Raw genomic sequence first — 57,315 nt, 5'->3', positions numbered from 1 at the left:
TGTACGATGTACTCATCATAGGGGGCGGCCCGGCCGGCCTGGCCACCGCCTACCTGTGCCACAAGCATGGCCTCTCCTACCTGGTACTTGAATCGGGTAAAGCGGTCTTCCAGGGAATCGCCAATACCTATCCCGAGGGCAAGCATGTGTACGCCTCCAAACCCAAGGACGCGCCGGAACCGTTCCTGGTGGACGAACTGCGGCCGCCCGACAAGCCGGTCACGGTGGAGAGCTACATCCAGTATGTGCAGCATTTTGTGCAGCACGAGAAGATCAATGTGCAAACCGAGGTTGCCCTGGAGGATATTCGTGAAGAGCGGGACGTGCTCTCCGTGATAACCGACAAGCGCGTGTTTCGCGGACGCAAGGTCGTGCTTGCCTTCGGAAGCAGCATCCCCCGTGAACTGTCGGTATACGGCGATGCCAAGATGGTGGCCAAGAACCTGGAGGATGCCGGTAAATACGTCGGTGTCAAGACACTGGTCATCGGCGGCGGCAACACCGCGGCCGATGTGGTCATCGCCATACTCAAGGCCAAGCGGGAGGTGAACGACAACCAGCCGGTCTACTGGTCCCACACGTCGGGAAAGTTCGACGTCAACAAGGAGACGGCCCAGCGTTTGGGCGAAGAGATCCTGCTGGGGGGCAATATCCGTCTGTATCCCGGCGCCACACCGCGCATCGGCGAGGTGGATAAGGAGGGGGTTGACCGTCTGGTCATCCGCATCAACGAATTCAAACAGGCGGACGGGATCGACCTGTACCACGCCCTGAGTTTTCCCATGGAGAACGTGATCGCCTGTATCGGTTCCCAAGGACCGATGCCGGTCTTCGACAAGCTCGGCATCCAGATGATCACCTGCTCGGCAGGGGTCTGCAAGATCGCCAAGGAAGGGGATCGCCTGGCGCTTTTGACCTCTGAATTCGAATCCACCCGCAAAGGGGTCTATGTCATCGGCGGCGCCATCTCCCCTTCCTACATGAAGATCAAAGAAGGGTCCATTGCCGAGGAGCGACATCCCAACCTGATCTACACCGCCATCAACGACGCCTACCACGTTGTGGAGGCCATCAGAAAGAAAGCCGGGAATTAGCGAGCGGGCCGCGTGTGGCGTGCCGGAACTCATTCCAGTGCATGGCACGTCACACGCGGCTCCCATTTCAAACCAGTGCCCCCCTTGAAAATTTTTCCTGCGATGATTATGTTGGCTCCATATCAATTCCACCCCACAAAGGAGAGTGCATAAGCATGTCCAAGACTACCAAACAGTTCCAGACCGAGGTACAGCAACTTCTCGATCTGGTCATCCATTCCCTCTACTCCAATCGCGATATTTTCTTGCGTGAACTGATCTCCAACGCATCCGACGCCATCGACAAGGTCCGTTTTGAGGCCCACTCCAACGAATCGGTGCTGGAAGGAAACAGCGACTGGAAGATCAAGCTCATTCCCAATAAAGATGCGGGCACCCTGACCATCCTCGACAACGGCATCGGCATGAACATAGCCGAGGTCGAGGAGAACATCGGCACGATTGCCCGTTCCGGCACCAAAGCCTTCATGCAGAGCCTCAAGGACAAGGTATCCAGCGACAACCCGGAACTGATCGGCCAGTTCGGCGTCGGCTTTTACGCATCATTCATGGTCGCCGACAAGGTTACGCTCTTCACGCGCGCGGCCGGTTCCATAGAAGCGGGATGCTGCTGGGAATCCGCCGGCGATGGCTCCTACAGCATTGAACCGTGCAGCCGGGAAAAACGCGGCACCGAGATTGTCCTGCACCTGAAGGAAGAGTTCAAAGAATACCTGGACGAGTGGAAGATCCGCTCCATCGTCAAAAAGTACTCGGATTACATTCAGTACCCCGTGGTGATGGACGTCACCCGTACCGAAGTGCCCAAGGGGGTGGACGGCAAGGAGATCGAGGGGGCCGGCACCATCGAGAAGACGGAAGAGGAAATCCTCAACTCCATGAAGGCCATCTGGGCGCGCTCCAAAAGCGATGTGACCGAAGAGGAATACAACGAGTTCTACAAGCACATCTCCCACGACTTCGAGAACCCCTTCCGCACTATCCACTTTTCGGCCGAAGGCACCAGTGAATTCAAGGCACTGGTGTACCTGCCGGCCCACAAACCGTTCGACATGTTCTTCGCCGACCGCAAAAAGGGGCTGCAGCTCTATGTCAAGCGGGTATTCATCACCGACAAGTGCGAAGAGCTGATCCCCGACTACCTGCGTTTCGTCAAGGGTGTGGTGGATTCCTCCGACCTGCCCCTGAACGTTTCTCGCGAGATACTTCAGGAGGATGTACAGATCAAGCGTATCCAGAAGAATCTGGTCGGCAAGGTTCTCTCCACCCTGGCCGAGGAAAAGGAAAAGAACTACGATTCCTATGTGACGTTCTGGAAGGAGTTCGGCCAGGTTCTCAAGGAAGGGGTCCACTTCGACTTTGCCAACAAGGAGAAACTCCAGGACCTGCTCTTGTTCGAAAGCACGCGGAGCGAGAACGGCTCGTTTGTGTCGTTGAAGGAGTACGTGGAGCGCATGCCCGAGGCACAGAAGGAGATCTATTTCATCACCGGCACTAGCCGTGAAGCCCTGGAGCAATCGCCCCACCTGGAGGTGTTCCGGTCAAAAGGTTTCGAGGTATTGTTCCTGACCGACCCGGTGGACGAATGGGTGGTCCAGGCGCTTACCGAATACGACGGCAAACAGCTCAAAGCGGTTGATCGCGGCGATATCAGCGTCGATAGCGAAGAGGAAAAGAAGGAGAAGGAAAAGAAACGCGAGGAGGCCCAGAAGGAATTTTCCGACCTGGTTTCTCTCATTACGGACCGGTTGAAGGACAAGGTCAAGGAGGTACGCTTCTCCAACCGCCTGACCGACAGCGCCTGTTGTCTGGTTGCCGACGAACATGGCATGAACGCCAACATGGAGCGCATCATGAAGTCGCTCAACCAGAGCGTGCCCGAATCGAAACGTATCCTGGAGTTGAACCCGGACCACGCCATCCTCAAGGTCATGGCCGAACTTCACACGGCAGACAAGGATGCCCCGGCCCTGGGCGACTATGCCGACCTGCTCTACGACCAGGCCCTCCTGACCGAGGGGTCGCCCATCAAGGACCCGCTGCGTTTTACGAAACTCGTCAGCGAACTGATGGTCAAAGCCGCCGCGAAATAACTGAGATAGCTCCCCCGGCCCTGCCGGGGGAGTCCTACCGCCCCTCCCCGCCCCCGTAACAAAAAGTTCAAATATCTCTACAAATGTGCCGGCATTATGCCGATATTGATTAAAGCACCACTGTCACTCGAACGGTCCCCAACACTATTTTGCCATGACGCTTATACGTCAAATAACCAGGGACCGATCCAACGAACGGAGCTATATTCATGATGAGCGACACATCTACAGGAGATGGAGCCAAGGAGAGCATCCCGGGCAAGGAATTCAAGAAGCTCGGCTACAGCCTGTTCATCGCCATTTCCAAGGACAAGCAGGAATGCCTTTGCAGCTATGTGCCGCGCCAGCAGGGGTCCATGATGACGCGGGACGACCTGAATGGCTACCTTGCCGCGGCCGGGGTGAAAGGGGTCTTTAACGAAAGCGTCCTCAACACCTTTGCGGTCAATGCCGCAGCCGGACAAGCGCAGCGCAACGTGGTGGTGGCAACCGGCATCCCGCCGGTCAACGGGATCGACGGCTGGCTTTCCTATACAGTACAACCGTCCGTTGCCGCCCAATCGGATGGCGACGATACCGCCGCCATCGACCTGCACCAGGTTCAGACCTTTATCAACGTCATGCCGGGCGACGAGATCGCCCACATTACGTCCCCTACACCCGGATCAGCCGGCAAAAGCGTGACCGGCGAGACCATCCCCCCCCTGCCCGGCAAACCCCTGGCCCTCAAAATAGGCAAAAATATCACCGTCGAGGACAATGGAGAGCGGCTTGTGGCCAGTGCCGCCGGCAGGGTATGCGTGGCCTCCGGTGAAATATCCGTTGAGGAAGAGTATGTGGTGTCCGGGGATGTCAACTTCAGGGTCGGCTCGATCGTCTTCAACGGCATCGTTGAAGTGCGCGGGGACGTGCTTGACGATTTCAGCATCAACGCCACCAAGGGGCTGCGCGTCACCGGCAATATCGGAAACTGCAGCATCCAGAGCGGTGGCGACATTTCCCTCTGCGGCATGGATGGTCAGGGAAAGGGAAGCATCGTGTGCGGCGGCAGCATCAAGGCGCAGTTCATCCACGACTGCATCGTCGAATGCGCCGGCGATATCATTGTGGAGGTGGAGTTGCACAACTGTATCGTCAGGACGTTGGGCAGGATCATCGTCAACAAGGGGGCGATTGCCGGAGGCTCATATACCGCACTGGGAGGTATTGAGGCCAAAAAGATCGGATCGATGGCCTCGGTCAGGACAAAGCTGACCGTGGGCGTCGATTATCACGATGCCGAAGAGCTCGAAAGGCTTATGGAGGAACTTGCCCTCAACCACAAGCAGAGCGGGGAGGCGGGAACGCTTCAGGAAATCGAGGAGTTGCGCCAGAAAAGGGCAGCCCTGACGGACCGGATCATGGAAATCCGCTCAAAGGTCGATGAACGGGCCAACCCGAAGGTCAATGTCAAAGGGACCCTCTACGACAACAGCCTGCTGGTGGTCGGAATGCAGAACGAAGAGGTCAAGGACCCCCACGACGGGCCCCTCAGCGCAACTGAAAACACGATTGACAGCGGACTGCGCTATCTTTCCCTGACTAGCCTGGATGTCAAGGCGGGCGACATCGAGAAGGCCTTTATTCTCGAGTATCAAAAAAGGTAGCCGCCCCAAACGGGGCGGCTCGTCACAAACCATCACCTCACCAGTTTCTAGTGAATCTGGAGTATGGTTTCCAGGGCCTTGCGGTAGGCCGCAGCAGCTTCCCGCGGTTTTTTCTGCCCTTCAAACATCCGTCCCTTGTACACGTACAGATTGTAGTCCAACGGGTTGATCTTCTCCGCCTCGTCGAACATCCGCAGCGCCTGCTCCGGCTTATCCTGCTTGCCATAGGCAAAACCCGCATAGTAATAACACGGCGTGTAGGATTCGTCCGCCTTCAAGGCGCTCTCCAGCAAGCTCTGCCCTTCCGCCAGCCGACCGTCCTCGAACAACAACAGAGCCGATTCGCACAGGGCAATGACATGGGTCGGTTCCTTGCCCAGGGCTTCCCGGAACTGCGCCTCGGCCAAAGCTTTGTCCCCGCGTTGCAGATAAAATTTGCCCAGGCTGATGTGGGGCAGGACAAACGTGGGGTCGGCCTCGATGGCCTTCTTGAACCACATCTCGGAACTCTCGGCCATGCGCCCCGATTTCAGGGTATTCCGCCCCATGTTGTAGAAACGAAGCGCGCTCTTGGCCGGCTGATGCCCCTTCTTCGCTACGATGGCCGGCTTCGCCCCCTCCAGGGATGCGGTCACGAAATCCGCCATCTCCTCCGCACCCACCAGGGGATAGCCGGAAAGCTCATACCGGATGACCCGTTCCTTGTCCACGATGACCGTCGTGGGCAGGGCAATGATGCCCAGATCATGGAAATAGTCCAGACCGTTGTCCACGAGAACCGGATAGGTCAGCTTGAGCCGCTCCACGGTCGAACGAATCCTTGCCAGGTCGGCATCGGAGATCTTCTGCCCGTCGGCGTTGATGGCCACGACCGCCAGCCCCTGGTCACGATATTTCAGATAGAGCTTCTGCATCCGGGCCAGGGCCTGTTCCGATTTTTTGTCCCAAGTGGACCAGACCAGGAGGATCGTCAGCTTCTCCCCTTTCAGGTTGGCGAACGACCTTTTTTCGCCGGACACCTGGTGCAGGGAGAAATCCGGGGCCTCCATGCCGGACTGGAGCTGCTGGAGCGTCGCAGCAGCCGGGGTGAACAGGAACATGCCGTACACGGTGAACAGTGTGGCCAGAAGCGCGGTTTTCTTTAAAAAAAGATCACGGGTTGCAACTTTTTTTCGGGACATTATTCCTTCCGCTCTGCATCTCACGCCTGAGGTGGGATCGAGTGTTATTTTCTCCCCTGCCGATACTTTGCTATGCCTTCTTGGTACTCTGCCAGGGCCTTGTGGGGATCACCCGATGCTTCGTAGACGCGCCCCAATTCATAGTGGGTCCTGACCGGATTCGGATTGCGGACCAGGGCCGCCTTCAACGCCAGTTCGGCCTCCTTGAGATTTCCAGCGCGGGCCAGGAGGAGCCCCTCCCCCGTCTTGCTGCCGGGGTTCAGTTGTGTGCGCCTCAGGATATCGTCGGTCTGGAGAATGGTTTCCAGGGCCTTGCGGTAGGCCGCAGCAGCTTCCTGCGGTTTTTTCTGCCCCTCAAACATCCGTCCTTTGTACACGTACAGATTGTAGTCCAACGGGTTGATCTTCTCCGCCTCGTCGAACATCCGCAGCGCCTGCTCCGGCTTATCCTGCTTGCCATAGGCAAAACCCGCATAGTAATAACACGGCGTGTAGGATTCGTTCGCCTTCAAGGCGCTCTCCAGCAAGCTCTGCCCTTCCGCCAGCCGACCGTCCTCGAACAACAACAGAGCCGATTCGCACAGGGCAATGACATGGGTCGGTTCCTTGCCTAGGGCCTCACGGAACTGCGCCTCGGCCAAAGCTTTGTCCCCGCGTTGCAGATAGAATTTGCCCAGGCTGATGTGGGGCAGGACAAACGTGGGGTCGGCCTCGATGGCCTTCTTGAACCACATCTCGGAACTCTCGGCCATGCGCCCCGATTTCAGGGTATTCCGCCCCATGTTGTAGAAACGAAGCGCGCTCTTGGCCGGCTGATGCCCCTTCTTCGCTATGATGGCCGGCTTCGCCCCCTCTAGGGATGCGGTCACGAAATCCGCCATCTCCTCCGCACCCACCAGGGGATAGCCGGAAAGCTCATACCGGATGACCCGCTCTTTGTCAACGATGACCGTCGTGGGCAGGGCAATGATGCCCAGATCATGGAAATAGTCCAGACCGTTGTCCACGAGAACCGGATAGGTCAGCTTGAGCCGCTCCACGGTCGAGCGGGCCTGTGCCATTGCGGCATCGGCACACTCCTGCACATCCGCTTTGATGGCCACGACCGCCAACCCCTGGTCACGATATTTCAGATAGAGCTTCTGCATCCGGGCCAGGGCGTGTTCCGATTTTTTGTCCCCGGTGGACCAGACCAGGAGGATCGTCAGCTTCTCCCCTTTCAGGTTGGCAAACGCCCCTTTGCCGCCGGATACCTGGTGCAGGGAAAAATCCGGGGCCTCCATGCCGGACTGAAGATGCTGGAGCGTCGCATCGGCGGGAGTGGCGGGCAGGACCGCACAGGCCGCGAACAAAACGCCCGGCAGCGCGGTTTTTTTCAAAAAAAGTCTGAAAATGGATGGGGGAATAATCCTGATCATCGTTCCTTCTGATAGGTATCGGCCGTCAAGCAGCCAGGGTGGAAAGAGGCGGCGGGAGGGGTCGTTATTTTCTCCCCTGCCGGAACTTCGTTATGCCCTCTTTGTACTCTGCCAGCGCCTTGTCGAGGTCGCCCGATGCCTCGTACACGCGCCCCAACTCATAGTGGGTCCTGACCGGGTTCGGATTGCGGAGCAGGGCCGTTTTCAATACCTGCTCGGCCTCCCTGAGATTCCCGGCGCGGGCCAGGAGGATCCCCTCGCCCGTCATGGCGGCATGGGAGTGCCGATTGCGTTTCAGCGCCTCGTCAAACGCCGCCTTTGCCTCTGCCGGGGCGTCGGCATCCAGCAGCAGGTATCCCAGGCGCACATAAAGGACAGCGTCATCCGGCGCCCGAACGATCTGCTCCCGTAGACTGAGGATCTCATTGTCCCGAGAGTGCGGGGCGGCTGGGGCGGCAGCGGGCGGCGGCTCATTTTCCATGGCCCCCTTGGGCGCGGTTCCGTCTGCCGCCCAGGAAGAAACAGCCACGAGTGTGACCATACCCGCAACACCCCACAACAGCCTGCCACCAGGCAGGCGGGATGGGGTCACTGCCGCCAAACGCTCTGCGCCGCCATCTGCCATTATTGATTCTTCACCGCATGTTTCCGGTCATAGGTGAACTGCTTGTGGCACCCCGGGAGACACCGTCCCCCATCGGCGGTTTTCTCGAAACCGACCGGCAGTTTCCAGGCGTTGAAGGGAACCGTATCCCGCACGTGGCGGGGGTTGTTGGTAGCGTGGGCATCGTGGCATGCCCGGCAGGTGCGCCCCTTTACCGCCTTGTTTACATGGACGAAATGCAGGTTTTGATCGCCGTTCCTGAAGGCGGTCAATTTTGTGGTTCGTTCGTCTTCAGCCAGGGATTTTTCATGGCACATGTAGCACAGCTTGTAGTTTTCCGGGTTATAGCCGGCATAAAAAACCGGGGGGAAGTTTTCGCGCAGGATTCTGAAATTCTTGGAACCGTGGGTATTGTGACACCCAGAGCAATCCTTCTGCTTTATGGGGCCGTGAAAATCGGTATTGGCATCCAGCATGGCCTTCATATTGGCCACCCGCGTCGCACCGGTCCCATACTCCCTGTTATGGCAGCTCATGCAGAGGTCCGCCGGTTGCATGGTCAACTGTTTGACGTAATCGGATACGTGGGGGTCATGGCAGGCAAGGCATTTCTTTTCCGTGGCAAGTCCCTTGTGCTTCACGGTCGCCGAGTTGATATCCGTCTGTTTTTCCTTATGGCAGCCAAGGCAGAGTTCCTCCGAGCCATCGGCCTTGAAGTTGTACCGGTACTCGCCGTTATGGGCGTCATGACAGAGGGTGCAGGACTTCTGAACCGGAGCATGGGTAAACTTCTTGTTTTTGAACGCCTCGGCCTTATCGGCGTGACATTCGAAGCAGACGGCGTTGACGGTTGTCCGCAGCAATTTGGGAAAATCGCCCTGGTGCACGGCGTGGCAGGTGGTACAACTCCCCACGGCAACCGGCCCATGGACGAACTTGCCCTTCATGATGGAGCGGTCGTGGCACTTGAAGCAGAGTTCCGCGCCGGCGGCACGAAGCTGGTACTTATTGGGGGACTGGTGAGAGTCGTGGCAGGTGAAGCATTTACCCTGCTTGACCGGGGCATGGACGTACTTGTGGGTATCGAGACGCTCGTGGCACTCGGCGCACAGCTTGCCCGTGTTCTCTATGGTTTCGAACGTGTGTTTCCCTGTCTGCTTGTGGCAGAAGGTGCATTCGCCCGTTGCCACGGGACCATGAACGTACTTTTCGGTACCCATTTTGCCGTGACAATCGGTGGTAACACAGGATGCTTTGGGGGGAGCGGATTGGCTGGACAATGCACAGGCATCGTTCGCGGGGCCAGTGGACAAGAGGAGCAACAGACCAGCAACAAACATCACAGCCACAGCACATGGAGTCTTCCTGCGCACAGTACAATCCCTCCTTAATCAAGTGAATCATAACATTGCAACTGTGCTTTAAAACCATGTATGTGGTTAATTGTCAAGCGATTTATCCAGAAGGCCTTCTTGCATCATATCGGCTGCGCATACAAGGGGCATTGGATCGCGTCGGGGCGCAGCAGGATCAGTAGGCGTACAGAACCTCGATATTAGCCTGCGCCGTGGGATTATTCTGTCGTTCCCCCTGGAGCTCCATGCGGTAAATATACGGAAACGACTGTGGCGTGAGGACCGTGCTGGATTCCGCAACTCCGGAGCCCTCCAGTTGCAGACCGCTCGTATCGGAGTTGCCCTTCACCGTATCCACGATCTTGGAATACACGACAAACGGACTGCCGCTAACGGCAGACATGGCAAAACTCATATCGGGGCTCTGCTTGGGATTAGGTGTATTGCTGCACCCAGCGGGCCAATTGGCAGTCGACTTGGTTAACTTGCTCTGAAGGCATGACTGGGCAGAAAGCACCTTAGTCACGGTAACACCATTGCTAAAGGCTGTCTGAAGGTCCGCCGTCATGGTGGCGCTCGAGTAGTTCCGCATAATAAACGGCAGAATATCCTTGGCGTATATCTCTGCCCCGCCATAGGTGGCCTCGAGAGCGGTCTTGTAATGTTTGTTCATCCCTGACACCTGGACGCTCTGGGTCATCATGTAGAGCAGAGCCATAACAATCGTGAGCGATATCAGAGTCAGCATCAAGGATGTGATCAAGGCGAAACCATTTTTATTCTTTATCCTGTTCAAGGCCATCACCTCAGGTTACTCATTGGAAAAGAGATTTTTGGGACGCACCACGAGACGGTACAGCTTCCATCGATAATTCAGCAGCCCCTTTGCAGCCAGATCGTAGGAACTGGTCAAACTTATTTCAGCCGCATTACTGTCACCGACTACAATCGGCGACGGGCTGGTATAGTTCAGATCGCGCCTGCCGTTCTGAGCCAGCACATAGATCTTCACCAATTTCAGGTTGTTCCTGATATTCGGTACAGTGGCGGCGGAGGCGTTGTTTGCCAATGAAAGCGCAGTAACGACCGTGCCGCCAGTTGGTGCAGTACAGACGCCTGTCATGACAGTACCATCGGCATTCGAATAACAATCGATTGCGCCATCACCGTCCATATCCCACCCGAGAACCACTTGCATATCGACAACACAATCCAGGAGAGGAAAATACGTCAGCTTGCCATCAGAGTGGTTGACCATCGCCTTGTAGAGGATGCCGACATAGGGGCTGGGATTGCCACTGGCGTCCTTGGCGCAGACACCGGGAATCCTGCTCGCATCGGGTGAACCGGCACTACTCGTCGGCTGAGCGACAAAGTAGTCGGCCCGGTTGAAGGGCATGCGGGGAGTGGAGCTGTCAATTCCGTACGCCGTATAGATAGCGTTACTCGATGACGAAAACTGAGCAAAGGCCGTATTGCTGAAGGCATAGGAGAAGTTGGTCGGGGAGCCTGAAGTGTTCGCCATGAGCGTCGTACTCTGGCCAGTGGCGCTCACCTGCCGCTTGAGTAATACGACATTATCGTTGTTTCCCAGGTTCTCAGCCGCTGATGCCCAGGAATGGGGTGTAACGTTGGGTGGTGAGATTTCTAGGTAGGTCCATTTCTGGGCGGTTTTGGAGGTGCTGACTGTGGAGGCCTTGATAACCAGATAGTCGGTATTGGCAAGAATTTTGTAATTGCCGCTACTGTCCGGGTCCAACGAGGCAGATGCCACATTATTGCCGGCTATGATCGGCCGCGGCGGCTCGGTGCCGGTATTGAAGTCGTTATAGGTGCTTGCGGGGGCATTCAAGGCTTCGCCGGTATACGTGATCGACGAGGTTTCGGTAAAGAGCCCCAAACCGGCCTGCTGCAGATCATGTCTCAACATTTCGAGCCCTATGACCCCCTCTATATTACTCTCCTCGCTCCGAAACACTTTGGTACTCTGTTCGAGGATCGTCTTGAATGCGCTTCCCGTTATCATCAGCACAATCACGAAAACCGCCGTGGCAATCAAAACTTCAATCAGAGTAAAACCTTTGTTATTCACTCGCATAGTATTTCCATTCACTGATTTGTCTTTGTGATTACCGCCGCCGCGCCATGGTTGTACGAAACCCCTCTATGGTGCCAAGAGACCGCAATGCTGACCTGTTTGGAGTTCTGGAGAATTGTTCCGGACCGGGTAACCGAAAAATTCTTGAACGCATTCAAAACCGGGCGCTTACTGATAACGTAGGATTTGGTAGATGTTGAAACGAGATCATAGCCTTTGGCCATTTCCCTGGCCATCTCTTCATCCGCGACGACAACTCCCTCGGTCCGCAACTGGTTCTGGAGATTGTGATTCAGGGATACGTTTACAGCCTGCAAAAGTCCCAGAAGCCCCACCATGAGGATAACGATGGCCACAAGGAACTCGATAAGGGTAAACCCGTTGTCATCTAACATTACAGTTGTCCGGTTGCCCATTATTGTCACTGTCCACTCCCTGCCCCATATTGGTTTTAGCCATGCCGACAGCGATACAATCGAACATGGCGCCGCTATTTACCGGGTTGATAAAGAAACTAAGCGCATTGCTCGAGATGCCCCTGATATCGAATTCAAAAAAAGTGCCCGCTATGGAGCTGCCATTGCTCAGGCTCAGTTGATAGGCAGTATTTTTGGTAAAAAGGACGTGCCCCCCCGTCAAGCTATCCTCGTTGTCGCTGCTGTAATTTTTCATCACATAGCTGGTGGGTTGGAATGTAATCCTGTGTCGTCTCTTCTGATAGATGGAATGGAGCCTGGCATCATTCAGGTCGGCAAATATCTGCCGTGTCTGGCTCTCGATCCGAGCCTTGCGTTGCATGGTAGTGAAACTGAGCGTAGCAATAGAAAGTATTATCCCAATGATGGCCATGGTCACGATAAGTTCAATCAATGTAAATCCTGCTTTGGTCATCCCCTATCTCCCCGGCCGGGTCCCGAGAGAGTGCAAAAAGAAATTTGCACCCTCACCCGACATACGACAGCATTACTTTTCTCTAACATGCAGGAACTTCTTTACCGGCGGCGGGTTCGTGACCAGTGAGAGCCCCTGGGCAACAGGGGGAACACCGGAAATCGGGGTAGCCAGACGCCGCAAATTGTACCGTTGGTTCGAGTTGCCGAAAGCCGACTGCAACGATATCTGCGAGAAGGCACCGGTGGAAACCTGTATCAGGGCTTTTCCCTGCATGGCCGCGGAGGGCGGCACTCCTCCGCTATCGTAGCGCACCGCCCATATCAGGGTGTCGCCACCGAATTTGCACACATCGCCGCTCGGTTTCAAGGTGGTGAAAAATACCGCTCCGGCGGCACTGGCAATAGGGTCGGTAATCACCCGTTCGGCATTGATGGAGTTGGTGCTGTCGGCCGCGTCCAGGTTGATGTACCACCCTGGAGCGGTCTTACTGATGGTCGCGTTCGGCGCAGATGAGCTTGTGCCGGATTGATTCACCAGCCCTGATTGTGACGAATCGGTGCAGGTGGGATCGATATCATTGTCCGTTCCACCAGTGATGTTGTTGAGCCCGGTTCTGGCGTACCGGTTCGCGGTACTGTAGCAGGGCTCCTTGATGCCGTACAGGGTCCGTTGCCCCGTACCGTCGTCGCCTTTGAAAAAATAACGTCCGGTTCCAAAGTACAGCCAGAGGTTTTTGTTGCTGCGATCCTGAAGCTTGGTCACCGAAGTGGTAACAGGGCCGATACCGCTGATAAGGGGCGAGGCGACCCAGGTGCTTGGATCGGTGTTTTCCTTGGTCACCAATCGTATCACGCCGCCATTAGTCCAGGTGCCGTCGCTGGCCTGTTGCACATACCCGATATAGACGGCGTCATCACTGTACCAACCGGTGGACGCCGAATTCCACCGATCGGTGTCGATGACGCTGGTGGACAGGGAACCGGCAAACGCGTTAGCCGGAAGAGTCGTATTATCGGCGAATTTGTCGATCGTCCGCACCAGGGCACCGGTAGCTAGATCAACCACAAAGATACGCAGTTGCTGATCAGACTGCCCCGTAAAGTTATGCTTTACCGTATCGATGTATCCAGTGGGGCCCGAGGCGAACACGGCAAACCAGCGGCCGTTTTTTGTATGGTCAGGTGCAGCCGTGTCCGTCACGCCGTCCGTCGCCTTGACCTTTCCCGCAATGCGGACAAATGCCGGGCCGGTCGTGGAAAAGCCCATTTGACCGACAGCGGAGGTTGTGCCGGGAAACTCCCACAGGTACGTGGGGGTGGCAGGGTTGGTCACATCGAGTGCAAAGTAGGAGGAATACCCAACCCCGGTAGCGGCGGTTGTCCCCTTGATTGGCGTTTTGACGCTGTCTGTCGGAGCGTTGTAGGCCGGGTCTCCGTTCCATTTGGCCGCGCCGCCATAGCCCATCCCCCCAATCAGCACGGTCTTCCAGGTAGAACCGTCCGTGCTCTTGACACAATCCCAATAGTTCGCGGACGAGGAGCATGCTGACGGTTTGATGACGCTCGCATCAATGAGTGATGGCGATTTATCCACATAATAAATATGGCAATAAGCCGGATCCTTCAGGTAGGGCAGAAAGGGCAATGCCTGTTTCGGGATAAAACTCCACTCTTCCCGGCCCAGATTGCTGCTGCTGGTAGCCGGACTGCCGGAATAATAAAACTGCGCCTTGTCGAATCTGCCGCTCAACTCCTTGAGAATCCCCAGGCGGAAGGCATGCAGCATCCCGTCGTTGCTGCCGGCGAACACCATCCCCCGATTCTGGTAGGTTGACGATTTGAGAAAGGCGGTATAGGTCTGGTCGTTATAGCCGTTGGGAACGGCGAGGTTGTAGGAGTTCTGGCTCACCGTGGAAACCACCCTGGGGGTGGATGTTACGATATCGCCGAGTTTCCAGACACGATAGCAGCTATCGGTGGAGGTGGGTTCCAGATTGGTGCTGCTGACGCCGCAATTATCGATGCTGATCTTGCGGTTGCGGTAGAGGGTGCCGTCGCTATCCGCGCTCTGGTCGCTGCCGTTGATGTAGTTGATCACCTTGCCGGTTTTCGTGACGTCGGACATGCCGAGCAACGACAGGATGGTGCTCTTATTCTGCAATGCCGGATTGTAGGCAGAGGTCAGAGTGGTGAACTTGGTCAAGCTATTGCTATTGAAGATGTCCAGAGATGAATCATCCGTGTGCGTATAAAGCAGCCGCGGGTCGCTGGTGGGGTTCCTGGTCCACAAGGTTTTCCCGGCCTTCCATAAACTGCTGATCGTATCGGGGTCCACCACGACATCCGGCGTCGCCGAATCAGGCGTGCCGTCGCCATTCGCGTCGCTGTACAGCTGCACCAGGGTCTTGTTCTGGGATGAATCGAAATAGAATTGGGCGATCCTGTCGTCCCTCAGGTTCAATTTATAATCTTTATTGGTATCTTCCCTGATGGAAGTCGTCTGGAGGAACGGATCCAGGTAATACCACATATTATAAAGCTCGCCGATCCAGTAACCCGACGTCCCGTTGTCGAAGTCCTTGCGCGGAAAGAAGACCGCCTGGATCAGGCTGGCGCCGCTCCCCTGGCTGTTGTTGAGGATCGACGCCGCCGTGCCCGAGGCGACCCGCGCCAGGATGGAATCAAGCGCCTTGCGCAGTTGCTCCTCCATCTTGCTCGGGTCGGTCACCAGGAAGTAGTTGTCCGGGGTGCCGTTCCCCACGGTATCCCATTCGTTGCAGCGGGTATTGCGCGGGTTCGAGCCGCGGGTGGCGGGGTCGCAGGTGGCGTCGGTATATGGCAGCCCGGTCCCCTCCGAGTCCTTGAACCCGCCGTACTTGGCCGCGTACCAGAGGGGTGGTTTGGGCAGTGAAACGGTTGCGGAGCTTGCATGGAAGGTCATGGACTGGGAGGTCGTGGGCAATGGGGTGGTGGTGTTGGCCCATGACGAACCCGAAGGCGGGGATGCGGTATGCTGGACAATCATGTAGGCGCCAGAGCCAGCGTAGCTGGATGTACTGGTCCCTACTCCGGCGATGGTGAAACCAAACGCGTCGGGATTACCGGCTGACGAATAGACCCGCTTGACCTGCACCCATACCTGATCGCCCGTAGGGTTTGCCGCAGCACAGTTCGAGTTGGTCGCTCCAGAGGCGCAGACCGTGTATTCGGCCAGTACGTCCAGGTCATAATCGGTCCCTCCCAAATCGTCAAAGGAGGTGTTGAACTTGACATACTTGAGGTTATTGGAAGAGTCGTACTCGGTATCGAGGACATAGTAACCGACTGTTGCCATGGGTGGGCAACTGGAGGTGGTAGAGCCGGATTTCGCGTCGATGCTCAGGTTCGGCACGAAGTTCCCTGCGGCGTCAGTCACTCGCGCAACGTTAAAGGCCGTATTGGAGGTGGTGCAGTTCCAGCCGTAACTACTGGACACCGACTTGCCGTAGGGCATAATCAGGGCCTGCGTGTTGGCTGCTGTCGTCACCTTGATCTCTGGTACGTTGGAGGTAAATGCCACCACATAGGTCAGCGCGTTCGGGGTACTGGTGTTGCTCAGTAGTGAGTTGTGGCCGTACAGGGCCACGGCGGCCGGGTAATAGGATCCCTTCAGGTCCCCCTCGGCCGGGCAGAGCCCGCGGATAGTCCCCATGCCGCTGACATTCTTGCTGTCGCAACGGCCGGATGTATCGGTCCCCGACTCCCCCACTACCATTTTGTTCAGTGTTGTGCCATTCACATTTTCGTTATTCCAGATCTGGTTGGCCAGTGTCTGGACGTTCAGGTTGGGGAGGTCCCCGCTAAAGCTGCTGTTGAAGGCCGATCCGGGTAACTGGTCGTCGTCAAAGCTGTTGTAGACGTCGGAAAAGACCAGGTTGAAACGCATGGAGCAGGCGGGATACAGGGTCGCTGGGGTGTCCCAGGTCGGCTGGGATGAATAGTTGCCGTTATCTCCGTTACTGCCATTGGAGATGCCAGCAACAAAGTCGGAGGTAGGGGTGCCCTTGCCGGCCCAGTAGCGCATCCCTTCGTACAGAATCTCGCCGATGGGGTTGCCCCACTGGGTGTTCAGCGGGTAGGACGCCTGAGCCTTGAACTGTTCGATGGACTTGATGATCAGCCCCTTGCCGCTGCTGGCGGAGGTCTGAAACTGGCCGTTGCTCTGGTTGGTCTCCTCGTTGATGCTGTAGATATCCTTTCTGATATACCCGCCCGCCTTGGGGTTCTGGTAGGAACCGGCGATCAGGCCGAAGAACATGTTGGCCGCATTGACGCACTGCCCCTTGCCAATGGAGGAGCAGTTGCTGTCGCTGGTGCAGGCGGTGTACATGTCCTTGCTACAGACCTTGGCGCTGTTGGCGGTCTCGCCGTAAATCTGCATCAGCCCCACCGAACGGTAGTTGGTGCCGTAGGCCTTGCAGTGCTTTGCCTCCCAGGTGGCGTCGGTGATAAAACCTGAGGAGGGGTCGCACACCTTGACCGTGACGTTGTACTTGGTCAAACCCGTTAGAGTGGCGGACTCGGCTTGCCCGTCGCCATTCAGGTCGATGGTGCTGTCGGAGCAGATATTGCTGTTGCCGTCCACGTTGACCCAGTTCCAGGCCCGCAGGCCGGTCACTGGTTTACTTGTGGAGGGATTTATTATATTGTCGGCTACGGGGATCACTTTCAACTGAGAGATGTTGTTGCTGCCGGCTGAGGTCCCGTTGACGCAGAACAAGGCACGGCTGTTGTTGACCCCGCCGGGGAAAAGGCTGGCGGCGTCCCCCCCTAGGTACTCCTTGCCCCAGATGTGGCCGTCCTGTGGGATATATTCGCCGCTGATCTCGTCGTAGTTGGTTCCCTGGTTGTCCGCGGTGCGGTAGCCGCCGTAGATCACCAGCTTGATGACATCGGCCCGGGACATGGCGACCCAATTGAGGAAGTTGCCGCTCCACTTGCCGGCGTTGGTGCCGGTGCAGTACTTGTCGCTCGTTTCGCCGTAGGGTTCGAAGCGGCTGGCCGAGCTATTATAGTTGTAGCATTTGTAGGAGTCGAAATAGCCGTAGTATTCGAAGTCATTTTTGTAGGTAGTTTCGAGCTGGCCGTCGCCGTCGATATCCGAGGCGTCGTTATAGGCCGGATAATAGAACTTGTGGTCCTTCCCCATGGTGAACAGCACCTGGGGGGGGACATAACCGGCCAGGAACGGTGGCTGCACACAGTAATCCGACATTTTCGGGGCATAGGTCGTCTGGCTGGAAGCCGCGTGCAGCGGAGCACCCTCCCCCCAAAATGCCAGCAGCAATGCAGCTAAAACCAACCCAGGCATGTCCAATCTACATTTCATGGTAATTCCTCCCACAGTACTCCTGCGTCTTGCCGTTTTCTACATGCGTTCCAGCAAACTTTTCAGCGTCACGGCATCCCGAATGCCGACCACCACCGAGCCATCGGGAAACACGATGGTGGGTGTGCCGGTAAGGCCATGGGCATAGGCAAAGCCCATGATGGCATCAAGCTGTACCTTGCCTTCGTCACCCACCGGTTGCGGCAGGTCTTTCCCATCGAAGGCCGCATCCAGAAGTGCCCTGCTCTTTCGTCCCAGGATGACCCGCGCCTTGTCATAGGCTCCCTGATGTATCGGCAGGGGGAAGAGCATGACACGTATCGACAGCTCGGGAGCCAGCTTCTCCAACTTCTTCAGTTCGCCATGCAGGTTGCGGCAATAGGGGCAGTCGGGATCGGTGAAGACGTAGAGACGTTTTACGCCGTCGGGGTTGCCGAGGTTCAAGGCATACTGGTCCGGGACGGAAACCGGGTTAATGGTTGCAATCTTCTTGGGCTGCAAGGCCGGGGTGCCGTGGGATGCAACGGGTTCAAACGTATCCAGGCCGAGGACTAATCCCTGTATCAGGAACTTCTTGCCATAATCGAGATACACGATCCCTTCTCGACCGTCTTTTTCCACAAGTAGTTCGAACATGCCGCGATTGGGCGCCTGCTTGACGGATTTGACCGTCCCGCCGCCTTTTTTCAGGAGTTGGGTGGCCTCCGCCGGCGAGAGGGTGTGACACGAAGTGCAATCGCCACGAACAGCGCTTTCATGAGCCAACACCATCGTGGGAAACGACAGCAGCAACATTGTACCTATCGCAATATAATTTTTTAAATTCATGCGTTAGCCTATTTTTCTTCCAGCATTTTCTTCAACGTCTCAGCATCCCTGCCCCCAACCATGATCTTGCCGTCCGGCAGGACCAGCGTGGGGGTGCCGGAAATGCCATTGGCATTGCCGAATTTGATATTTGCATCCACCTGGGCCTTACTGGCGTCTTTCGCCGGTCTGGGAACTTCTTTCCCTGCAAAGGCCTTGTCCAGCACATCCAGGCTCTTTGCCTCCAGAATCGCCCGCGCCTTGTCGTAGGCGCCAGGATGCATGGCCAGCGGGAACGGGACGATATAAATCGCCACGTCCGACGTTGTTTTGGCGAGCGTCTTCAGTTCAGCATGAAACTTGCGGCAGTAAGGGCAGTCCGGGTCGGTGAAGACGTACAGCTTCTTGACGCCCGTGGGGTTGCCCATGACAATCGAGTTTTCCAGGGGAATGGTCTTGGTATCGAGAGAGGTCACCTGTTTCTGCTGGGACTGCTCCGGCACGTGAGCCGAGACCGGTTGCAGGGTTGTCAGGTCGATGATGAGGCCCTGCATGAGGCGTTTCTTGGCGTAGTCGATATAGACGACGCCCTGCCTGCCGTCCTTTTCCATCAAGACTTCGAACATACCCTTTATGGGGGCAGGTTTGACGGACTTTACCGTTCCGCCGGCCCCCTTGAGAAGTTCCGCAGCCTCCGTAATCGAAAAAGTGTGGCATGATGTGCAGTCATTGCTATGGCCGACTTTATCCATGGCAAATAACGGGGTGGTAAAAAGAGAGATAAGTGCGGCAGCGGAAAACAGTATCTTGAACATAATACTTCCTTTCGGGGAATGTAGCGATTATCAAGCAAAATAAGTGCCTTAAATCACAAACCAGCAACATACTGTTTTTAATGAGTTTTACAATTGGCGTCCGGGTGACTCCGCATTTTTTTCATACCTGATCGGTCGCCCGCCGAGCAACTACGCAATTTTTGCTTACTCAATCCCGAACTCTTTGAGCTTATACAGCAGCGAGCGGTGGCTGATTTCCAGGATGACGGCGGCCTTGGTGCGGTTGCCGCCGGTCTTGATCAGTGCCTTGCGAATAAGGTCCCGTTCCAGGGCGTCTTCAGCTTTCTTGATGGAGAGGTTTTCGTCCGGCAGGTGTACTTCGGAGGCTCCCACCCCGCCCCGAAGCCTGGGAGGCAGGCACTCGGCGGTAATAGCGTCGCCGACGCGAAGGATGGTGGCGCGCTCGATAACGTTTTCCAGTTCGCGGACATTGCCGGGCCAGTCGTATGCCGTCAAGAGCCGCATGGTCTCCGAAACGATCCTGACCGGCGCGGCGTCATCGCCGGCTCCGTATTTGGCAATAAAATGTTCCGCCAGGAGGGGAATATCCTCGATCCGCTCCCTGAGCGGCGGCAGGGTGATGCTGAAGACGTTCAGCCGGAAGTAGAGGTCCTCGCGGAAGTGACCGGAGCGCACATCCGCCTCCAAATCCCGCGACGTGGCCGAGACGACCCGCACATTGACCTTGCGGGATGCGGCAGCCCCGACCCGGCGAATCTCCTCCTCCTGGAGCACGCGCAACAGCTTGACCTGCAAAGCCTGCGGCATCTCGCCGATCTCGTCGAGGAAGAGGGTTCCGTTATCAGCCTGTTCGAACAGACCGGCCTTGTCGCCGGAGGCGTCGGTGAAGGCGCCCCGCACATGGCCGAACAATTCGCTTTCCAGCAGGTTTTCGGGGATGGCGCCGCAGTTGACCGCCACGAACGGTTTCTTTGCCCTGTTGCCACAGGAATGAATGGCGCTTGCCACCAGTTCCTTGCCGGTGCCGGACTCCCCCAGAATCAGCGCAGTGGTTTTGAGGTCGCCAATCCTGCGGATCTGGGAGAATATCTCCAGCATGGCCGGATTGCGGCTGATGATGCCGCAGAAACCGTCCTTGCCGTCCACGACCTCACGCAGCCGCTGATTCTCCGATTTGAGGCGTTCCCGTTCCTCGGCCTTCTTCAACACCATCACGATCTCGTCTTTTTTGAACGGCTTGGAGATGAAATCGTAAGCCCCCATCTTCATGCATGCGACCGCCGTGTCCACCGTTCCATAGGCGGACATCATGATGAACGGCGAGGCGATGCCCGCCTCCAGCGCCCGGGCCAGGAGGGTCTTGCCGTCCATTTCCGGCATGCGGATATCGCAGAGGACAAAGTCGTACGTAGCCGACTGGAGACGTTCCAACCCGGCAACGCCGTTGGCTGCCGTGTCGGCCAGATATCCCTGGCGGGTCAGCATGACCGAGAGCATGTGACGCAGGTTTTCTTCGTCGTCGATGACCAGGATACGTTTGGGGCTGTCGATCATGGGGCGTCTTCCGCAACCTGGGCGGGAAGCCAGACGGTAAAGCAACTTCCGGTGCCCGGCACGCTCTTCACGGTGATTCTGCCTCCGAAGGCCTCGACGATGCGCGCCGATATGGCCAGTCCCAGGCCGGTCCCCTTTCCGGGCGGTTTGGTGGTGAAAAAGGGGTCGAAGATACGCGCAAGATGTTCCTCAGGTATGCCGCCGCCGCTGTCCATAACATCCAGCCGCAGACAGCAGGCGGAATGGCGGAGGAATGGCGGGCAGGCGTCCTGTTTGGCCCGAATGGCCAGCTTCCCCCCATCCGGCATGGCATCGCGGCTGTTGAGAATCAGGTTGATCAGCACCTGCTGAAGCTGGTGAGGGTCAACCAGCGCCATGGGGAGATGCTCGTCCAACTGGGTGGATACCTTGATGCGCTTGAACGCCCCTTGCTGCGCCAACAGTTCGAGGGATGCGGTAACCAACGGGCTGAGGTCGCACGCCTCGACAGCGCTGCCGCGGGGCCGGGCAAAATCCAGGAGTCCCCGCACAATGCGGTCGATGCGGTTGCAATCCCCGGAGATGCGCTGGGCGTAATCCTGAACGGCGGAATTATGCGGCTGTTCGCCGGAAAGCAGTTCGGCGTATCCCATGATGGATGCCAGCGGTGTACCGACCTCGTGAGCCATCCCGGCCGCCAAGAGTCCGATGGAGGCCATCTTTTCGGTGTGAATCGCCTCTTCCCGAGCTTGGCGCAACTCCTCGTTGGCCTTTTCGAGAGCAGCCACATGTTCGGAAACCAGCCGTTCCTTGCTGAGAAGGGCGCGGGACATGTCGTTAAACGATTCGGCCAAGCGGACGAGTTCCGCGCTGCCGGAAACATGGACCTGCTGGCTGTAATGGCCACCGGTGATCTTTTCCGTAGCGGCCAGCAGGCTGTTGATGGGTTTCACCACGATTCTCGACAGGATATAGGAACCGAAACCCAAGAGGAGAATGAAGTCGATAACGAAGTAGGTCATGAAGAGCTTCTGCGAACGATGCAGACGTTCGTCCTCAGCAGTGAGCGACAGCACGATCCCCGCCCTGCCGACGGTGACGCCGTTTCGTATCACCGGAATAACGCGGGCGACAGCTCCCCCACCCGGCAGGACCGCGCCCCGTTCCAGAGACAAGGGGGAACCGCTGAAGGGGAGATAGATATCGACCGATTCCGTGCCGGCAGTAAAGATGACCTTTCCATTGGCATCGAGCAGGGAGAGCCGCATAAAAACACCGTCATCGGCCAGTTTTTGGGCGAATACGGCCGGAGGCGATGCGGGCAGGATCATCCCCTCCGGAAAGGTCGGCACCACATCGGGCAATTGGGCGACAAAGGCGCTTAACAACGTCCGTCCATAGTCACCCTTTTGCGAATAAAGATCATTGGCGGAGGTTTTGAAGGCCAGCGTGCTGAAGAGCAGCCACGCAAACAGCAACATGCAGGCCAGAAAGGCAAGGATGGATACCGTCAGGCTGAGTCGGATCGAGCGCACCGTTTATCCCCTCACGGCGCTGCCCACGTGGAGATACCACTGGATGAGCTGCCCGCCGTAGAAGATGTACAACACCGCGCCAAAGGCCAGATAGGGGCCAAAGGGGATGGCCAGCTTGGAATCCTTCTTCTGGATCAGCATCATGGCTATCCCTACCACCGATCCGACCAGGGAGCTGGCAAAGATGATGAATGGAACGGCTTTCCACCCCAGAAAGGCGCCCATCATGGCCAACAGCTTGATGTCGCCCCCCCCCATGCCTTCCTTGCCGGTCAGCCACTGGTAGCAGGAGGCTACCAGCAACAGGCTGCCCCCACCCAGGAGAATGCCTACCAGGGAGCCGAGCCAGGTCTGCATCGGCAGGAAGAAGGAGAAAATGAAGCCGATCACGATCCCGGGCAGAGAGATCTCGTCCGGGATAATCTGGTGTTCGATATCGATGAAGGTGATCACCACCAGGGCGCTGCAGAGGAGAAACAGCGCCAGGAAACTCAGAGAAAGCCCAAATCGCCAGAACAGGGCCAGGGTCAGGAGGCCGTTAAGCAGCTCCACCAGCGGGTACTGCAGCGAGATGTGCGCCCCGCAACCGCGGCATCTGCCCCGAAGCCACAGGTAGCTCAGCAGCGGAATATTGTCGAACCAGCGGATGCGGTACTTGCAGAGGGGGCAGTGGGATGGCGGGAAAACCACCGACTCGTTCCTGGGCATGCGGCTGATGCAGACGTTCAGGAATGAGCCGACTACCAAACCGAACGCGGAGATAAACAGAGTGAGGACAAGGATAGGGGACATCATTCACGACCTGTCTGAAAATGGATGGCTATCTGCTGCTTCAGAAACGCTTCGATCTCGACGGCGGTGGCAAAGGAAAAACAGGCGTGCGCAATCTCCGCGGCGCGCTCCCTGCTGCAACGGCGCACCATCTGCTTGACCCGGGGAATCGACGTGGCATTCATGGAAAGTTCGTCAAAACCGAGCCCGAGCAGGATCGGCAGAAAGAACGGATCTCCGGCCATCTCCCCGCAGATGCACGCCGGTATGCCTGCCAGGTGGGCCGCCTCGACCACCCGCCGCAGAGAACGGAGCACGGCCGGATGCAACGGCTGGTACATGGGGGCCAACTGTTCGTTGGAACGATCGACGGCAAGAGAGTATTGGATAAGATCATTGGTGCCGACGCTGAAAAAATCAGCCTCCCGCGCCAGCAGGTCGGCCAGGGTCACTGCCGAGGGAATCTCGACCATGATGCCGGCTTGGATATCCCTGTCAAAGGGGAGGCCGGCCGTTGCAAGCTCTTCTTTGGCTTCATCCAGCAAGGCCCGCGCGCGGCGCAGCTCCTCCAGGCCGGAGATCATGGGAAACATGATACGGGTAGGGCCGTTGATGCTTACCCGCAGGATGGCCCGCAACTGTTTTTTGAACTCATCCGGCATGGCCAGCGCCAACCTGATGGCGCGCATCCCCATGGCGGGGTTCTGCTCCACACTGAGCGGGACTCCGGCCAGCAGCTTGTCGCCGCCGGCATCCAGTGTCCGGATGGTAAGCGGATGGGGGGCGACAGCCTGTTGCATGGCGCTATAGATGCGGTACTGTTCGTCCTCTTCCGGCATCTCCAGCCGATTCATGAAAAGCATCTCGGTGCGGTACAGTCCGACCCCCTCCCCCCCATGGCTGAGGACGAAAGTGCCCTCTTCCGGCACCTCCACATTGCCCTTGAGCTCGATACGGTGACCATCGAGCGTCAGGGAGGGCAATGCGGCGCTCTTGAGCAAAGCCTGCTCATCGTATTCATAACGCTGCTTCAACTTGAGGTAACGCCGAAAGGTTGCCTGGTCGGGGTTCAGGATCAGGGTCCCGCTACTGCCATCGAGAATCGCCGGGGCATGGTCGTAGGCCAGATCGGCAACATCGTCGATGCCCGCCACGGCGGGCAGCCGGAAGGCGCGGGCGAGAATTGCGGCATGGGTCGTTCGACCGCCGGCCTCCGTGACCATGCCGATGATGCGCGCCTTGTCCATTTGCAGGATATCGGCAGGCATAAGATCATGGGCAACGACGATGGTCTGGCCATGCTCCGCAGAGATCGGCACCTGCACCTGGCCGGTCATGGTACGGAGGATTCTTTCGACGACCGCTTCGACGTCGCTGATCCGTTCCCGCAGGTAGGCATCCTCTATGCCGGCAAAAAATTCCCGGTACTTGTGGAGGGTGCGGCGTAAGGCCCCTTCGGCATTGATTCGTGAGCTTTCGATGATTGCCGCCGACTCGCTGAACAAACGGTCGTCGGACATGATCAACAGGTGGGTTTCTATGAAGATGAGGTGGTCGGAACCGGCATTTTCAGCGAGTCGCGTTCTGACCGCTTCAAGCTCGGAGCGGGTTTGCTCGATGGCGGTCCGCAGGCGCTCTATTTCGGCATCGATGCTCTCGTGTTCAACCGAATAGGCTTCTACCGTCGGGCTTTGGCGGTCAACGACCTGCAACCTTCCGACCGCAATGCCGGGGGACATTGCGATGCCGGAAAACAGGCGCATGTCATTCTTCACCGAAGCCATTGGCGATCAGGTCTCCCATGGTTTGCAGGGCCTCTTCCTCGTCTTCGCCGCTCGCGCTCAGGCGGACCGTCGTACCCTTTGAAGCAGCCAGCATCATGATCCCCATGATGCTCTTGCCGTTTACCTCGATCCCTTCCTTTTCCAACCGAATCTCCGAGACGAACCGGCTGGCTGTCTTGACGAACAGGGCCGAAGCGCGGGCATGCAGGCCGAGCTTGTTGACTATCGTACATTCCTTGTGGAGCATGGCGTAGTTATAACCTCGTGGGAGCGCGCTGCTCCGAATATGGGCGTGAATCCGGTACCGCTATTTTTTCAGGAACTCGCCGGCAACGATGATGCCTTCACGACCGCACCGCTGAAGTTCGGCCGCCAGTTCGGGAACCCCCATGCGGGAACGTTTTGCACAGAATTCAATGATCATGGGCAGGTTGACGCCGGTCAGCACCTCGACGGTGCCGTCTTTCAAAAATGACATGGCCATATTGGAGGGGGTCCCGCCAAAGAGATCCGTCATGATGACGGCGCCTTCTCCACTCACCTTTTCCACCGCGGCAACCACCTTGGCCATGATCGGCTCGGAACGTTCGTCAGCCGCGACCTCGACCTTTTCGCAGGCGTCGATCCGGCCCACGATCATCTCTGCCGTATGCAGCAGCGCCTCAGCCAAGCCCGCATGAGTTACAAGAACCAGTCCTGTCATTGTTGTCCCTTTTCAATATCTCTGTGAGTAATACGCACTGCGGGGAAATTGCGCCGCAGGTGTTCCGCCGTTGCTTCGGCAATGGCAACCGAACGATGACGCCCCCCCGTACATCCGATGGAGATGGTCAGGTATGCCTTCCCCTCCCTCTGATAGGCCGGTATCAGCATGTTTACCAGCGGGAAAAAGGAGTCGATGAAGCTTTTTGTCTCCGGCAGTCCCATGACATAGTCCCGCACCTCCGGATCAAGCCCCGACAGATTCTTCATCTCCGGGACAAAGAACGGGTTGGGGAGAAACCGCACATCCATGACAATGCTCGACTCCATAGGAATACCGTAGCGAAAACCGAAGGATTGGACATCCACGACAAATGGACTATCCCCCTCCTCGCCCCTGACGATCCTCAGAACGAAATCCCTGAGCTGATGGACGTTGAATTCCGAGGTGTCGATAATCTTGGATGCCATCTGACGCAGCCCGGAAAGCTGTTTACGCTCGATGCGGATACCTTCGCTGACCGAACAATGTTCGGCGGCGGGATGGCGGCGACGGGTTTCGGAAAAACGCCGGACCAGGGTTTCGTCGAGGGCGTCGAAGAAGAATATATCGATGCTGTGGCCGGCATTACGGATCTTCTGAAAAGCGCTTTCGTAGCCTTTGATAAATTCACGGCCGCGGATGTCGGCGGCCAGAACGATCCCCTTGAAGGTCTCGCCCGATTTCTCGATCAGATCGACAAAACGCTTGAAAAGGCGTACCGGCAGATTGTCGATGCAATAAAAGCCCTCGTCCTCCAGGGCCCTGACCGCCGTGGACTTTCCCGAGCCGGACATGCCGGTTATCACAATGATGCGCATGGCCTACTCCACCTCGTTGCCCAAGGGGCGCAGTTCAATCCGCGACATGAGCCGTTCCTGGAAATCCCGCGCAGAATGATACCCCATTCCCTTGAGCAGGAAGTTACGGGCAGCCACTTCGATGATTGACCCCAGGTTGCGTCCCGGCCTGACCGGTATGCAGATGTGGGGAATATCAACCCCCAGAATGGTTTTCCGGCGATCATCCAGGCCAAGGCGGTCGTATTCCTGGTCGGGGTCCCACTCGACCAGTTCCAGCACCATGTCGATGATCTTCTTTTCCCGGATGGACGAGACGCCGTAAAGGTCTTTGATATTGATGATACCCAGCCCGCGAATCTCCATCAGGTGCTGGATAGCCTCTTCGGCCAGGCCGACGAGGGCCGCCGGTACCTTTTTCTTGATAAAGACCATATCGTCGGCCACCAACCGATGCCCACGGATCACCAGATCAAGGGCGCACTCGCTTTTTCCGATACCGCTTTTGCCGGTCAGCAGGATACCGACTCCCAGCACGTCAACCAGCACACCGTGCAGGTGGGTGGTGGGGAGCAGGCGTTCTTCAAGAAACTTGGTGATCAGCGAGATGAAGGTCGAGGATTGGTGAGGGGTGCTGAGGACCGGTATGGCGGCATTGTCTGCGGTATCCAGCAGGCAATGGGGGGGCAGCAGTCCTTTGGTGATGATAAAACAGGAGATCGGAAATACGCAGAGCGTCTTGATGCTTTCCGCAGCCAGACGGTCGTCGACCTGATTGAGGTAGGAAATTTCGGTGTTGCCGAGCACCTGAATCCGCTCGGGATGCAGGTGCTCGGTGTAACCGCTCAGGGCAAGGCCGGGCTTCTGGATGCGTGGGCTGTAGATCCGGTTCCCCATCCCCGCTTGGCCGGCAAGCAGTTTCAGGCCCAGGCCGTACTCACTGTCATCCAGTATTTCCTGTATGGAAAGGCTGATTCCGTCCAATTGCATCTCCAGCGTGCCTGTCCGGCAATTACGCCCGTTGAGGCTCGATCAGGCCGAAGTTGCCGTCTTTGCGACGATAGAGAACGTTGATTTCGCTGTTAGTCGAGTCGGTAAAGACGATGAAATCCTTATTGAGCAGATCCATCTGCATGACCGCTTCCTCCACCGACATCGGCTTGGCCGTTTCCGTTTTGGCCTTGATGACGACCGGCTCGCCGCTGGCTTCAATACTCTCGGCCTGGAACACCTTCTTGGTCAGTTGACGGCCACGCTCGTCGGTAGCGGGTTTGTGGGTCTTGATCTTTTCCTTGTAGCGTTTGAGCTGGCGCTCCATTTTGTCGATTACGGCATCGATGGCGGCGTACATGTCGTTGGTCGCCTCGGAGGCCTTGCTGCTGACACCTTTGGCGTTTATGACGATCTCCACGATGTGGCGGATCTTCTTTTCAACCGTAAAGAACACCTGGGCAGTGATCGGCCCGTCGATATATTTGGTAACCCGTTCAAGCTTTTCCTCGGCATACGATTTGAGGGCATCGCTCTGTTCCATGTGCCTGAATGTCGTTGTTACCTGCATACCTTCCTCCTCGTGTATCGTGTAGTTGAGTGGTGCCTCGGACTTTGAGGTTTAAAAATGACGCTTTCGTTCAGATGAGGAGCCGATCCTCAAAAGTTCGCGGTACTTGGTGACCGTGCGCCGGGCAATATTGACGGTCTGCCCGGAAAGCAGCTCGGCGATTTTCTGATCTGAGAGCGGCTTACGCGGATCCTCCTTTTCTATAATCTCCTTGATGCGGTTTTTGACACTCTCCGAAGCGACGAAATCCCCCTCGCTGGTCGAAAGGCCGCTGTTGAAGAAATATTTCAGCTCAAACAGCCCCTGGGGGGTCTGCATATATTTGTTGGTGGTGACCCGGCTGATCGTGGATTCGTGCATGCCGATATCGTCGGCCACATCCCGCAGCACCAGAGGGCGCAGGAATTCGATGCCCCGGTCGAGGAATTCGCGCTGGAACCTGATGATACTTTTGGCGACCTTGTAGATGGTGCGCTGGCGTTGCTGGATGCTTTTGATCAACCACATGGCCGAGCGGACCTTTTCGTTGATATACTCCTCGGCTCGGGAATCGACCCCGGCGTTGCCCTTCACCTCGGTGTAATAGGGGCTCAGACGTAGACTGGGCAGCCCTTCTTCATTCAGCATGACCACATATTCTTCGCCTACCTTGTAGACGAAGATATCCGCCGAGATGTACTGCACGTCCTCGGAGCCGTAAATCCTCCCCGGGCGGGGGTCGAAACCGGCAATGATCTTGGCCGCCATCAGCACCTGATTGAGATCGACCCCCAGATCCCGGGCGATTTGCTTGTACTTGCGGGTTTCCAGATCGTTCAGGTGGTTGAGCAGCACCCGCTCGACGACGCTCCCCTCCATCCCCAGAAAGCGGGCCTGGATCAAGAGACATTCCTTCAGATCGCGGGCTCCGACGCCGGTCGGATCGAATTCCTTGATGCGTTCCAGAACCGACAGCACCTTTTCGGAATCGCAGTTGCAGACCTGGGCTATCTCCTCCACTGAGGCGCGCAGGTAGCCGCTCTCGTCGATATTGCCGATAATCTCTTCGCCAACCTGGACCTCGGCATCAGAAAAGGGCCCCATATGGAGCTGCCAGAGCAGATGGTCGTTCAGCGTCCCCTTGCGGGTCAACATGCTCTCGAATGACGGGCGGTCGTCCTCCCCGCTGTACTGCTCGCCGGAACTGTAGTTGTAGCCATCCAGATAGCTGTCCCAGTCCCGCAGGGTATCTTCGCCGGTTTCTACCTCATGGAATTCCTCGCCGTCCTGTTCCGGTTCGCTTTCCTTCTCTTCAAGTTCCAAAGATTCGGGTTCGCGAACCTCCTCGGCCTCGACGCTTTCTTCCAGAAGCGGATTCTCCTCCAGCTCCAGGCGCACGACATCCTGAAGCTCCAGGCGGGTCAACTGGAGCAACTTGATGGCTTGCTGCAACTGGGGCGTCATCACCAGTTGCTGGGTCATCTTCAGTTGTTGTCGCATCTCCATTGCCATGCCGCTTCTACCTCGAACAGGATGTGATGTTCAGTGCGTGCGCACCGAATCTGCAACCAAGAACCCGTGTATTTGTGCCTTCGTCAGAGACGGAAATCGTCTCCCAGGTAGATTTCCCGCGCTTTGCGACTGGACGCGATGTCGTCAGGCGAACCGAATTCCAATACCTCGCCGCCGCTCAAAATATATGCCTCATCGCAAACCCCCAAGGTTTCACGTACGTTGTGGTCCGAGATGAGCACGCCGATGTTGCGTTCCTTGAGCGACACGATCAGGTTCTGAATGTCGGCCACTGCAATTGGATCGATGCCGGCAAAGGGTTCGTCCAGCAGGATAAAGGCCGGGTTTGTGATCAAAGCCCGGGCAATCTCCACCCGCCGTCGTTCGCCCCCGGAAAGGGCGTATCCTTTCGCGCCGGCGATATGGCTGATCCCGAATTCATCAAGCAGTTCCGCCATGCGACGCTTGCGGCTATCGCGATCCGGTTCGACCGTTTCCAGTATCGCCAAGAGATTGTCGGCCACAGAGAGCTTACGAAAGACCGACGCCTCTTGGGGAAGGTAGCTGATGCCCCTGCGAGCCCTTTGATACATGGGCAACCCCGTAATTTCGTCGTCGCCCAGAAAGACCTGACCGCCATCAGGCCGGGCAAGGCCGACCACCATGTAGAAGGTTGTGGTTTTGCCGGCGCCGTTCGGCCCTAGCAGCCCAACCACCCTGCCCGCTTGGATGGAGAGGTCAACCCCCTTGACCACCTGACGACCGCCGTAGTTTTTGAGCAGGCCACGGGTCCAGAGCCGGAGAGGTTCAGCGTGTACCGGCATTGCTTTTTTTGCCCGTCGGATGAATGACCACCTCTACCGGACGACCGGCTCCACTGGAGACCTCACTACGGTCCTCATCGATAAAATAAGTAATAATATTACCCGACATGGTATCGGCTCCCTGCATGATTTTGGGGTTGCCGGTCAAGGTGATACGACCCAGCTTGCTTTCATAGACCGCATGGGAGGCGGTCCCGATACGATTTTCCTGAACGATGCGCACATTGCCGTCCGCTTCGATCTTTTCGACGTCGTTCTTCTTGTCGCCGTAATTGATGGTGAGCCGGTCGGCATAGATGGTGATATCCCCCTGCTTTGCCACGACCTTGCCGCTGAAGATCGCTGTTTTGCCTTTGTTGTCGGCGGCCAGTTCATTGGCCTTGATAGCAATGGGCAGACTCGACCGGTCCTTGTGGGCGGCGGCAAAAGCGGTGGCCAGCGGGAGCATCATGCCAACAATGATTATAAATAATAATGATTGATTTTTCATCGTATTCATCTATGACTCTTCGAACCGGCCACGCCGGCATCAATATCCTTGAGGAATCGGGCTTTCTGACTCTTTACGTCCAACTCCATCCCCCGTGCGATGAGGGTCAAACGCTGTTGCCGGAACGCCACCTTGTCCGATGTCCTGAACAGGGAACGCGCCGCCACGTAGTCAACGGTCTCGGTATCGAATATGACCCCGGTCTCCGTTACCACATGGACTTTTCCGCGCAAAGCGACGTTCCGGCTTTTACTGGAATAGGTTCCTTGTGCCGCAGTCACCGTAATGGCCCCGGCAGTGGCCGTCCGGGCAAACTCCATGCGAATATCGGACAGGTTGGCGACATCGCCGCTTTTGTCATACTCTGCCTTCTTGGCCACCAGTTCCCAGACAGCCCTACCCTCGCGTACCTCGTAAAAGCGTGCGCTGTGGATGGCCATGTCGATGTTCTGGGGAAGTTGCCGCGAGACCGGCTCCGGTAGGGCCGCCTGGTGTGAGCCTTTCAGGGTGATGGCGGCCACAATGCCGATAATCGCCGTTATGACAAGAATAGCCAGTGCCAACCTGATATTTCCGGGCGATACCATATTGGCGTATACTATACCATCGGCCGGCAGGGCTGTCCAGCAAAAGGTACCCCTTGTTTATTTTTTGGCACAAAGATTGAATAATCAACACAAATCATAACGCGCCGTGACCTCGTTCCACTTACCGCACCCCTTGAGAATCAGGTCGCACACCTCGCGTACCGCGCCTCGCCCGCCGTCGCGGGACGCAATGTAATGCGCCGCATCCTTTGCCTCGGAAAGGGCATCATGGGGCGCAGCGGCAAATCCGACACGCCGCATGACCGGCACATCGATGACGTCGTCCCCCATGTACGCGATCTGGCTGTCGGCAAGGCCGGTCTTCCGCTTGACGTCTTCGTAGCTCTCCAATTTTTTCAGGGCTCCCTGATAGACCAACTCGATCCCCAACTCCTGGGCGCGAACATTCACTACGGCGGACGAGCGCCCGGTAATGATCCCCACCTCGATGCCGGCACGCTGCAGCATCTTGATGCCATGTCCGTCCTTGACGTTGAAAACCTTGGTTTCAAGACCGTTGCCATCGTAGATGATGCCGCCGTCCGTCATGACGCCGTCGACATCGAGGAGAAGGAGCTTGATTGTTGTGAGACGCGCGTCCATGTTATGCGATACCCGCCCTGAGGATGTCGTGCAGGTGGATGATGCCGCAGGGAACGCTCGCCTGCTCGTCGTCAAAGACAAACAGCGAGGTGATGGAACAGCGTTCCATCACCTGCAACGCGGCCGCGGCCAATTCCTGACGCATGATGTGCTTGGGATTGAGCTTCATGATCTCGGCGGTCTGCTTGCCGAGAATGTCATAGCCGTGCTCCAGAGCCCGGCGAAGATCGCCGTCGGTAATAACCCCCCGCAACGCCCCCCCTTCTCCGGTCACGCCGGTCACCCCCAACCCCTTGGCGGTAATGACGAACAGGGCGTCTTTCATCAGCGTATGCTCGGAGACGAGTGGTATCGCCTCGCCGCCATGCATGAGATCCTCGACACGCAACAGCAACTTCTTGCCCAACGAACCGCCGGGATGAAAGATTGCGAAATCCTCGGCGCGAAAGCCTCGCTTCACCAGAAGGGCCACGGCCAGCGCATCGCCCATGGCCAGGGTGGCGGTGGTGGATGCCGTCGGTGCGAGCCCCAAGGGGCAGGCCTCTTCCCGAACCGAAACATCCAGGAAAACATCGCTGCTGCGCGCCAGGGCAGAAGTTGGGTTACCGCTCATGGAAATCAGGTGGGCGCCAATCCTCTTGATGGCCGGCAGGATGCGCAGCACCTCTTCGGTCTCCCCGCTATTGGAGATGGCAATCACCACGTCGCCGGTCATAATCATCCCCAGATCGCCATGGATCCCCTCGGCGGGATGAAGAAAAAAGGCCGGCGTGCCGGTGGAGGCCATGGTGGAGGCGATTTTTTGCCCGACCAGCCCCGATTTACCCATGCCGCTGACGACCACACGCCCCTTGCAGGCCAATATCAGTTCGACCGCCGCCTCAAAAGCGCCGCCGATTCTTTCCGCCATGGCCAGCAGGGCTTCGGCTTCCGTCCGTATCACCCACTTGGCTTTTTCTAAAATCATTTCGAGTCCCGCCTGTGTCGTATAGTGTGCCGACCTTGTTTCAGTCAAGCGAAGCAGTACATACCTAAAATCAGAAAAAATAGCAACCTTTGATGAGGCGCCCGCCGCTCCCGGCAGCCACGGACTTGATGCCGGCGCTCTGATTTTTCTTTGAACCAACGGACGCTTGGGGGTACAATATCACAAAAAGCATAACGTCAGACTAGGATACTCCTCCAAACATGAATATTCTTCTCCATACCTGCTGCGGGCCGTGCGCCCTCTATCCGCTGCGCAGACTGCGCGCCGCCAATCATACCGTCACCGGTTTTTTCTTCAACCACAACATCCACCCCTACCAGGAATACGCCCGCCGGCGCGAAGCGGCGCAGCAGATGGCCGACGGCGAAGCCATGCCTCTTATGGTCCGGGACGAGTATGATCTTGAGGGATTTTTGACCAATGTTGCCGCAGAGCCGGAGAAGCGGTGCAGCTACTGCTACGCCTCGCGCCTGAGGGCCGCCGCCGCGGCCGCTTCCGAGCACGGCTTTGAGGCATTTACCTCGTCGCTTTTGTATAGCCGCTACCAGCGGCACGAGGAGATCAGGGATCTGGGGGAACAGGCGGGCAGAGAGTTCGGCGTGGCTTTTTTTTATGAGGATTTCCGCACCGGTTGGCAGGAAGGGATCAGATTGTCGAAGGAAATGGGGCTGTACCGCCAGCCGTATTGCGGCTGCATCTACAGCGAAAAGGAACGCTACGCCCCGCGGGAGAAACGGCCATGAACGGCCTGGGGCGCCCCTTGATCATCATGGGGCTCATCCTGGTGGCAGCGGGCCTTGTGCTGTCTTTTGCCCCGCGCATACCGTGGCTGGGGAGGCTTCCCGGAGACATCGCCATCAAGCGGGAGCATTTCAGCTTCTATTTTCCCCTCGCCACCAGCATCCTGATTTCCGCCGTCGTATCTCTCATCCTCTGGCTTATCAGAAAATAGGAATATGCGCGGGAAAAATGTGAAACGGTTCCGTATACTACAAAAAGAGCCCGTGTTTCCACGGGCTCTTTCAGCAACTTTGCCTCAATGCCGATTAGGCATGGATAGCATTCACGGGACAGGTATCCACGCAAGCGCCACAGTCAATGCAGGTATCGGCGTCGATTGCACGCTTGGCCCCCTGTTCGCTGATGGCGTTCACCGGACAGGAATCCTCACATGCGCCGCAATTGGTGCAATCGTCGGTAATGGTATGAGCCACGGTTTCACCTCCTTGTAAGATTGGCCTTCCTCGCGGAAAACATTTTTATGTATACCATGTTGCCAATCAGTTGTCTAGTCAAGAATACGAGACCGAATCATTGTGGATTTTTACAAAATGTGTTGAATTCAAAACGGCACTACGGTATATATCAAAAACAGTTTTATTTTAACAGGTTATTTTAGCAAGAGTGTTCTTTTTTACTGATATTATAAATCTATCTCCGTTTATTCGAGGGAGGACACCATGATTATAATGGCGCTGAACTGCGGAAGTTCCTCAGTGAAGTACCAGCTCTTCGACTGGGAGCGCAAGGAGATCGTGGCAAAAGGCATGGTGGAGAGGGTCATCATCGGCGATTCGTTCATCATGCACGAGGTCCCCGGTCGCGAGACCCACCATTACGAGCAGGACTGCCCCAACCACCAGGCCGCCATCGACCTTGTCATCAAGACCGTCACCGACCCGGTCACCGGCGTGTTGAAGAGCGTGGCAGAGATCTCGGCCGTTGGCCACCGCGTGGTGCATGGCGGCGAAAAATTCACCTGCTCGGTGATGATCGACGACAAGGTCCTCGATGCGGTCAAGGAGGTCCAGCATCTGGCCCCGCTCCATAATCCGCCCAATATCGAGGGGATCGAAGCGGCCCAGGCGCTCATGCCGACCATCCCCCACGTGGCCATATTCGATACCGCATTCCACCAGACCATGCCGGAGTACGCCTATATCTACCCGCTGCCCTACGAGTGGTACGAGAAGTACCAGGTCCGGCGCTATGGCTTCCACGGCACCTCGCACCTGTACGTATCCAAACGCGCGGCCGTTCTCCTGGGCAAATCTCCAAAAGAATGCAACATCATTACCATGCACATCGGCAACGGTGTTTCCCACTGTGCCATCAAAAACGGCATTTCAGTGGACACCACCATGGGGCTCACCCCGCTGGAAGGTGCCGTCATGGGGACGCGCTGCGGCGATATCGACCCGGCGATTCCCGCCTTCATGATGCAAAAGGAAAACCTGTCAGCCAAGGAGATCGACAGTATCCTCAACAAAAAGAGCGGCGTCATGGGCATCACCGGACGATTCACCGACCGCCGGGACGTGATCGAGCACGCCCAGGCCGGCGACCTCCGGTGCCAGCTTTCCCTGGAAATAGAGGCCTACCGCTTGAAGAAATATATCGGCGCGTTCATGTCGGTTGTGGGCAGGCTTGATGCCGTAGTATTCACCGCCGGCGTCGGCGAGATGGGCGCCCCGATCCGTGAAAAGGCCATCGAGGGGCTGGAGCACTTAGGCATCATCCTGGACAGGGAACGCAACAGAAACGCCATGACCCGCAAGCGGGAGTCTCTGATCACCACGGACGATTCGCCGGTCAAGGTTTTTGTGATCCCCACCGACGAGGAGTTGGTCTTCACCGAGGATGTGGTGGCCATCCTGAACGGCACCTATACCGATCACATGCACTTCGAATACTCGTTCGGCAAGCAGGACTTTGTCCGAAAATAGCGCGTGCAGCCTCCCTTCACCCCCTGTCACGAAAAAACCGGCGTAAAGCCGGTTTTTTCGTGACAGACAAAGCCCTGGCGATCACAAGCTGTCTCATTCCTTCAGTTCATCCTTCAGCCCTTCGACCACCGCCTTTACCTCGGCGACCATTTCCTCAGCCTGGGAAGATTTTTCGCAATTGAGATACTGTTCAAAATAGTGCACGGCATCCCGGGTCCGTTCCTGATCCATGCAGATTCCGCCCAGGGTCAGGTAGGCCATACTGAAGCAGGGGTCCAACCGCACGGCCTCGCGGCACTCCTCTTCGGCCGCTTCCAACTCTTCCACGTCGTAATATAACTCTCCCAGGTTGTAGTGAACAGCGGGATCGTCAGGATCGATCTCGATTCCTTTTCGGTACGCCTCCACGGCGCCTTCAGTATCCCCCTGCCCATAGAGGGCGTCGCCCAGGGCATTCCAGGCAAAAACATTGTCCGGTTCCAGTTCGAGGGCTTGGTGATAGGCACGAATGGCATCATCGCCGCGTTCCTGGCTGTTGTAGACCAAACCGATGCTGACCAGTGCATCCGCATCCTTCGGGTCCAACTCCAGCACGCGCTGGTAACTGGCAATGGCCTCACGGGGCCGGGCAGCCTCGAAATAAAGGTCACCCAGGGTTGTCAACGCATCCGGGTCGTCCGGCAGACGCTTCAGACCCTCGCGGTAGCTGGCGATGGCGTCGTCCAGACTCCCCCCCTCAGCCAGGGCGTCCCCACAACAAAACCAGCCGTCAGGGTCATCAGGATACGCCTTTCGATACTCCTCCAGAACGGCGACCGCCCCGGGCGCATCTCCCGACTCAAGGAGATCAATACCTTTACGCAAAAGCTCATGAAGAAGTTTATCGGGCATGGTTGTCTCCTGTAATGCATGAATGGTAACAGATGCTGGCAAGATATCAGAACTGCTCATCATGTTTCCACAAAATTAATGGGATGGCAATCCGAAGTGAGTTCCCGCCCCGTATACCCTACCATAGTTCGATTTTGCCAAACAGGATTTTTAAAGACTTTTACTTCGCACGCAAAATAATCTATAGTTTGGAGATATATTTGCAACGGAGATGTTCATGAAAGAGAGCCATCACTCAATCGGTCTGCGCACACTGGAAGACATCAGCGCAATCATTCTCCATTCCCATGACCTGCATGAAACCTTGGACAATATCGTTACAATCGTGGCCAAACGCATGGGCACGGATGTCTGTTCAATCTACCTTCTGGAGCAGGATGGTGAAACCCTGGTGCTGAAGGCCAGCAAGGGTCTCTCCAAGGCATCGATCAACCGCGTTTCCATGACGGTCCACGAGGGGCTCACCGGCCTCACGTTCGAGAGCCGCGGTATGGTCATGACCGACAACGCCCCTGCCCATCCCCGCTATAAGTACTTCAAGGAGTCCAAAGAGGAAAAATTCCTCTCGTTTCTCGGCTTGCCGCTCTTCGAGCGCAAGACGCCCATCGGCGTCATCGTTATCCAAACCCGCGAGGCCCGTGATTTCAGCGAAGACGAGATCAGCGCCCTGCGCACCATAACCTTCCAGATCGGCAGCATCGTGCATAACGCCCGCCTGCTCGATTCCATCCAGCGCACCGAGCAGGAACGCGCGTGGTTTGAACGGGAACTGGCCAAAATAATGAACGGCGACACTATCAGCGAACCGCCGGCCGTGAAAAAGACCGACAAAAAGAGCTCCTCTCCGCCGCGCATGCTGGCCGGCAGTGCCGTTTCGGCGGGATTTTGCCGGGGCAAGGTCTATATCCTCGACCGTTTCAGCGACAAGGTCATCAAGGTTGCCAAGGTCGGCACCAAGGCCGATGAACATCACAAGCTCAGCCTGGCCCTGGAAAAGGTGAAGATACAGACCCTCTACATGGAGAAGCGGGTCAGCGAAACCCTGTCCGAAGATGATGCCGCCATCTTCCACACCCACCTGATGATCCTTGAAGACCGGGGATTTTCCAGCAAGGTCTGCGATCTGATCGATCAGGGGATGGGGGCGACCCGCGCCGTGCACGAGGTTGTCCATCATTACGTGCAGGCCTTCTCAGCCATGGAAGATCCCTATCTGCGTGAACGGTCGGCGGATATGGAAGACATCGGTCGGCGCCTGATCGACTGCCTGGAGGGGAACGACAAAACGGCGGCGACCCTGAAGGAGAAACGGGTCCTGGCTACGGATGAGATCTTCCCTTCGGACCTTGCCATGCTGGATCACGACAAGATTCTCGGTATTGTGGCCGAGAAGGGCAACATGTACTCACATGTCGCCATCATGGCAAAATCCCTGGGTATTCCGGCCGTTCTGGGAATACCGGGGCTCATGGACGCCTCCAACGTCAAGGACGAGATCATTGTGGACGGCACCTCCGGGCATATTTACATCAACCCGGATGGAGCCATAAAGAGGGAGTACGAGCGGCTTGAGCGGGACCATGCCGGACGCCAGAAAGAGTTGGAAGGTCTGCGGGGGTTGCCGGCGGTGACCCGCGACAACGTCACCATTGTCCTGAATGCCAATATCGGCCTGGTTTCCGACGTCCGGGTCGCCAATATGCACGGCGCCGAGGGTGTCGGCCTCTACCGCACCGAGTTCCCGTACATGACGCGCAGCACCTTTCCCGACCGCCATCAGCAGGCCGCAGTTTATCGCAAGATTTTGGAGGCGTTCTCCGGGCAATCGGTCAACATTCGCACCCTGGATATCGGCGGCGACAAGGCTCTGCCGTACTTTAGCTGCCCCCACGAAGAGAATCCCTTCCTGGGGTGGCGCTCCATCCGCGTATCCCTGGAACGACAGGATATCTTCCGGGAGCAGTTGGCCGGAATCCTGCTTTCATCCCCCGCCGGCACCCCCAGCATCATGTTTCCGTTGATTTCCTCGGTGGATGAAATCCGCCAGGTGAAGGAGATACTTGCCTCGGTGAGGGAAGAACTGGAGTTGGAGGGGCACGAACTGCGCGAGGACATCCCGCTGGGAATCATGATCGAAATACCGGCGGCCGTCCAGATCATCGAGCATCTGCTCAAGGAAGTCGATTACGTCAGCATCGGCACCAACGACCTGATTCAGTACACATTGGCCGCCGATCGAAACAATCCCCGGGTGAAGCAGTATTACGACCCATACCACCCGGCGGTGCTTCAATCCATCAAGCGGGTGGCCGATGCGGCGACAAAGGCCGGCAAAAAGGCGTCCGTTTGCGGTGAAATGGCTACCGAACCGATCAACGCCCTGCTCATGGTGGGCATGGGCATCCGTGAATTCAGCCTCTCGGCCCCCAGCATCCCGGTGGTCAAGCAGGCCATTCGCTCCCACAGCATCCCCGAGTGCCGCACCCTGGCACGCCAGGTCCTTGCCTGCGCCAGCAGCGTTGACATCAGAAGGAAGCTGGACGAAGCACGCAAGAAGCTGCTTGTCTAATGTCCTGTGCGGTTAGTCCCGCACAGGCCCCCTCCCCGCCCTTCGGCCGGATTAGAACATGAACCGCCGCATGCTGATATTCTGCAGAATGCCGATCCCCACCATGGAGGTAATCATGGACGTGCCGCCATAGGAGAAGAACGGCAACGGCACCCCCACCACCGGAAACAGGCCGATCACCATCCCCATATTGATGACGATGTGCCAGAAGAGCATGGCCGTCACCCCAACCGCCAGCAAACTGCCGAACCGATCGTTGCAGCGCCGAGCGATGTTGAGCCCCCACAGTACCAGGACGAGATACAGGACGATCAGCACCAGGCAGCCGATAAACCCCCACTCTTCGGCAAATACCGAAAAGGCGAAATCCGTATGCTGCTCCGGCAAAAAGCGTAACTGGGACTGGGTGCCTTTGACGAACCCTTTGCCGAAGACGCCGCCGGAACCGACGGCAATCTTACTCTGGATTATGTGGTAGCCGCTTCCCAGGCGCGAACGCTCCGGGTTAAGAAAATCGAGGATGCGGTCTTTCTGATACGGTCGCAGCAACTTTGCCCATCCAAACCAGGTAAGCGGCACCATCACCACGGCAAAGGTGACCACCGTTGACCATCTGAGCCCCACATAGACCGCTATGGAAAGAGCGATCAGGAGGACCAGAACAGCGGTCCCCAGGTCAGGCTGTTTCATAATCAGAAGAACCGGCACCGCCAAGATACCGAGCGGGAAAAGCACATCCTTGACGCTCAAGCCGTTTACCGTCTGCACACTCGTGAAATACTTGGCGAATGTGGCGATGATGACAATTTTCATCAATTCCGACGGCTGAACATTGAAAAAACCGAGGCTCAGCCACCGTGTCGCCCCCATGGAACGACGCCCCACCACCAGTACAGCCACGAGGAGGATGATCAGAAAGCCGTAGAACCAGTAGGAAAAATCCTCCAGGATGTGATAATCGAGACTGCAGATGACCGTAACGACCAACAACCCGAACAGCACCCAGTAGAGTTGCTTGAGGTAATAGGGAGCGCCGACAATCTTGTAGGGCGTTGTGGCGCTGTAGATGTTCATGATGCCCAACAGGCAGATCGCGGCCACAAACCCGATCAACATCCAGTCGATATTTGTCAGCAGGCGGCGGTCAATCATCAGCATTTTCCTCATTCACGCCCTGTTTTTTTGCGGGCGGCTCCGGTTCGTCGTCAGTACCCTCGTCCCCCTTGCCCTTTAGGCGTACCGGCTCCTTCTTGGGCGGTTTCTTACTGTCGAACCAGGCCCGCAGGATGCGTCCCGCAATGGGCGCGGCCGCCGAGCCGCCGTGCTCGCCATGCTCCACAATCACCGCCACGGCGATTTCCGGCTTTTCATAGGGGGCAAAGCCCACAAACAGGGCGTGGTCCCGATACTGGTACGGCGTCGCCTGCTTGCTGTCGCGCAGCTTGACCACTTGTGAAGAACCGGTTTTGCCCGCCACATGCACATCAGAGAGCCGCGCCGCGGCGCCGGTTCCCCCCGGCTCGTTCACCACGGCGAACAGCCCCTGTTTGACCAGCTTGAATTTATCCGCCGAGATGCCGGTCGTACCCATCAATTCCGACTTGAACTCCCTGAGCGGTTTACCGTCGGCATCAACGATACGCTTCACCAGGTAGGGACGGTACACATTGCCCTCGTTGGCCACCGTAGCGATCATGGAGACCAGCTGGATCGGTGTCATCAGCACATACCCTTGGCCAATGGAGACCGGCAGGGTCTCGCCGTGAAACCAACGCTTGCCGAAGCGTTTCAGCTTCCATTCGGCGGTGGGGATGAGTCCCGCCTTCTCATGCGCCAGCCCGATGCCCATGGGCGAGCCGAGCATGAATCTCTTCGCCATGGCGGCGATACGGTCCACCCCCAACCGCTCACCCAACTGGTAATAATAGACGTCACACGACTCGCGCAGCGACTTTTTAAGGTTGGTGACGCCGTGACCATGCTTGTTCCAGCATTTGAAGGTCGAGCTCCCCAACTCATAGGAGCCGTTGCAATTCACGCTGGTGTTCTCGTCGATCTTACCATCCTCCAGGCCTGCCAGTGCGGTGATGACTTTGAAAGTGGAGCCGGGAGGATACTGACCGCTCAGTGCCTTATTTTCAAGGGGATGGCGTTTGTCATCCAGGTACTCCTTCCAGACATCCGCCGGCATTTTCCCGCTGAACAGCGCAGGGTCAAATCCGGGATTGCTGACAAAGGCCAGAACCTCGCCGGTGTTCACGTCCATGGCGACGGCCGCTCCGGCTTGGTCTCCAAAGGCCTTTTCCGCCTGTTTCTGAATACGCGCATCGATGGTCAGCACCACGCTGTTACCGACCGTGGGATAGGACTCGGAAACAGTCCGCAAAACCCGGCCGCGCGCATCCACCTCCAACTGCCGGCCACCGTCATTGCCGTGCAGTTCCTTTTCCCAACTTCGTTCGATGCCGTTCTTGCCGAGATAATCGCCGGGATTGTACTCTTCGAACCCCTTGGCGTTCAATTCATCCTCGGAAATCTCGCCGATATACCCCAGCAAATGGGCCGCCAGTACGCCGCTGGCATACTCCCGCACCGGCTTCATCTCGATCTCGACACCCGGCAGACGCAGATGGTTTTCCTCCACAATCTCCACTTGGTCGCGACTGATATTCGACGCGAGAATGATCGGGTAATACTTGGCCCGGCCCTTCCCTTTCTCCCATCGTTCGCTCATTTCGGCGCGATCCATGCCGAGCAGCTTTGCAAGGCGATCGAGCAATTCGTCCTTGTTCTCGACCTCCTGAGGCACAACCGCCAGGCTGAATGACGGTTGGTTGCTCACCAGCACCGTACCGTTGCGGTCCATGATGGCCCCGCGGGATGCGGCAACCGGTACAAAACGCAGGCGGTTGTTTTCCGACATGTTACGGTAATTATCGGCGCTCAGAATCTGAAGATGCCACAGACGCAGCAGCAGCAGGAAAAATATGCCGCCCACCACAAAGGAAAGGATCAGAATTCTTCTCTTTGACTCCGAGGTCTCGCGGACGAAACGTTGTTCTTTCATGGTGTTTCCAGCGGGCGGTCGAAACCGGGAATAAGAGGGACAAGGGATGCGACGAAGGCATTCACCAGAAGATGGGGCAGCAAACCAATACCCATTGAGTAGGCAATGCCGGGCGACGCGGTGAACATGACCAGGAGGAGAAGATTTATGGCGACGCAACTCAAGGTGGCCACGCTGGCGGTTATCACGAAAAGCGGGGCGCTCTCGGTGTAGAGCCGGTCGGAAATATTTTTGATAACCAGGAAGATGAGGAGAAAACTAAAGGCATTGAGCCCGAGATAAAGCCCGCTGAACACGTCCTTGATAATCCCCAGTCCCCAGGAAAGCGGCGCTCCTGTCTGGAACGAACCACGCAAAGCCAGGTAGACCACAATGATCAGCAACAGATCCGGTTTGAAGGACGAAGTGATATGAACCGGCAGCACCGATGCCTGAAGTACCACAACCGACACGATAACGATCAGCGCTACACCCACCCTAGTCATGAGTGTTCACCACCACGAGCACATCCTCCAGGTGGGTGATATTCACGGTGGGACGGATGGTTACAGTCTGGAAAATCCCGTATTCCCCCCGCTTCACCATGGTCACCTCGCCGATCGGCAACCCCTTCAGGAACACCCCCCCGATGCCGGATGAAACAACTATGTCTCCGACCTTGACGTCTTCTTCGCGGGTAGCGAACTCAAGTTGGCAGAGCCCGTCCCCCTTGCCCTTGACCACGCCCCTGGCACGTGACCGCTGAATGGTGGCGGCAATGCCGCTGGAATGATCGGTCAAGAGCAGTACGCGGGAGCTGGAGGGGGCGACCTTGACAATCTGGCCCACAATACCGTCAGCCGCCACCACGGCCATCCCCTCGGTGACCCCACTGGAGCTTCCGCGATCAATGACCAGGGTTCCGAACCAGGGACTCAGGTCCTCTCCGATCACGGTGGCGGCCAGGGTTGGCGCCTTGATCGAATTTTTGACGTCCAAAAGTTGGCTTAGGCGCTTGTTTGCCAGCACCGCTTCTTCCGCGGCAATGAGACGGCTGTTAAGCAGCTTGACCTCTTGAATCAGATGCAGGTTTTCCTGGCGCACATTCACCAGATCGAGGTAATTGGTCCAGACAGTCTCGCCGAAGACACTCAATTGAAAAAACGGCTTTGCGATCGGCTCGAAAACGGTCATGATCCCGCGCTCGACGATGTTGGCATCGCGTTTATTGGGGATATTGATGGAATAGAAGATCAAGGCCGCGAGGATGGCGACCGCAGTCAGGATGAAGAGCGCATATTTTTTAAAAAAATCCATATTTGTCAACTCGATGCAGGCGTAATAACAGACCGCCTGGCCGTCGTCTCCCGCTTTATTGCCGCAAGTTATTAGTTTCTGCCACAGAGCTCGTTTTCACCGTATACCCGCATGAGATAGTCGCGGTAACTCGAATGAGGAGTTTTATCAATGATCTGCTTCATGTGTACGCAATCAATGAACCCGCGGCGCAGTGCAATCTCTTCCAGACAGGCGATCTTGAGCCCCTGACGCGACTCAATGGTTTCGATGAAGTTGCTGGCTTCCAGAAGACTCTTGTGGGTGCCGGTGTCCAGCCAGGCTATGCCCCGCCCCAACCGTTCCACCGTCAACTCGCCACGCCGCAGGTAGGCCGTGTTGACATCGGTGATTTCAAGTTCTCCCCGCGGCGATGGGGCGATGGACTTGGCCGTATCCACCACCGTGCTATCATACAGATAGAGGCCGGGGACCGCGTAGTGGGATTTAGGCTCTTTCGGTTTTTCTTCGATGCTGAGTACCCTGCCCGATGCGTCGAACTCAACAACACCGTAGCGCTCGGGATCATTGACCTGGTAGCCGAAGATACGCGCCCCTCCCTGGAACTCCGCAAAGATACGATCCAGGTTCATCTTGCCGTAGAATATGTTGTCCCCCAGAATCAGGCATACCGGCTTGTGATCGATGAATTCCTCTCCGACCAGGAAGGCCTGGGCGATTCCCTTGGGCTCGGGCTGAACCTTATACGTGATGGAAATGCCCCAGCGGGAACCGTCACCCAAAAGCTTCTCGAACCGGGGAATGTCGTGGGGCGTGGAAATCAGCAGCACATCCCTGATGCCGGCCGCCATGAGGGTTGCCAGGGGATAGTAGATCATTGGCTTGTCGTAGACCGGTTGCAGCTGCTTGCTGGCCACCAGGGTCAACGGGAACAGGCGGCTGCCCGCGCCACCAGCCAGGATAATACCTTTGGTGATGCCGAGAGTCATGGGGAGAATCCTTTTCGGGTGATTTAATGTGAATAATAATTATGGCATGCTTGACGGTACCCTGTCAAACCTCATCACATTTGGATACCAGGGAGAGAACAGCAGCCAGCAGGTCGTCACACACCGAGGTCTCCGGCAAGACCCGCGCCTCCTCGGAGGCGCCGTAGCCGCTTCGCACCAGGATTGTGCGGCAGCCAGCAGCAATCCCGGCCTTCATATCGGCCAGTTTGTCGCCGATCATGACCGACGCCGCAAGGTCGATGTTGTGGCGGCGGGCCGCCTCCATGAGCATGCCCGGCAAGGGCTTGCGGCACCGGCAGGGGAGCGAGTAACTGCCCCGGCCCGCCGGATGGTGGGGGCAGTATTGCCACGCGTCCACCCGCGCGCCTGCTTTGCCGAGTTCGACGGCAATATGACGGTGCAGGATTTCAACATCCTCTTCGGTGTAATATCCCCGGGCGACACCGGACTGGTTCGTAACGACCACCACCAGAAAACCGGCCTCGTTCAAAAGCCTGATCGCCTCCGGCGCCCCCGGGATAAACTCGAAATCCTCGATCCGGTAGAGGTAGTCCTTCTCCACATTGATGGTGCCATCCCGGTCCACGAAGACGGCCCGTTTCTGAGCGCCGAGGCCTAAAACCATTTCGAACCGCCCACCAAGCGGCGAAACTCCTTCTTCATTTCCGCAATCATGACAGGAATTCGCATTTCAAACGTGCTCCAGGACCGTTGGATATCCGTAATCTTCTTTTGTTCATCCTGGAAAATGGCGGCGGGGGTGCCGACCGTGGCGGTTATTTCCGCAACAATACCTTCATCCTCTGCCATGAAGGCATTCATGGCGGAGCAGAACTCGTCGCTGAAGTAGATGCCGTTCTTCTGGTAGACATCGAAGAATTCCTGGATGGATGTCAGGAATTCCTGGGCAAGGGAGACGACCGCCGCGAGGTTGCTCTGCCCCGGCCGGGAAAGCATCCGGCCGTTTTTGCCGATGTCTATCATGATACCGTATAATTGAACCAGGGAATCCGACCTGCTGTCCTGCATGGCGCCGAAGATCATCTTTTCCTCGGTCAGGGCGTTTCTGAACTGGTCGAGCGTATGGGTGACATCCAGATGGAGTTGCTGTTTGAACAGCTCGTGCCGTTTGTTGATTTCGTGCACGATAACCGACTTGGTGGACCAGGCGACTGCCACAATAATGGCAATAGCCACTCCACCGATGGTCAGGAATTGGATGGCAACGTCACTTGAGAACATAGCAGCCCCTCCTTGGGGACACAGCCGGACACGGCATGAAAGTGGTGTAAACAACTATTTGACAAACCAACGCTAATCGTTCTATTTTGCATAAGCTGTGAGTACATTTTTCGAACAAGGCGGAACACATCATGATTAAGACCAACAACCTCAAGATCACCGCCATAACGCCTGTCATCGCTCCCTCAGAACTGCGTCAGGTCTTTCCGCTCTCCGACCGCGACCGCGAGTTCGTCAACACGAGTCGCGAACGCGTCAAGGAGATCATCCATCGCCAGGACCGGCGCCTGATGATGGTAGTCGGCCCCTGTTCGATCCATGACCCCCTGGCCGCCGTTGAATATGCCAAACGCCTGGCACTGCTGTCCCGCAAGGTTGAAGATCACCTGCTCCTGGTCATGAGGACCTATTTCGAGAAGCCACGCACCACCATTGGGTGGAAAGGGCTGATCAATGACCCGGATATGGACCACAGCCACCTGATTTCCAAGGGGCTCGGCATCGCCCGTGGCCTGCTTCTGAAGATCACATCCCTGAACGTGCCGGTGGCCACCGAGATGTTGGACCCGATCACGCCCGAATACCTGGCCGACATGATCAGCTGGGGCGCCATCGGAGCCCGGACAACCGAGTCCCAGACCCACCGGGAGATGTCAAGCGGCCTCTCGTTTCCGGTCGGCTTCAAAAATGGCACTGACGGCAATCTGCAGATCGCCATGGACGCCATGAAGGCGGTTCAGCACCCCCACAGCTTCCTCGGCATCAACCGCGAGGGGCGGACCTCCATCATCCAAACCAGCGGCAACCCGGACGTCCACATCGTTTTGCGGGGCGGCTCCCGTAAGGTCAACTACACCCCTGAAGATATCGCCGCCACCGAAGAGAGCCTCAAAAAGAACGGGCTATTCCCCACCATCATGGTGGACTGCAGCCACGGTAACTCCAACAAGGATTACCAGAAACAGCCGGAGGTTCTGGAAAGCGTCATCCAGCAGGTTATGGACGGCAACAGCTCCATCTCCGGCGTCATGATCGAAAGCAATCTGGAGGCCGGCAGCCAGAAAATCCCTACCGATCTCAGCCAGTTGAAATACGGCGTTTCTATCACCGATGCCTGTATCGACTGGGCCACGACCGAAAGGATAATTCTCGCCGCCCACGAACGGCTGCGTAAGGCGAAAAGGTGAAATGCAAAATGTGAATCGTGAATTGTGAAAGGCCGAGAGGTAAAAAAGCGTTTTTTCACCATTCACCATTCACCATTCACGCCTCTCCCCTACTCCGCTTCGTACATCAATCGCATCCCGCCGGCGGCATTCCTCAGAGTGCCGCTGAATTTACCTTCCATACCGTCAGCCAACACATCCAGATAGTCGATCTTTTTCTTGGGAGCGTGAATAACCTCGGGATCGCCGGTGATGCCGGCCAGGCGACCAGCCTCATCAATGGCGTCCTGGAGGGTTCCCAGCCGATCAACCAGCTTCAGTCCCTTGGCCTGTTCACCGGAGAGGATGCGGCCGTCTGCAATCCTGCGCACATCTTCAAGCGGCAATTTGCGACCGGCGGCCACCGCCCGGACAAATTGTTCATGGGTATTATCGATGACCGCCTGGAGCATGGCACGGTCTTCCGTTGAAAGCTCCCGCAGCGGCGAGCCGGAATCCTTGAATTTACCGGTTTTGAGTGTATAGGACTTGATGCCGATCTTGTCCATCAGCGTTTCGATATTGGAAAGTTTGAGGATCACGCCGATACTGGCGGTGATGGTGCCGGGATTGGCGTAGATCAGCGTGGCCGGAGCGGAGATGTAGTAACCGCCCGAGGCGGCCAGGCTCCCCATGGAAACGATGATCTTCTTCTTGGCGGCAAACTTTTTGACCTCTTCGTAGATCTCCTGGGACGGCGCCACCACCCCGCCGGGTGAATCAACCCGCAGCACCACAGCCTTGATGTTTTCCTGTTTGAGGAAATAGCGCAGTTGGCGGATCGTATCCTTGGAGTCGAGGATCATCCCCCGGACCTCCAACAGGCCGACGCCCTCCTTGTCCACCAGTTTGGTATCCATTCCCCCGATTATCGCCTTGGCAATCAACAGGGAGCCGGCAAAGAGGACCAGGAAGGCTGCCACGGCGGCAAGGAAGATCACAGCAATTTTCTTTATCATGCAAGGCCACCCGGGTCGACAATTTTAGGGTGCCATGACACCCCGACTTCTGCTACACTATCACTATGAAAGTATTGGTGGTGTCCGATACCCACGGCAATTTTGCCCCTGCCCTGCAGGCCCACAGCCTGACGGAGCCTGTGGACGCCGTCATCCATCTCGGCGACGGCATCGAGGACGCAAACCTGCTTCGCAACCTGATGCATCTTGACGTCATCGCCGTTTCCGGCAATTGCGACCACGACGCCTCGGTGCCGCGTGAGATGTTGTGGGAATGTGAGGGCAAACGTGTTTTGCTGGTGCATGGAGACGCTTACGGGGTCAAGGGTGGGTTGGAAAGACTGAAACAACGGGCGGTCGAGATTTGCGCCCACATAGTGCTGTTCGGTCACAGTCATCGCGCCACCTGCATCACCACATCCGGCATCCTGTTCCTCAATCCCGGCACGCTGACGCGGACATCGGCCAACAAAACGTTCGCCACCATCGAAATCTCGGAAGAGTCCATCAACGCCCGCCTGCACGACATCCCCTGACCCTCTGTATTATCTGACAGGCTGTTGAAAACTCAGGTTGTTCAAAAATAGTCAGATCGTCGCACCCGCAAAAGGCCCTGCGGAGGCGTAGCAGCGCTACGCCGCACAAAAGGGCCTTCGAGGATGGCGGCGAGATGGCTGTTTTTCAACAACCTGCTAGCGTCCGGCAGCCGCTCCATGCCCCTTATGCACCGCCTTTTCCAAGCGGCGGCGGCGCGGCCATCCGACCGCAAAACCCAACGGGCCGGACACAACATACGTGAGCATAATACCAAAGGTCATCACCGCCGGTTCAGCGGCCACAACGATCAGCAGCACCACGGCCAGAAGCAGGAACCCGAAGGGCTGCCGCTTGATCAGCGCCGGATCCTTGAATGAGTAGTAGCGGAATCCCGACACCATCAGGAAGGCAAGAAGGTAGATCAGGACGAGAATAGCCAACCGTTTGTACGTGCTCGGCCAGCCGAAATGATGGAACAAAAGGACGGTTGCGGCCACCATGCTGGCTGCCGCCGGAATGGGCAACCCCACGAAACGTTTGCTCTCCACCGTATTGACCTGAACATTGAAACGCGCCAGACGCAGCGCGCCGCAGACCACAAACAGGAACGCCGCCAGCCAACCGAGACGGCCGAACGGTTTGAGCGCCCAGGCATACATCATCAACCCCGGCGTCACCCCAAACGACACCAGGTCGGCCAGGGAGTCGTATTCGACGCCGAACTTGCTGGTCGTTCCGGTCAGGCGGGCCACCTTGCCGTCCAATCCGTCAAAAACGGCAGAGGCAAAGATCCAGAGCGCAGCAACATCGAAATTGCCGTTGAGGCTGGCCACCAAACTGTAGAAACCGGCAAACATGCTCCCGGTCGTAAACAGGTTGGGCAGGATATAGATCCCTTTTTTGAGATTTTCGGCTCTTTCGGCCTTTTTTTCATTCAGTTCAGAGTTCATGCCACGCTTTCTCCGCCTATGCGAGACGCCCCAGCACGGTCTCTCCCGCCACGGTCACATCTCCAAGCTTTACCAGCGGTTGTACGTCAACCGGCAGATACACATCAACCCTCGACCCGAAGCGGATCAGTCCGTAACGCTCCCCCCGTTTCAGCGCGTCCCCGGTCCGGGCGTAGCAGACGATCCGGCGCGCAACCAGGCCGGCAATCTGCACAAAAGCCAGCCGAACACCGCCTGCGGCTTCCAGGATGATGCCGTTGCGCTCGTTTTCGAAGGAAGCCCGGCCGTCACGGGCATCAAAAAACTTGCCGCGATGGTAAAATGTGTCTACGACCGTGCCGTCGAAAGGGACACGGTTGACGTGCACATTGAAGACCGACATGAAAATACTGATCTTAAGCGCCGGGATACCGAGTGGTGTCTCAGGGACGCACTCCGCCACGATCACCGTCCCGTCGGCAGGGGCCACTACCGCGCGCCCGTCAATGGGCGGGGTACGCTCGGGATTACGAAAAAAATAGAGAATGAACAGGGTCGCTACGCAGAACAGCGCAGCGGGAGCAGCCAGCACCAGGGAACACCATTTCCAGGCGGCCACGGCCAAAAGAAGCGTCAATCCGGCGGAAATAGCGATGAAGGGATAACCTTCTCTGGCAAATGGGGTCGATTTATTCATGCAACCTGCCTGAACGCGCAGACACCCCTCTCCCAACGGGCAAAGGGGTGTCGAATGCGTAGAATTTTTCTAGTTTTTGGTTTTGTCAACGATCTTGTTTTTGCCGATCCAAGGCATCAAAGCACGCAGCTTGGCCCCGACCTGCTCGATCTGGTGTTCGGAACCGCGACGGCGCAGGGCGCTGAAGGTCGGCTTGTTGACCTTATTCTCCAACATCCATTCCTTGCAGAATTCTCCGTTTTGGATTTCGTCGAGGATTTTCTTCATTTCCTTCTTGGTTTCGGCGTTGACGACGCGCGGGCCGCGGGTCAAATCGCCATATTCGGCGGTATTTGAGACCGAGTAGCGCATGTTGGCGATGCCGCCTTCATAGATCAGGTCAACGATCAGCTTGGTTTCGTGCAGGCATTCGAAGTATGCCATCTCCGGGGCGTAGCCTGCCTCCACCAAGGTCTCGAATCCGGCCTGGATCAGGGCGGCAATGCCGCCACACAGCACTGCCTGCTCGCCGAACAGATCGGTCTCGGTTTCCTCTTTGAACGAGGTCTCGATGATACCGGAACGACCGCCGCCAACTGCCGAAGCATAGGCCAGCGCCAGATCCTTGGTCTTCTTGGAGGGGTCCTGGTGCAGCGCGATCAGGCAGGGCACGCCGCCTCCCTTGGTGTACTCATGGCGCACCAGATGTCCCGGTCCCTTGGGGGCCACCATGAAGACGTTGATGTCTTCGCGGGGAGCAATCTGGCCGAAATGGATATTGAAGCCGTGGCCAAAGGCGATGGAAGCGCCCTTTTTCAGATAAGGAGCGATCTCTTCGCGATAGATGTCGCCCTGGATCTCGTCCGGGAGCAGAATCATCAGGACATCGGCGACCTTGGCGGCTTCGGCAACCGTAACAACCTTGAATCCGGCGTCCTTGGCCTTCTTCACGGAAGCAGAATCCTTTTTCAGAGCGACGAGTACGTCGATACCCGAATCTTTAAGGTTCAGGGCATGGGCATGCCCCTGAGAACCATAGCCGACGATGGCGACTTTTTTCTTTTTCAGAAGTGCTACGTTACAATCTTTGTCGTAATAGACCTTCATACTATTGTTCCATCCTTCCTACGAAATTTCCGGAAAAACCGGTACAAACCGTTGATAAAACAAGTTCTGAAAATAGTACATTCCCTAACAACTGTCAATAAATTACCACAAAAAGAAGCCGGGTTGAAAACCAAGACAACAAAAACGCCCCCTTGCTCGAAGAGGGCGTTTTTGTTTACAAAATGTCGTGTTTCACATCTCTGCCGGGGATTCCGGAATCTTTACCGCAACTTCTTGCAATTCCCGTCCTTATACCGCGCAGTATTTCTCCGCCTCAGTCGTCATACGTTACCCAGCATTGCGCATATCTTCGAGATCAATTCTTTGGGGCTGATCGGCTTGGACAGGAATTCCGGAGCATTTATGTTCGCTTCGTTGATCATGTCGGCGCCATTTGGGTAGCCACTCACCAAAATGGCCTTCAACCCAGGCTTTATCCTGCACATGACCTGATAAGCATAAAAGCCATTCATCCTCGGCATGAGTACGTCGCTCACCAGCAGGTCGATACGGGCGGATTCTTTCATGAAAAGCCCGCATGCCTCTACCCCGTCCGTAGCGGTAAGCACGGCAAAACCGTACTCCTCGAGGCAATCCTGCAGCATCTGCCGCACCAGTAACTCATCATCGACCACCAATATCGTTCTTTGTTTCTGTTGGCCATCGTTCTCGATGTGTGCGGGCTGAAGTGATCGGACCATTGGTGTCTCCGTCGTGCCAGGCATGGGATACGGTGCAATTAACAGCTATCAACTCTCGTGCCATCTCGTAAAAACGCATGGTATCCAAGAGTTACATGCCGACGACCCCTTGAAGCGTACAACGGGACATTTTGCAACAGCAACAAATGGTAATTTTTTTAACACTTTCAATTTAATATAACGATTACAACAACATGCACAATGTTAGTTTTTTTAACACTAAATAAATACTATTTATATATCAATCAGTTACAACCATCATCACAATGGTAATTTTTTTAACACCATCCCGCGAGCGCTACAAAAAAACCGGAAAGCGCCAGCGCCTTCCGGTTCGACAAACCTGATAATCCCTCCCACCTTACAGCAATCTGTTGAGAAAGCTCCTGATGCGCTCGTTTTCCTGGCCAACGCTGAAAAATTCATGGGGATTCCCCTGGGCTAAGAAATGACCCGATTCCATAAAGATCACCCGGTCGGCCAGTTCACGGGCAAATCCCATGTGATGGGTGACGATGATCATGGTCATCCCCTCGTCGGCCAGGGTATGAATGGTGTCGAACACCTCCCCCACCAGTTCCGGGTCCAGCGCCGACGTCGGTTCGTCGAACAGCATCAACTTGGGACGCATGGCCAGGGCTCGGGCAATGGCCACCCGTTGTTTCTGCCCCCCCGACAGGGTGGCGGGAAAGACGTCCCTCTTGTCGGACAGCCCAACCTTGGACAGCATGTCGGTGGCAACCTGGCGTGCTTCGTTCAGCGGCATTTTGCGGACGATCAGTGGCCCTTCCATGACATTGCCCAGCACGGTCATGTGGGGAAAGAGATGGAAATGCTGAAATACCATGCCGATCTCGGTCCGCAGGGCGCACACCGCCGGGGGGCGGTCCAGGTGGCGACGGCCGTGGCTGGTGACGTACCCCACCTCGCGCCCCTGGAAACGGATGACGCCGTCATCGATCTCTTCCAACAGGTTGATGGAACGCAGCAACGTGGACTTGCCCGATCCCGATGGTCCGATGATGACCAGTTTCTCGCCCGGAAAGACATCCAGATCGATCCGGTCGACCGCCGTCAGATTTTTAAAACGCTTGGTTATGCCCTCCAGCCGGATCAACGGCTCCCTAGCGGTGTTCATAGATCCCTGCCCGGTACTCGATTTTTTCAAAAATGAAGGTGAAGATGCTCGTCAAGAGAAGATAGATGGCCGCCGCCAAAGCCAGGGCCGTGATGTTGAAATAGGTATTGAAAAGCTGGTCGGCCGAGCGCATCAACTCCACCATGGCGATGGTGGATACCAGGGCAGTGTCCTTGATCAGGGCGATGAATTCGTTGCCGATGGGGGGCATCAGCCGTTTGTAGGTCTGGGGGATGATGACGCGCCGCATGGCTTGTCCGTAGGTCATGCCGATGGCCTTGGCCGCCTCCATCTGTCCCTGATCGATGCTCTGGATCGCGCCACGAATGATTTCTCCCAGGTAGGCCGAGTAATTGAGCCCAAGACCGATCACGGCGGCGGTCAGGGGCGGCAGAGTTACACCGAAGGCCGGCAGGCCGTAATAGATGAAGAAAAGCTGAAGCAGAAGCGGCGTGCCGCGAAAGAACCAAATCACGAACCAGCACGCGGCGGACAGGGGACGGAAGGTGCTGATGCGCCCCAGGGCGATCAGGAGCCCCCCCAGGGGGGAGACCAGCATGGTGCAGAGCACCAGCAGCAGGGTCATGGTCGCCCCCTTGAGCAGCGCCGGGAGGAATTTGCGGCTGTCGTCCAGCAGCGAGAGCCAACGCGACTGCTGCTGTTTTTGGATGGCGGCGACAGCGTTCCGCGCCTCGCTGTTGTCCGGGAACAGCGCCAGGACCTCCCGACTGGCGGCCAGGGCTTTATCAGCCTCGTTCAACGAGACGTATATTCTGGCCATCTGCATGCGGCTGGCCACAAAAGCGCCTGCATCAGCACCTTTGGGCGGAACCGGGATCTGCCTGAGCAGTTCCACGGCCCCCGGCAGGTCCCCCTGGGCCATCAGTTCCCCCGCCTGGCGGGAGAGGGCGTCGCTGTCCAGCGCCCGACCGGTTCCGGCCAGCGTCCACAAAAAAAGCAGGGTCACGGCGACCCTGCTGATGAGTATGTAAAAGCGATTCATAGTCTCTAAAATTTCTTGGGATTAGTGATGTCTTCCGCAAACCACTTCCGGGAGATCTTGGCCATGGAGCCGTCCTTCACCATCTTGTCCAGGGTCTGCTGCACCTTGCCGCGCAGGCCATTGTCATCTTTGCGGAAGGCCACGCCAAAAGGTTCCTTGCTGATCATACCGGGCAGGATCTTGAACTTGCCGGGACGCTTGGCGATCATGTCGCGACCGGTGACATTGTCCACCACCACCACGTCGATACGCCCGGCTTCCAGGTCAAGCAGCGCCTTGGGATAGTCTTCGTATTCCTTCAGTTCCTTCGGGGGGGTGGAAAGTTTCTTGACCGCTTCCAGGCCCGAGGAGCCCTTCTGGGTGCCCGCCTTGATCCCTTTCAGGTCTTTCAGCCCTTTGAAACGCTTTTCCTTGAAATTGACGACCGCGATCTGGCCGTCCATGATATAGGGTTTGGTGAAGGCCACTTCCTTGGCCCGCTCCGGCGTAATGGTCATACCGTTCCAGATGCAGTCGAACTTCTTGGCGTCCAGGGAGTGGATCACCCCTTCCCAGGCGGTGGGCTGCCATACGATCTTGATGCCGAGACGCTTGCCGACCTCTTCGGCGGCGTCGATGTCGAAGCCGACCAGCTTACCGTCTGCCTGGCGATACCCCATGGGAGGAAAGGCGTCATCAAGACCTATAACCAGCTTGCCCCCTTTTTTGACGCGCTCCCAAGACCCGTCACCGGCAAAGGCGCAGACCGCCGCAAGGGACAACAGAACAGTTAGGCATAGAACAAGCGTCTTCTTCATGGTTCTCTCCTCAAACAATAATTTGACAAAGCGGGGCGCGATTATCACAGAAATGGTTGGACCAGTCAAGGAAAGATACGTTTTTACGAATGTTGTTCCCCCTATAGTCCGCTCAGTCGTCCCTGGGCCCGTCCGTCCAAAATGCGCTCGATCACAACGGCTGCCTCCCGATTGACCAGATCTTCCGCCGCAACGTATTCCACCTGGAGATAATTCCTGCTCAACCCCCTGATACGTCCCGTTTCCGGTTCCCATGTCTGTCCCAGGACCGGCAGGGTACGCCCGATGAAGCGTTGGAGAAATGCGTCATTTTTCTTTGCCGCAGCCCCCCTCAGCCGCTCCGCCCTCCCCCTGACGACATCCGTGGGCACCTGGGCCGGCATCCCGGCCGCTTTGGTACCGGCCCGCCGGGAAAAAGGAAACACATGCAGGTCGGAGAACGGCAGCCGTTCCACAAGGTGCAGGGTCTCCAAAAACTCATCATCCGTTTCGCCGGGAAACCCGGCAATCACATCGGCCCCGATAAAAGCGTCCGGCAGTGCGGTCGTGACCCGTGTCACCAAATCGCTGAAAAAACGGGCCGTGTAGCGTCGCCCCATACGATGCAGCACGGTGTCGCTGCCGCTCTGCAGGGGGAGATGGACATGGGGGCAGATGACGTCCGAGGCGGCCATGAGTCCGATCAATTCGTCGCTCAGTTCGTTGGGTTCCACCGAGCCGATCCGCAGGCGCGGGACAGCCCCTTCGTCCGCAATGCGACGTACCAGGCCGGCCAGGGAGTGACGCGGGGAGAGGTCGAGTCCGTAGGCCCCCAGGTGAATACCGGTCAGCACCACTTCCCGGTAACCGTTGGCAGCCAGTTCCCGCACCCCTTTCAACACATCGTCCATGGGCACGCTGCGGCTTCTGCCGCGGGCATAGGGCACGATACAGTAGGCGCAGAAGGAATTGCAGCCGTTTTGGGCCTGGAGGAAGGCGCGGGTATGCTCGGCAAAGCTCGAAAGCGGCAGTGGCTCGGCCGTCTGTTCGGCGCTGATGTCCGAAATGCGGCTCTCCCCCGCCTCCACCAGGCCGGCAATGTCCTGTTTTTCCCGATTGCCCAGCACGCTGTCCACCTCGGGCATGCGCTCCAGTTCCCCCGGGGCCACCTGGGCGTAACAACCGGTAGCGACAATGCGGGCCAGGGGATTCAGGCGGCGGGCGCGCCGGATCAGGCGACGGGTCTCGGCGTCGGTGCGGGCCGTGACCGTACAGGAGTTGACCACGTAGATATCGGCAGGTTCGGTGAAGGGGACCACGCGATAACCGGCCTTTTGGAACTGCTCGCTCATGGCGGCGGATTCGAACTGGTTGGTCTTGCAGCCCAGAGTAGCGATGGCGACACGTTTCATGCGGGTAGAGTATCCTTTTCCAACTTATTCACGATCCAGGTGACGTAGATGACCACAATGACGGCGGCCGACCAAGTGGTGATGAAGATGCCCCACCAGATGCCCATCACGCCCCACCCCAGCATGATGGCCAACAGGGGGAACGCCAGAGCGGGCGCAGCAATCTGCCGATAGAGGCCGATCAATAGCGCGAAACCGGGACGTTTGACCCCCTGCATGGCCGAAACGCACACATAGAGAAGCACGTAGGCCGGGAACACGAACGCTTCGATCCCAAGGTAACGGACCCCGGCGTTGATGACCGCCCCATCGCGGCTGAAGGCCGACATCAACTCGGTACTAAAGGCCAACACCAGGACGGTACCGATGGCGGCCAGGATGAAGCCGTACCGGAGCGACAGGGCCAGTACGTGGCGGATACGCTTCAGGTTCCCCGCGCCAAAGTTCTGGGCGGTCAGGGCCAGGGTGGAAACGTTCAGTCCCATGATCGGCAACAGGGCGAGCTGTTCGACGCGGGTGCCGATGCCGTAGGCCGCCACCACCTCCTTGCCGAACCTCCCGGCAAACCAGGTGATGATGAAGATTCCCACGGTCACGGTCATCATGTTCAAAGCCGAGGGAAAGCCCTGCTTCATCAACTCGCCGTAATACTGCCTGCGGGGCCACAACTCGCGCAGGGTAAAGGTAGGAAGGAACCCCAAACGCAAAAGGCGGCTGAAGAGGTAAAAATTGCCCAGGCACTGGGTCGATATTGTTGCCAGGGCGATGCCGGGCAGCCCCATGGTGGGGACCCCCAGACCGCCGTACATGAACCAGGGGTCAAGAACCAGGTTCAGGAAAAAAGCCGTGACCAGAAAATTGCGATAGGTGGCCGTATTGCCGTGCGAGTTGAGAATGGCGCTCATCACGAAATTGAGCATGGAAAAGATTGCGCCGCCCAGGGTCACGTTCATGTAGCCAAGCGCCAGGGAGAGGTACTCCCCCTGGGCACCCATGAAGATGAAGATGCGGGGTGCGAAAACCAACCCC

54 protein-coding genes (2 of these 54 cut by a window edge) are annotated in these 57,315 nt (G+C 57.1%); 9 read left to right on the top strand and 45 right to left on the bottom strand.

Annotated features, from left to right (window positions below):
• From F6V25_RS12350 to F6V25_RS12340, 3 genes are all read left to right on the top strand, one after another.
• Positions 1-1,094 carry the 3' portion of an NAD(P)-binding domain-containing protein gene (locus F6V25_RS12350; protein ID WP_151128857.1) on the top strand. It extends 10 nt beyond the left edge of the window, so only the last 1,094 of its 1,104 coding nucleotides appear in the window; its start codon lies beyond the left edge, outside the window; its stop codon occupies positions 1,092-1,094.
• Positions 1,095-1,249: 155 nt separating this feature from the next.
• Positions 1,250-3,187 (top strand): molecular chaperone HtpG, encoded by a 1,938-nt coding sequence (gene htpG / locus F6V25_RS12345; RefSeq protein WP_151128856.1) that lies wholly within the window; start codon positions 1,250-1,252, stop codon positions 3,185-3,187.
• A gap of 209 nt (positions 3,188-3,396) precedes the next feature.
• Complete coding sequence (locus F6V25_RS12340; RefSeq protein WP_151128855.1) at positions 3,397-4,833, top strand: DUF342 domain-containing protein; 1,437 nt, start codon at positions 3,397-3,399, stop codon at positions 4,831-4,833.
• A gap of 47 nt (positions 4,834-4,880) precedes the next feature.
• On the opposite strand, the gene F6V25_RS12335 is transcribed toward F6V25_RS12340, so the two are convergent.
• The 26 genes from F6V25_RS12335 to F6V25_RS12210 form a co-directional block, all read right to left on the bottom strand.
• Entirely contained in the window at positions 4,881-6,014 is a 1,134-nt protein-coding gene (locus tag F6V25_RS12335; RefSeq protein WP_151128854.1) for a TlpA disulfide reductase family protein, read from the bottom strand.
• A 44-nt stretch (positions 6,015-6,058) separates the two neighbouring features.
• Positions 6,059-7,432 carry a TlpA disulfide reductase family protein gene (locus tag F6V25_RS12330; RefSeq protein WP_151128853.1) on the bottom strand — a complete coding sequence of 458 codons (1,374 nt, stop codon included), beginning with the start codon at positions 7,430-7,432 and terminating at the stop codon, positions 6,059-6,061.
• A gap of 64 nt (positions 7,433-7,496) precedes the next feature.
• The gene (locus F6V25_RS12325) at positions 7,497-7,973 is read right to left on the bottom strand and encodes a tetratricopeptide repeat protein (protein ID WP_191966178.1); all 477 of its coding nucleotides are present in this window, start codon (positions 7,971-7,973) and stop codon (positions 7,497-7,499) included.
• 83 nt (positions 7,974-8,056) lie between these two features.
• The gene (locus tag F6V25_RS12320) at positions 8,057-9,256 is read right to left on the bottom strand and encodes a cytochrome c3 family protein (RefSeq protein WP_191966177.1); all 1,200 of its coding nucleotides are present in this window, start codon (positions 9,254-9,256) and stop codon (positions 8,057-8,059) included.
• Between the two features lie 310 nt (positions 9,257-9,566).
• The gene (locus tag F6V25_RS12315; protein WP_420849981.1) at positions 9,567-10,187 is read right to left on the bottom strand and encodes a hypothetical protein; all 621 of its coding nucleotides are present in this window, start codon (positions 10,185-10,187) and stop codon (positions 9,567-9,569) included.
• A 15-nt stretch (positions 10,188-10,202) separates the two neighbouring features.
• Positions 10,203-11,489, bottom strand: a complete 1,287-nt coding sequence (locus F6V25_RS12310; protein ID WP_151128901.1) for a prepilin-type N-terminal cleavage/methylation domain-containing protein — start codon at positions 11,487-11,489, stop codon at positions 10,203-10,205.
• Positions 11,490-11,500: 11 nt separating this feature from the next.
• Entirely contained in the window at positions 11,501-11,884 is a 384-nt protein-coding gene (locus tag F6V25_RS12305; RefSeq protein WP_191966176.1) for a type IV pilus modification PilV family protein, read from the bottom strand.
• Positions 11,874-12,380, bottom strand: a complete 507-nt coding sequence (locus F6V25_RS12300) for a pilus assembly FimT family protein (protein WP_151128848.1) — start codon at positions 12,378-12,380, stop codon at positions 11,874-11,876. Before F6V25_RS12300 ends, F6V25_RS12305 begins: the two co-directional genes overlap by 11 nt.
• Positions 12,381-12,452: 72 nt before the next feature.
• Entirely contained in the window at positions 12,453-17,750 is a 5,298-nt protein-coding gene (locus tag F6V25_RS12295; protein ID WP_151128847.1) for a pilus assembly protein, read from the bottom strand.
• A gap of 39 nt (positions 17,751-17,789) precedes the next feature.
• On the bottom strand, positions 17,790-18,545 hold the full coding sequence (locus tag F6V25_RS12290) for a DsbC family protein (protein ID WP_191966175.1): 756 nt from the start codon (positions 18,543-18,545) through the stop codon (positions 17,790-17,792).
• 41 nt (positions 18,546-18,586) lie between these two features.
• On the bottom strand, positions 18,587-19,372 hold the full coding sequence (locus F6V25_RS12285) for a DsbC family protein (RefSeq protein ID WP_151128845.1): 786 nt from the start codon (positions 19,370-19,372) through the stop codon (positions 18,587-18,589).
• Between the two features lie 165 nt (positions 19,373-19,537).
• The gene (locus F6V25_RS12280) at positions 19,538-20,908 is read right to left on the bottom strand and encodes a sigma-54-dependent transcriptional regulator (RefSeq protein ID WP_151128844.1); all 1,371 of its coding nucleotides are present in this window, start codon (positions 20,906-20,908) and stop codon (positions 19,538-19,540) included.
• Entirely contained in the window at positions 20,905-22,422 is a 1,518-nt protein-coding gene (locus F6V25_RS12275; protein ID WP_151128843.1) for a sensor histidine kinase, read from the bottom strand. The genes F6V25_RS12280 and F6V25_RS12275 overlap by 4 nt, the downstream gene beginning before the upstream one ends.
• 3 nt (positions 22,423-22,425) lie before the next feature.
• Positions 22,426-23,217: a prepilin peptidase gene (locus tag F6V25_RS12270; protein WP_420849980.1), complete on the bottom strand. Its 792-nt coding sequence runs from the start codon at positions 23,215-23,217 to the stop codon at positions 22,426-22,428.
• The gene (ptsP, locus tag F6V25_RS12265) at positions 23,214-24,977 is read right to left on the bottom strand and encodes a phosphoenolpyruvate--protein phosphotransferase (protein WP_151128842.1); all 1,764 of its coding nucleotides are present in this window, start codon (positions 24,975-24,977) and stop codon (positions 23,214-23,216) included. The genes F6V25_RS12270 and ptsP (F6V25_RS12265) overlap by 4 nt, the downstream gene beginning before the upstream one ends.
• Positions 24,958-25,224 carry an HPr family phosphocarrier protein gene (locus tag F6V25_RS12260; protein ID WP_151128841.1) on the bottom strand — a complete coding sequence of 89 codons (267 nt, stop codon included), beginning with the start codon at positions 25,222-25,224 and terminating at the stop codon, positions 24,958-24,960. The genes ptsP (F6V25_RS12265) and F6V25_RS12260 overlap by 20 nt, the downstream gene beginning before the upstream one ends.
• Before the next feature lie 60 nt (positions 25,225-25,284).
• On the bottom strand, positions 25,285-25,680 hold the full coding sequence (locus tag F6V25_RS12255; RefSeq protein WP_151128840.1) for a PTS sugar transporter subunit IIA: 396 nt from the start codon (positions 25,678-25,680) through the stop codon (positions 25,285-25,287).
• Complete coding sequence (gene rapZ / locus F6V25_RS12250; RefSeq protein ID WP_151128839.1) at positions 25,677-26,540, bottom strand: RNase adapter RapZ; 864 nt, start codon at positions 26,538-26,540, stop codon at positions 25,677-25,679. The genes F6V25_RS12255 and rapZ overlap by 4 nt, the downstream gene beginning before the upstream one ends.
• Positions 26,541-26,543: 3 nt before the next feature.
• Positions 26,544-27,503, bottom strand: a complete 960-nt coding sequence (gene hprK / locus F6V25_RS12245) for an HPr(Ser) kinase/phosphatase (RefSeq protein WP_151128838.1) — start codon at positions 27,501-27,503, stop codon at positions 26,544-26,546.
• Positions 27,504-27,531: 28 nt separating this feature from the next.
• The gene (gene hpf, locus F6V25_RS12240; RefSeq protein WP_151128837.1) at positions 27,532-28,080 is read right to left on the bottom strand and encodes a ribosome hibernation-promoting factor, HPF/YfiA family; all 549 of its coding nucleotides are present in this window, start codon (positions 28,078-28,080) and stop codon (positions 27,532-27,534) included.
• A 51-nt stretch (positions 28,081-28,131) separates the two neighbouring features.
• Positions 28,132-29,571: an RNA polymerase factor sigma-54 gene (rpoN, locus tag F6V25_RS12235; protein WP_151128836.1), complete on the bottom strand. Its 1,440-nt coding sequence runs from the start codon at positions 29,569-29,571 to the stop codon at positions 28,132-28,134.
• A gap of 83 nt (positions 29,572-29,654) precedes the next feature.
• Positions 29,655-30,395 carry an LPS export ABC transporter ATP-binding protein gene (gene lptB / locus F6V25_RS12230; protein WP_151128835.1) on the bottom strand — a complete coding sequence of 247 codons (741 nt, stop codon included), beginning with the start codon at positions 30,393-30,395 and terminating at the stop codon, positions 29,655-29,657.
• On the bottom strand, positions 30,379-30,894 hold the full coding sequence (lptA, locus tag F6V25_RS12225) for a lipopolysaccharide transport periplasmic protein LptA (protein ID WP_151128834.1): 516 nt from the start codon (positions 30,892-30,894) through the stop codon (positions 30,379-30,381). Before lptA ends, lptB begins: the two co-directional genes overlap by 17 nt.
• Complete coding sequence (gene lptC, locus F6V25_RS12220; protein WP_191966174.1) at positions 30,891-31,448, bottom strand: LPS export ABC transporter periplasmic protein LptC; 558 nt, start codon at positions 31,446-31,448, stop codon at positions 30,891-30,893. The genes lptA and lptC overlap by 4 nt, the downstream gene beginning before the upstream one ends.
• A 108-nt stretch (positions 31,449-31,556) precedes the next feature.
• Positions 31,557-32,075: a KdsC family phosphatase gene (locus F6V25_RS12215; RefSeq protein WP_151128832.1), complete on the bottom strand. Its 519-nt coding sequence runs from the start codon at positions 32,073-32,075 to the stop codon at positions 31,557-31,559.
• A 1-nt stretch (position 32,076) separates the two neighbouring features.
• Positions 32,077-33,042 (bottom strand): KpsF/GutQ family sugar-phosphate isomerase, encoded by a 966-nt coding sequence (locus F6V25_RS12210; protein WP_151128831.1) that lies wholly within the window; start codon positions 33,040-33,042, stop codon positions 32,077-32,079.
• Between the two features lie 221 nt (positions 33,043-33,263).
• On the opposite strand from F6V25_RS12210, the gene F6V25_RS12205 reads away from it, so the two are divergent.
• Together F6V25_RS12205 and F6V25_RS12200 are read left to right on the top strand one after the other, a co-directional pair.
• Complete coding sequence (locus tag F6V25_RS12205) at positions 33,264-33,806, top strand: epoxyqueuosine reductase QueH (protein ID WP_151128830.1); 543 nt, start codon at positions 33,264-33,266, stop codon at positions 33,804-33,806.
• Positions 33,803-34,015: a DUF2905 domain-containing protein gene (locus tag F6V25_RS12200; protein ID WP_151128829.1), complete on the top strand. Its 213-nt coding sequence runs from the start codon at positions 33,803-33,805 to the stop codon at positions 34,013-34,015. The genes F6V25_RS12205 and F6V25_RS12200 overlap by 4 nt, the downstream gene beginning before the upstream one ends.
• Before the next feature lie 94 nt (positions 34,016-34,109).
• Here the strand turns inward: F6V25_RS12200 and F6V25_RS12195 are convergent, their stop codons facing one another.
• Positions 34,110-34,277, bottom strand: coding sequence for a DUF362 domain-containing protein (locus F6V25_RS12195; RefSeq protein WP_149305927.1), 168 nt, complete (start codon positions 34,275-34,277; stop codon positions 34,110-34,112).
• A 246-nt stretch (positions 34,278-34,523) separates the two neighbouring features.
• Between F6V25_RS12195 and F6V25_RS12190 the strand changes: the two genes are divergently transcribed.
• The gene (locus tag F6V25_RS12190; RefSeq protein ID WP_149305928.1) at positions 34,524-35,789 is read left to right on the top strand and encodes an acetate kinase; all 1,266 of its coding nucleotides are present in this window, start codon (positions 34,524-34,526) and stop codon (positions 35,787-35,789) included.
• 93 nt (positions 35,790-35,882) lie between these two features.
• On the opposite strand, the gene F6V25_RS12185 is transcribed toward F6V25_RS12190, so the two are convergent.
• On the bottom strand, positions 35,883-36,680 hold the full coding sequence (locus F6V25_RS12185) for a tetratricopeptide repeat protein (protein ID WP_151128828.1): 798 nt from the start codon (positions 36,678-36,680) through the stop codon (positions 35,883-35,885).
• Between the two features lie 211 nt (positions 36,681-36,891).
• Here F6V25_RS12185 and ptsP (F6V25_RS12180) point away from each other — a divergent pair, with 211 nt between their 5' ends.
• Positions 36,892-39,249 (top strand): phosphoenolpyruvate--protein phosphotransferase, encoded by a 2,358-nt coding sequence (gene ptsP / locus F6V25_RS12180; protein WP_338045597.1) that lies wholly within the window; start codon positions 36,892-36,894, stop codon positions 39,247-39,249.
• Positions 39,250-39,300: 51 nt separating this feature from the next.
• Here the strand turns inward: ptsP (F6V25_RS12180) and rodA are convergent, their stop codons facing one another.
• The 7 genes from rodA to F6V25_RS12145 form a co-directional block, all read right to left on the bottom strand.
• Complete coding sequence (gene rodA, locus F6V25_RS12175) at positions 39,301-40,401, bottom strand: rod shape-determining protein RodA (RefSeq protein ID WP_151128826.1); 1,101 nt, start codon at positions 40,399-40,401, stop codon at positions 39,301-39,303.
• Positions 40,394-42,316 (bottom strand): penicillin-binding protein 2, encoded by a 1,923-nt coding sequence (mrdA, locus tag F6V25_RS12170; RefSeq protein ID WP_151128825.1) that lies wholly within the window; start codon positions 42,314-42,316, stop codon positions 40,394-40,396. Before mrdA ends, rodA begins: the two co-directional genes overlap by 8 nt.
• Entirely contained in the window at positions 42,313-42,801 is a 489-nt protein-coding gene (mreD, locus tag F6V25_RS12165) for a rod shape-determining protein MreD (RefSeq protein WP_151128824.1), read from the bottom strand. The genes mrdA and mreD overlap by 4 nt, the downstream gene beginning before the upstream one ends.
• The gene (gene mreC / locus F6V25_RS12160; RefSeq protein ID WP_151128823.1) at positions 42,794-43,612 is read right to left on the bottom strand and encodes a rod shape-determining protein MreC; all 819 of its coding nucleotides are present in this window, start codon (positions 43,610-43,612) and stop codon (positions 42,794-42,796) included. Before mreC ends, mreD begins: the two co-directional genes overlap by 8 nt.
• Positions 43,613-43,683: 71 nt before the next feature.
• Entirely contained in the window at positions 43,684-44,580 is an 897-nt protein-coding gene (gene rfbA / locus F6V25_RS12155) for a glucose-1-phosphate thymidylyltransferase RfbA (RefSeq protein ID WP_151128822.1), read from the bottom strand.
• A gap of 64 nt (positions 44,581-44,644) precedes the next feature.
• Positions 44,645-45,226 carry a D-glycero-beta-D-manno-heptose 1,7-bisphosphate 7-phosphatase gene (gene gmhB / locus F6V25_RS12150; protein ID WP_151128821.1) on the bottom strand — a complete coding sequence of 194 codons (582 nt, stop codon included), beginning with the start codon at positions 45,224-45,226 and terminating at the stop codon, positions 44,645-44,647.
• The gene (locus F6V25_RS12145; protein WP_151128820.1) at positions 45,217-45,843 is read right to left on the bottom strand and encodes a hypothetical protein; all 627 of its coding nucleotides are present in this window, start codon (positions 45,841-45,843) and stop codon (positions 45,217-45,219) included. The genes gmhB and F6V25_RS12145 overlap by 10 nt, the downstream gene beginning before the upstream one ends.
• 131 nt (positions 45,844-45,974) lie before the next feature.
• Here F6V25_RS12145 and F6V25_RS12140 point away from each other — a divergent pair, with 131 nt between their 5' ends.
• Complete coding sequence (locus tag F6V25_RS12140; RefSeq protein WP_151128819.1) at positions 45,975-47,030, top strand: 3-deoxy-7-phosphoheptulonate synthase; 1,056 nt, start codon at positions 45,975-45,977, stop codon at positions 47,028-47,030.
• Between the two features lie 89 nt (positions 47,031-47,119).
• Here the strand turns inward: F6V25_RS12140 and sppA are convergent, their stop codons facing one another.
• Entirely contained in the window at positions 47,120-48,007 is an 888-nt protein-coding gene (gene sppA, locus F6V25_RS12135; RefSeq protein WP_151128818.1) for a signal peptide peptidase SppA, read from the bottom strand.
• Positions 48,008-48,072: 65 nt separating this feature from the next.
• Between sppA and F6V25_RS12130 the strand changes: the two genes are divergently transcribed.
• The gene (locus tag F6V25_RS12130; RefSeq protein ID WP_151128817.1) at positions 48,073-48,543 is read left to right on the top strand and encodes a metallophosphoesterase family protein; all 471 of its coding nucleotides are present in this window, start codon (positions 48,073-48,075) and stop codon (positions 48,541-48,543) included.
• Between the two features lie 156 nt (positions 48,544-48,699).
• Here the strand turns inward: F6V25_RS12130 and pssA are convergent, their stop codons facing one another.
• The 9 genes from pssA to F6V25_RS12085 form a co-directional block, all read right to left on the bottom strand.
• Positions 48,700-49,494 carry a CDP-diacylglycerol--serine O-phosphatidyltransferase gene (pssA, locus tag F6V25_RS12125; RefSeq protein ID WP_191966172.1) on the bottom strand — a complete coding sequence of 265 codons (795 nt, stop codon included), beginning with the start codon at positions 49,492-49,494 and terminating at the stop codon, positions 48,700-48,702.
• 16 nt (positions 49,495-49,510) lie between these two features.
• Positions 49,511-50,170: a phosphatidylserine decarboxylase family protein gene (locus tag F6V25_RS12120; RefSeq protein WP_151128816.1), complete on the bottom strand. Its 660-nt coding sequence runs from the start codon at positions 50,168-50,170 to the stop codon at positions 49,511-49,513.
• Between the two features lie 69 nt (positions 50,171-50,239).
• Positions 50,240-51,256, bottom strand: a complete 1,017-nt coding sequence (gene ilvC / locus F6V25_RS12115; RefSeq protein WP_151128815.1) for a ketol-acid reductoisomerase — start codon at positions 51,254-51,256, stop codon at positions 50,240-50,242.
• A 281-nt stretch (positions 51,257-51,537) separates the two neighbouring features.
• On the bottom strand, positions 51,538-51,957 hold the full coding sequence (locus F6V25_RS12110) for a response regulator (protein WP_191966171.1): 420 nt from the start codon (positions 51,955-51,957) through the stop codon (positions 51,538-51,540).
• A 361-nt stretch (positions 51,958-52,318) separates the two neighbouring features.
• On the bottom strand, positions 52,319-53,095 hold the full coding sequence (locus tag F6V25_RS12105) for an amino acid ABC transporter ATP-binding protein (protein WP_151128813.1): 777 nt from the start codon (positions 53,093-53,095) through the stop codon (positions 52,319-52,321).
• Entirely contained in the window at positions 53,082-54,098 is a 1,017-nt protein-coding gene (locus F6V25_RS12100) for an ABC transporter permease subunit (protein WP_151128812.1), read from the bottom strand. The genes F6V25_RS12105 and F6V25_RS12100 overlap by 14 nt, the downstream gene beginning before the upstream one ends.
• Positions 54,099-54,103: 5 nt before the next feature.
• Complete coding sequence (locus F6V25_RS12095; protein WP_151128811.1) at positions 54,104-54,895, bottom strand: amino acid ABC transporter substrate-binding protein; 792 nt, start codon at positions 54,893-54,895, stop codon at positions 54,104-54,106.
• Positions 54,896-54,996: 101 nt separating this feature from the next.
• Positions 54,997-56,286, bottom strand: coding sequence for a tRNA (N(6)-L-threonylcarbamoyladenosine(37)-C(2))-methylthiotransferase MtaB (gene mtaB / locus F6V25_RS12090; RefSeq protein WP_151128810.1), 1,290 nt, complete (start codon positions 56,284-56,286; stop codon positions 54,997-54,999).
• Positions 56,283-57,315, bottom strand: partial view of an MATE family efflux transporter gene (locus F6V25_RS12085; RefSeq protein WP_151128809.1) — the 3' portion only. The gene runs 323 nt beyond the window's last position; 1,033 of the gene's 1,356 nt are visible here — the last part of the coding sequence; its start codon lies off the right edge, out of view; the stop codon is at positions 56,283-56,285. The genes mtaB and F6V25_RS12085 overlap by 4 nt, the downstream gene beginning before the upstream one ends.

Source organism: Oryzomonas japonica (assembly GCF_008802365.1).
GTDB lineage: Bacteria > Desulfobacterota > Desulfuromonadia > Geobacterales > Pseudopelobacteraceae > Oryzomonas > Oryzomonas japonica.
This window is presented reverse-complemented; position numbering and strand designations above follow the sequence as displayed.

Excerpts from the sequence above, each read along its gene's own strand:
- htpG (WP_151128856.1), top strand. The coding sequence starts at position 1,250 with ATGTCCAAGACTACCAAACAGTTCCAGACCGAGGTACAGCAACTTCTC.
- F6V25_RS12340 (WP_151128855.1), top strand. The coding sequence starts at position 3,397 with ATGATGAGCGACACATCTACAGGAGATGGAGCCAAGGAGAGCATCCCG.
- F6V25_RS12335 (WP_151128854.1), bottom strand. The coding sequence starts at position 6,014 with ATGTCCCGAAAAAAAGTTGCAACCCGTGATCTTTTTTTAAAGAAAACC.
- F6V25_RS12330 (WP_151128853.1), bottom strand. The coding sequence starts at position 7,432 with ATGATCAGGATTATTCCCCCATCCATTTTCAGACTTTTTTTGAAAAAA.
- F6V25_RS12325 (WP_191966178.1), bottom strand. The coding sequence starts at position 7,973 with ATGGTCACACTCGTGGCTGTTTCTTCCTGGGCGGCAGACGGAACCGCG.
- F6V25_RS12320 (WP_191966177.1), bottom strand. The coding sequence starts at position 9,256 with ATGGGTACCGAAAAGTACGTTCATGGTCCCGTGGCAACGGGCGAATGC.
- F6V25_RS12310 (WP_151128901.1), bottom strand. The coding sequence starts at position 11,489 with ATGCGAGTGAATAACAAAGGTTTTACTCTGATTGAAGTTTTGATTGCC.
- F6V25_RS12305 (WP_191966176.1), bottom strand. The coding sequence starts at position 11,884 with ATGTTAGATGACAACGGGTTTACCCTTATCGAGTTCCTTGTGGCCATC.
- F6V25_RS12300 (WP_151128848.1), bottom strand. The coding sequence starts at position 12,380 with ATGACCAAAGCAGGATTTACATTGATTGAACTTATCGTGACCATGGCC.
- F6V25_RS12295 (WP_151128847.1), bottom strand. The coding sequence starts at position 17,750 with ATGAAATGTAGATTGGACATGCCTGGGTTGGTTTTAGCTGCATTGCTG.
- F6V25_RS12290 (WP_191966175.1), bottom strand. The coding sequence starts at position 18,545 with ATGTTGCTGCTGTCGTTTCCCACGATGGTGTTGGCTCATGAAAGCGCT.
- F6V25_RS12285 (WP_151128845.1), bottom strand. The coding sequence starts at position 19,372 with ATGTTCAAGATACTGTTTTCCGCTGCCGCACTTATCTCTCTTTTTACC.
- F6V25_RS12280 (WP_151128844.1), bottom strand. The coding sequence starts at position 20,908 with ATGATCGACAGCCCCAAACGTATCCTGGTCATCGACGACGAAGAAAAC.
- F6V25_RS12270 (WP_420849980.1), bottom strand. The coding sequence starts at position 23,217 with ATGATGTCCCCTATCCTTGTCCTCACTCTGTTTATCTCCGCGTTCGGT.
- ptsP (WP_151128842.1), bottom strand. The coding sequence starts at position 24,977 with ATGGCTTCGGTGAAGAATGACATGCGCCTGTTTTCCGGCATCGCAATG.
- F6V25_RS12260 (WP_151128841.1), bottom strand. The coding sequence starts at position 25,224 with ATGCTCCACAAGGAATGTACGATAGTCAACAAGCTCGGCCTGCATGCC.
- F6V25_RS12255 (WP_151128840.1), bottom strand. The coding sequence starts at position 25,680 with ATGACAGGACTGGTTCTTGTAACTCATGCGGGCTTGGCTGAGGCGCTG.
- rapZ (WP_151128839.1), bottom strand. The coding sequence starts at position 26,540 with ATGCGCATCATTGTGATAACCGGCATGTCCGGCTCGGGAAAGTCCACG.
- hpf (WP_151128837.1), bottom strand. The coding sequence starts at position 28,080 with ATGCAGGTAACAACGACATTCAGGCACATGGAACAGAGCGATGCCCTC.
- rpoN (WP_151128836.1), bottom strand. The coding sequence starts at position 29,571 with ATGGCAATGGAGATGCGACAACAACTGAAGATGACCCAGCAACTGGTG.
- lptB (WP_151128835.1), bottom strand. The coding sequence starts at position 30,395 with ATGCCGGTACACGCTGAACCTCTCCGGCTCTGGACCCGTGGCCTGCTC.
- lptA (WP_151128834.1), bottom strand. The coding sequence starts at position 30,894 with ATGAATACGATGAAAAATCAATCATTATTATTTATAATCATTGTTGGC.
- F6V25_RS12215 (WP_151128832.1), bottom strand. The coding sequence starts at position 32,075 with ATGGACGCGCGTCTCACAACAATCAAGCTCCTTCTCCTCGATGTCGAC.
- F6V25_RS12210 (WP_151128831.1), bottom strand. The coding sequence starts at position 33,042 with ATGATTTTAGAAAAAGCCAAGTGGGTGATACGGACGGAAGCCGAAGCC.
- F6V25_RS12205 (WP_151128830.1), top strand. The coding sequence starts at position 33,264 with ATGAATATTCTTCTCCATACCTGCTGCGGGCCGTGCGCCCTCTATCCG.
- F6V25_RS12200 (WP_151128829.1), top strand. The coding sequence starts at position 33,803 with ATGAACGGCCTGGGGCGCCCCTTGATCATCATGGGGCTCATCCTGGTG.
- F6V25_RS12190 (WP_149305928.1), top strand. The coding sequence starts at position 34,524 with ATGATTATAATGGCGCTGAACTGCGGAAGTTCCTCAGTGAAGTACCAG.
- F6V25_RS12185 (WP_151128828.1), bottom strand. The coding sequence starts at position 36,680 with ATGCCCGATAAACTTCTTCATGAGCTTTTGCGTAAAGGTATTGATCTC.
- ptsP (WP_338045597.1), top strand. The coding sequence starts at position 36,892 with ATGTTCATGAAAGAGAGCCATCACTCAATCGGTCTGCGCACACTGGAA.
- rodA (WP_151128826.1), bottom strand. The coding sequence starts at position 40,401 with ATGATTGACCGCCGCCTGCTGACAAATATCGACTGGATGTTGATCGGG.
- mrdA (WP_151128825.1), bottom strand. The coding sequence starts at position 42,316 with ATGAAAGAACAACGTTTCGTCCGCGAGACCTCGGAGTCAAAGAGAAGA.
- mreD (WP_151128824.1), bottom strand. The coding sequence starts at position 42,801 with ATGACTAGGGTGGGTGTAGCGCTGATCGTTATCGTGTCGGTTGTGGTA.
- mreC (WP_151128823.1), bottom strand. The coding sequence starts at position 43,612 with ATGGATTTTTTTAAAAAATATGCGCTCTTCATCCTGACTGCGGTCGCC.
- rfbA (WP_151128822.1), bottom strand. The coding sequence starts at position 44,580 with ATGACTCTCGGCATCACCAAAGGTATTATCCTGGCTGGTGGCGCGGGC.
- gmhB (WP_151128821.1), bottom strand. The coding sequence starts at position 45,226 with ATGGTTTTAGGCCTCGGCGCTCAGAAACGGGCCGTCTTCGTGGACCGG.
- F6V25_RS12145 (WP_151128820.1), bottom strand. The coding sequence starts at position 45,843 with ATGTTCTCAAGTGACGTTGCCATCCAATTCCTGACCATCGGTGGAGTG.
- F6V25_RS12140 (WP_151128819.1), top strand. The coding sequence starts at position 45,975 with ATGATTAAGACCAACAACCTCAAGATCACCGCCATAACGCCTGTCATC.
- sppA (WP_151128818.1), bottom strand. The coding sequence starts at position 48,007 with ATGATAAAGAAAATTGCTGTGATCTTCCTTGCCGCCGTGGCAGCCTTC.
- F6V25_RS12130 (WP_151128817.1), top strand. The coding sequence starts at position 48,073 with ATGAAAGTATTGGTGGTGTCCGATACCCACGGCAATTTTGCCCCTGCC.
- pssA (WP_191966172.1), bottom strand. The coding sequence starts at position 49,494 with ATGAACTCTGAACTGAATGAAAAAAAGGCCGAAAGAGCCGAAAATCTC.
- F6V25_RS12120 (WP_151128816.1), bottom strand. The coding sequence starts at position 50,170 with ATGAATAAATCGACCCCATTTGCCAGAGAAGGTTATCCCTTCATCGCT.
- ilvC (WP_151128815.1), bottom strand. The coding sequence starts at position 51,256 with ATGAAGGTCTATTACGACAAAGATTGTAACGTAGCACTTCTGAAAAAG.
- F6V25_RS12110 (WP_191966171.1), bottom strand. The coding sequence starts at position 51,957 with ATGGTCCGATCACTTCAGCCCGCACACATCGAGAACGATGGCCAACAG.
- F6V25_RS12105 (WP_151128813.1), bottom strand. The coding sequence starts at position 53,095 with ATGAACACCGCTAGGGAGCCGTTGATCCGGCTGGAGGGCATAACCAAG.
- F6V25_RS12100 (WP_151128812.1), bottom strand. The coding sequence starts at position 54,098 with ATGAATCGCTTTTACATACTCATCAGCAGGGTCGCCGTGACCCTGCTT.
- F6V25_RS12095 (WP_151128811.1), bottom strand. The coding sequence starts at position 54,895 with ATGAAGAAGACGCTTGTTCTATGCCTAACTGTTCTGTTGTCCCTTGCG.
- mtaB (WP_151128810.1), bottom strand. The coding sequence starts at position 56,286 with ATGAAACGTGTCGCCATCGCTACTCTGGGCTGCAAGACCAACCAGTTC.